Source organism: Methylobacterium sp. J-077, assembly GCF_022829365.1.
Taxonomy (GTDB): Bacteria; Pseudomonadota; Alphaproteobacteria; order Rhizobiales; family Beijerinckiaceae; genus Methylobacterium.
In genome coordinates this window covers 109,985-165,520 of record NZ_JAKSYJ010000119.1, presented here as the reverse complement: position 1 = coordinate 165,520, position 55,536 = coordinate 109,985, and the positions used below count along the sequence as shown (strand labels likewise).

Sequence of the window (55,536 nt, the reverse complement as noted above, 5' to 3'; positions counted from 1 at the left end):
CCAGGGTGGCACCGGCGACGTGGCGATCCTCACGGCGGCCAACCGCATGGCGCTGATGCCGTTCGCCCAGATCGCCACCCGGATCGGCGGCGCGCTGACCGTGACCGGGACGATCCTCGCGATGAAATGGATCGGCGTATGAATCGAGACCCGGGAGCGTTGCGTCATGGCCGGTGATCCGGGCGCCGTCGAGGCGACCCTGCAATCCAGGATTGGGGCGATCCTCCGCGCGACGAGCGGCAACTTCCTGGAGATGTTCGATTTCTTCCTGTTCGGGTTCTACGCCAGCGCCATCGCGCGGGCGTTCTTCCCGTCAAGCAACGAGACCACCGAGCTGCTCCTGACCTTCGGGACCTTCTGGCTCGGCGCCCTGATGCGGCCCCTCGGGGCGATCGTGCTCGGCGCCTATATCGACCGGATCGGGCGCCGGAAGGGCCTGATCGTCACCCTGGCGATCATGGCGAGCGGCACGGTGCTGATCGCCTTCTGCCCGAGCTACGGGACCATCGGCATCGCCGCGCCCCTAATCGTGCTGGCCGGGCGCCTGCTGCAGGGCTTTTCCGCCGGCGTCGAGATCGGCGGCGTCTCGATCTACCTGTTCGAGATCGCCACCCCCGGACGCAAAGGCTTCTACACGTCGTTCCAGTCGGCGAGCCAGCAGGTGGCGATCCTGTTCGCGGCCGTGATCGGCTACGGGCTCAACGCCACCCTGACCAAGCAGCAGATCGGCGATTTCGGCTGGCGTATCCCGTTCTTCATCGGCTGCCTGATCGTGCCGTTCATCTTCTTCATCCGGCGCTCCCTGCAGGAGACCCAGGATTTCGCCCGGCGGACCCATCATCCGAGCACGCGCGAGATCCTCGCCACGGTGGCCGCCAACTGGCGGATCGTGCTGCTCGGCATGATGCTCTCGACCATGACCACGGTGACCTTCTACATGATCACCGTCTACACCCCGACCTTCGGCAAGACCGTCCTCAAGCTCACCGAGACCGACAGCCTCGTCGTCACCCTGTGCGTGGCGATCACCAACTTCATCTGGCTGCCCGTGGGCGGCGCGCTCTCGGACGCGATCGGGCGCAAGCCGGTGCTGCTCACCATCTCGATCCTGTCGCTGCTGACCACCTATCCGGCCCTGCACTGGCTGGTGGTCGACCCGACCTTCGCCAAGATGCTCGGCGTCGAGCTGTGGCTCTCCTTCTTCTTCGGCGTCTACAACGGCGCGATGATCGTCGCGCTGTCGGAGGTCGTGCCGAAGCATGTCCGCGCCAGCGGCTTCTCCCTGGCCTACAGCCTCGCCACGGCTCTGTTCGGCACCGCCACCCCGATGGTCTCGACCTACCTGATCGACCAGACCGGCGACCGGGCGGCGCCGAGCTACTGGCTGATGGCGGCCGCCGCCTGCGGTATCATCGCGACGCTCAGCCTGTTCCGGGGCGGCCCCCGGGAGGCGCGGGTTCCGGCCCACGCCTGAGCGGCTGTCCCTCGATCCACGCTGGGGAGGGCTGGTGCAGCCACGAAGCGACCTGTGTTTCCGGATGGGTCGCGGGTCCCCTCTCCCGTGCGGGAGGGGGACAGGGTGAGGGGACAGGTTTGTCCGGAGAGGGCGCATCGCTCACCCCAACCCGCTCCCGCACGGGAGAGGGGGCCTGTCGCGGCTCGAAGACGCTAAAATCTCACAGCCTCTTGAGAGGGAGCCTACACCCCCTGCCAGATCCGGATCCGCGCCTTGAAGGCGGCGCGGATATGGGCGCGGGCCGCCGCCTCGGCCCGGTCGCCGTCATGGGCGCGGATCGCCGCGATGATCGCGGCATGCTCGTCGAGGGACTCGCCGGCCCGTTCCGGTGCCGAGAGGGTCGTCGAGCCGGGCAGCAGCACCAGCGACAGGCGCATCGTCTCCAGGGTGCCCTGCAGGAAGCGGTTGCGCGCCGCCGCGTGGATCTGCCGGTGGAACAGCCGGTTGTTGCGTGCCAGCGCCGCCGCGTCGCCGGTCAGGGTCCGGTCGCGGGCGATCATCTCCTCGAGGATCTCGGTCTCCACCGCGCTGGCATGGATCGCGGCGAGCCGGGCCGCCGTGCCCTCCAGCACCTCCCGCATGTCGTAGAGCTCGCTGACCTGCCCGTAATCGAGCTGGGCCACGCTGGCGCCCCGGTGCGGCTCGTGCGCGACGAGACCCTGCGCCTCCAGGCGACCGAGAGCCTCGCGCACCGGCGTGCGGCTGATCGCGAACCGCTCGGCCAGCTCCGCCTCGCGCAGGCGGCTGCCGGGGGCGAGTTCGCCCTCCTCGATCGCCCGCAGCAGCCGCTCATAGGCGGCGGCCCCGTTGGAGCGCTCCGACTCGCTCGCCTTCATGCCCGGCTCTCCTCGGCCGGGGCCATAGCGTGAAACGCCGCTGCCCGGAACACTTGCCGCCAATTGCATGCGAGCGTATACAATCAGGAAGGCAGTTCGAGCGGTGGAGGCGGGGATGCAGGAGCGGCGCGCGGGATCCTGGGACGTCGTGGTGGTCGGCTCCGGCAACGCCGCCATGAGCGCCGGCCTCGCCGCCCTGGAGCGCGGCGCCTCGGTACTGATGATCGAGAAGGCCGAGCCGGATCTCGCCGGCGGCAACACTGCCTACACGGCCGGCGCCATGCGGTTCGTCTACCAGGGCAACGACGACCTCCTGCCGCTGCTGGCCGACCCGAATGATCCGCGCCTGCCCCGCACCGATTTCGGCGCCTACACCGCGGCGACCTTCGAATCCGACCTGCTCGGCTTCAACGACGGCCGGCCGCTCTCGCGCGAGCAGCGCATCCTGATCGACGAGAGCGGCGCGGCCCTGCGCTGGCTCTCGACCCAGGGGGTGAAGTTCGAGCCGATCTATGCCCGGCAATCCTTCGAGAAGGACGGGCGCTTCGTGTTCTGGGGCGGCCTGACGCTGGCCACCCACGACGAGGGTTTCGGGCTCGCCCGGGCCGAGCTGGAGGCGTTCACGAAGGCCGGCGGCGAAATCCGCTACGGCTGCCCGGCCACCGGGCTGATCGTCGACGCGGACTGCGTCGTCGGCGTGGAGACCCCCCAGGGCGCGTTCCGGGCCAAGGCCGTGATCCTGGCCTGCGGCGGCTTCGAATCGAACCCGGAGTTGCGCACGCGCTTCATCGGCGCGGGCTGGGACAAGGCCCGGGTCCGCGGCACCCCGCACAATCGCGGCGACGGGCTGGAAATGGCGCTCGCGCTCGGCGCCAAGCCGCACGGCTTCTACGGCGGCTGCCACGCCACGCCGATGGATCTGCACACCCCCGATTACGGCAACCTCGGCCTGCCCCACGGCGAGCGCAAGCACTACCGCAAGATCTGCTATTTTCTAGGACTCATGCTGAATGCCGACGGGCAGCGGTTCGTCGACGAGGGCAAGAACTTTCGCAATTATACCTACGCCCAGTTCGGCCGCTCGATCATGGAGCAGCCCGGCCATGTCGCCTGGCAGATTTTCGACGCCAAGGTCGATCACCTGCTCTACAGCGAGTACCGGTTCCATGACGCCCATTTCGTCGAGGCCGACACCCTCGACGGGCTGCTCGACAAGCTCGACGGCATCGACCAGGCGGCGGCCAAGCGGACCATCACGGATTTCAACGAAGCCGTGGACGAGGCCGTGCCGTTCGACCCCACCGTGAAGGACGGTCGCGGCACGCAGGGGCTCGCCCTGCCGAAGTCGAACTGGGCGCAGGCGATCGAGACCGGGCCGTTCAAGGCCTACCCGGTCACCGGTGGCATCACCTTCACGTATGGCGGCGTCGAGGTCGGGGAGGGCGGCGGCGTTAAGCGCGAGGACGGCAGCGAGATCCCCGGGCTCTACGCCTGCGGCGAGATGGTCGGCGGCGTGTTCTTCAACGGCTATCCCGGCGGCTCGGGGCTGACCTCCGGCGTCGTGTTCGGGCGGCGAGCCGGCTACGGTGCTGCCGCGGCGGCCGTGCGGGCGGCATAGGCGTCCGCCGCCCACCGTCATTGCGAGCGCAGCGAAGCAACCTACGGCAACGCTAGAGCTGTTCCCGGTCGCGTTGCGACGGGGAACGGCTCTAAGTCTTTGATGTAACGCGCTCGCTTCCGCCGAACCGGTATCCACTTCGGCGGCGAGCGCTCTAAGTCCGGGGATCGCGCGCCGCTTTGGGTTGCTTCGCTGCGCTCGCAATGACAGCGCGCGTTCGCCATCGTCGCAAACACCTGTCCCCATCGAACGCGCCCGCGTAAAAGACGCCCCATGTCAGAGCGGCAGGCGGTCTTCACCATCACCCGGGGCGTCCCGTTCCTGCCGACGTTGGCCGAGGCGCTGCTGTCGGGCCGGCTGGTCGGGCCGGTGGCGGAGGATCCGCTGGCGCTGGCTTCGGTCACCATCTACCTGCCGACCCGGCGCGCCGCGCGGGCGCTGGGCGCGATCCTGGCCGACCGGCTCGGCCAGCGGGCGCATGAGCGGGGCGCCCCCGGCTACGCGGCCCTGCTGCCCCGGATGATCCCGCTGGGCGAGGCCGACGAGGCGGAACTCGACCTCGCCTCCGAGCCGCTGCTCGACGACAACGATCCGCTCAGCACGCCGATGCCGCAACTGGAGCGTCGGCTGATCCTCGCGCGCCTGGTTCAGGCCTGGGCGAAGTCGGTCGACCGCACCCTGCTGCCCCTCGATGCAGAGGTGCCGTTCCTGGTGCCGTCCTCGCCCGCCGACGCGGTCGGGCTCGCGGGCGATCTCGAACGGCTGATGGATGCGCTCACCGTCGAGGGCCTGCCCTGGTCGGAGATCGGCGCCGCCGTGGAGGCCGAGTACTCGCGCTATTTCGGCCTGACCCTGGATTTCGTGAAGATCGCCGCCGAGAACTGGCCAAAGCTCCTGGCCGAGCGCGGCCTGTCCGACCCGGTCGCCCGCGCCCGCGGCCTCGTGCTGGCCGAGGGCCAGCGCCTGTCGCGGACGGCACCGACGGATCCCGTGATCGTCGCCGGCTCGCTGGGCTCCGTGCCAGCCACCGCGCGGCTGATCGCGGCCGTCGCGAGGCTGCCCCGAGGGGCCGTGGTACTGCCCGGGCTCGACCTCGACCTCGACGAATCCGGCTGGTCCGGCATCGACACCGGCGAGGGGTTTTCCCGGGTGATCGCCCACGGGCATCCCCAGGCGGTGCTGCACCGGCTGCTCGGGCCGGACAATCTCGCCTTGTCGCGGGCGGAGGTCGCCGCCTTGGGCGATCCCGATGCCGGACGGGCGGCCCGGGCCGCTTTGCTGTCGCAGGCCCTGCGCCCGGCCGACACCACCGACGCCTGGGCCGATCTCGACCCGGCCGGGCGGGACGGTATCGCCGAGGCCGGCCTCGCCGGGCTGGCCCTGGCCGAGGCCGCCGACGAGCGGGAGGAGGCCCTGGTCGCGGCGCTGGCCCTGCGCGAGACCCTTCAGGTGCCCGGCGCCACCGCGGCGTTGATCACGCCGGATCGCGCGCTCGCCGGCCGGGTCGCCGTGGAGCTCCTGCGCTGGGGCATCGTCGCCGAGGATTCGGCCGGGCTGGCGCTCGCCGGAAGCCCGGCGGGTCGGCTCGCCCGGCTCACCGCGGAGCTGGCCGCCGACCTCGCCCGCAATCAGGCCGACGCGATCCCGGCCCGGCTGATCGCGCTGCTGTCGCACCCGATGGTCCGCCTCGGCCTGCCCCGGTCCGACGTGGTGCGCGGCGCGGCCGCCCTGGAGATCGGGCTGCTGCGCGGCCCCGTCCCGGCTCCGGGGGTTTCCGGGCTGCGGACGGCGCTCGCCGCCGAGCGGGTCGGGCCGCTGGAGCGCCGCCCCCGGGCCAAGCGTCGGCTGAAGGATATCGACTGGGACCTTGCGGAAGATCTGCTCGCCCGGCTGGAGCAGGTTTTTTCCGAGTTCCCGGGCCCCGATGGTACGGGCGAATGCGATCTCGTCGCTACCGCTGCCCGGCACCGCGCCGCCTGCGATGGTCTGCTCGCCGGCCCGGAGGACGCCCCGGAGGAGGAAGCGGACGGCTCCCTGTCCTGTCTCGACGCCCTGTTCGACGATCTGGAGATGGCCGAGCCCGGCCTGATGCCGGGCCAGTTCACCGATTACGCGACCTTCTTCACGTCGCTCGCCCGGGAGCGCCTGGTCGGCTGCTCCGGCGAGACGCCGCATCCGCGGCTGCGCATCCTCGGCCTGCTGGAGGCGCGGCTGCTCTCGGTAGACCGGGTGTTGCTCGGCGGCCTCGACGAGGGCGTCTGGCCGGTGCGGACCCTGACCGACGCCTTCCTCAACCGGCCGATGCGCGAGCGAGTCGGCCTCAACCCGCCCGAGCGGCGCATCGGCCAGATGGCGCACGACTTCGTGCAGGCGCTCGGCTGCCGCGACGCGGTGATCACCCGGGCGCTCAAGCGCGACGGCTCGCCCACCGTGCCGTCGCGCCTGATCCAGCGGCTGCGCGCGCTCGCCGGCGATACCCGCTGGGACGCGGTGCTGGCGGCCGGACGGCGTTTCACGGGCCTTTCCGCCCACCTCGACACCGCCCCGCCCGAGAAGCGCCTGAAGCGCCCGGCGCCGAAGCCGGACCCGGCCCTGTTCCCGCGCTCGCTCAGCGTCACCGAGATCGAGACGCTGGTGCGCGACCCCTACAGCATCTTCGCCCGCCACGTGCTCGGGCTCGATCCCCTGGAACCGCTGGCGGCGGTGCCGAGCGTCGCCACCCGCGGCTCCCTGGTGCACGACATCTTCGCGGCGTTCGCCCAAGCCCATCCGGAGGGCCTGCCGCGGCGGCCCGGGGAAGCCCTCTCCGCCATCGCCATCAACGCGTTCGGTGACATCGCCGACACCTATCCGAACCTCTACGCCGAATGGTGGCCGCGCTACGAGCGCATGGCCGCCGCCTATCTCGAATGGGAAGCGCAGCGCCGGCCGGCCCTGCGCCGCATCCACCCGGAGGTGTCCGGGCGCTGGGTGATCCCCCTGGGCCGCGAGAGCTTCACCCTGCGCGCCCGGGCCGATCGGATCGAGCTGCGCCCGGACGGCGGCGCCTGCATCGTCGATTACAAGACCGGCACCCCGCCCTCGGCGAAGATGATCTTTTCGGGGTTCTCGCCGCAGCTCACCCTCGAGGCGGCGATGCTGATGCACGGGGCCTTCGACGGTCTGCCACCCGTAAAGACGACGCCGGACCTGCTCTACGTCCACGCGTCGGGCGGCCGGAAGCCGTTCGTCCCGGCTCCGGTGAAGCCGCCCCGCGGCGAGGAGCGCAGCGTCGACGCGATCGTCGCCGAGCACGCCGCGCGGCTTCGGGGGCTGATCGCCCGCTTCCTCACCGGCGAGGCCGCCTACACGGCCCGGCCCTACCCGCAATATGCCAGCCAGTATGGCGCCTACGACCACCTGGCGCGGGTGCTGGAATGGTCGCTGGGCGGGGAGGAGGGTGGGGAGTAGCGGCGTTCTTGCCGACACCGATCCATCCCACCCGCGCCCCTCATCCTGAGCCGCCGAAGCGCAGCGGAGGCCTCGAATGAGCCCTCCAGCCGGCCTCGTGATCTCTGGAGCCCTCCTTCGAGGGCGCCGCTGTGCGACGCCACCTCGGGATGAGGGGGGAACGGTTGGGGGTGGGGAGGGGCCCGTCCCCAAGTCTCAAAAAAACGCCTGCAGCCCAGTTTGCGCCCGTCCCAAGATCAGCGCGTGGACGTCGTGGGTGCCCTCGTAGGTGTTGACCGTCTCGAGGTTCTGGGCGTGGCGCATCACGTGGTATTCGCCCATGATGCCGTTGCCGCCGTGCATGTCGCGGGCGGTGCGGGCGATGTCGAGCGCCTTGCCGCAATTGTTGCGCTTGATCAGCGAGATCATCTCGGGCGCCATCTTGCCCTCGTCCATCAGCCGCCCGACCCGCAGCGAGGCCTGGAGGCCCAGCGTGATCTCGGTCTGCATGTCGGCGAGCTTTTTCTGGACCAACTGCGTTTGGGCCAGCGGCCGGCCGAACTGCTTGCGCTCCAGGGTGTAGTTGCGCGCCCGGTGCCAGCAATCCTCGGCCGCGCCCATGGCCCCCCAGGAGATGCCGTAGCGCGCCCGGTTGAGGCAGCCGAACGGACCCTTCAGCCCCGAGACGTTGGGGAGCAGCGAATCCTCGCCGACCTCGACGCCCTCCATGACGATCTCGCCGGTGGTGGAGGCGCGCAAGGACAGCTTGCCCTTCAACGTCGGGGCGGAGAGGCCCGTCATGCCCTTCTCGAGGATGAAGCCGCGGATCGCGCCCTCGTGCGCGTCGGACTTCGCCCAGACCACGAACACATCCGCGAAGGGAGCGTTCGAGATCCACATCTTGGCGCCCGAGATCCGGTAACCGCCGTCGATCTTCTCCGCCTTGGTCTTCATCCCGGCGGGATCGGAGCCGGCATCGGGCTCGGTCAGACCGAAGCAGCCGATCCATTCGCCCGAGGCGAGCTTCGGCAGGAATTTCTGGCGCTGCGCCTCCGAGCCGTAGGCGTGGATCGGGTACATCACCAGCGAGGATTGCACGCTCATCATCGAGCGGTAACCGGAATCCACCGCCTCGACCGCCCGCGCCACCAGCCCGTAGGCGACGTAGGAGGCGCCGGCGCAGCCGTATTCCTCGGGCAGGGTCACGCCGAGCAGGCCGAGCTCGCCCATCTTCCGGAACAGGCCCGGGTCGGATTTCTCGGTGGCGTAGGCCTCGACGATGCCGGGCAGCAACTGCTCCTGGGCGAAGCTCTGGGCGACGTCGCGGATCGCCCGCTCGTCCTCGGTGAGCTGGTCCTCCAGCAGGAACGGGTCCTCCCAGACGAAGCGGGACGAGGCCGGGGCCGACGGGGAGGCGCTGCCCGGGGGGCGCATCGGAGCGTTCATGGGATTTCCTCGCCTGCAGGGTGTGGCGGGCTTCGGCCCCGCGCTTGAACTTACCCTAGACCGGCTTGTGTCCTCGTCCAACGCGCCCGGTGACGCCGGGGCCGCGGCGTCACGCCCGGCCGAGCAGCATCAGCCAGCCAAGGGTGGTCAGGGGCGCCAGCAGGGTCGAGACCAGCACGGAGGCCGCGACCATGCCGGTCTCGGTCCGGTAGCGCACCGCCAGCAGGTAGGCGTTGATCCCCACCGGCATGGCGGCGAACAGGGTGGCGACGCCGGCGTAGGCGGTCGGCATCGCGAAGACGTGGAAGGCCAGAATCCAGACCGCCAGCGGGTGCAGCAGGTTCTTCAGGCCCGCGATCACCAGCGCGCCCTTGAGGTCGAACAGCACCCGGTAGCGCTTGAGCCCGGCGCCCAGCGCCACCAGCGCGCAGGTCGAGGCGGTGCCGGCAAAGGCGTCGATCAGGGCTTTGGGGATCCCGGTCGGGGTGATGCCGGTGCTCTTCATCGCCATGCCGATGAGGAGCGCCACGAAGATCGGGTTCTTCAGCAGCACCAGGGCGAGGCCGCGGATCCGGGCCAGGACCGGCAGGCCGGAATCGGATTCGATCAGAAAGGTGGCGCAGCCCATCATCAGCGGCAGGTGGACCGCGAGCAGCATGAACAGCGGGAAGGCGCCGTCCTCGCCGTAGGCCTGGAGGATCATCGGCACGCCGACGAACACGGTGTTCGATTGGCTGGCCGCGAAGCCGTGCAGGATCGCCCCGCGCCGCTCGATCCCGGCGCGCCGCCGGGCGATCAGCGTGCCGACGAACCAGGACAGGCCGGCGCCGCCGAAATACGCCGCCCAGTAGGTCCAGGCGACCTCGCCGCTCATTCCCGGCCGGGTCAGCGTGGCGATGATCAGGGCCGGCACCGCGACCGCGAACACGTATTCCGACAGGCCGTCGCTGACCTTGTCGGAGAGCAGCCCCGCGAGCGCCGCTCCCCAGCCGATCAGGACGATCCCGAAGATCGGGGCGATGATGGCGAGGGCGTTCACGAATTCGGCGGGGCTGGGGTTAAAATCGGAGCGTGCAGGTGCATAGCATGGTGCCGCGAGCGTTTGCGCAGACTCGCGGAGCATCCGGGGCATGCCACGAGACAGTGAATCCGAGATTCATCGGGCTGCCGCGGGCGGCTACGCCGGACAGGCGGCCGCCTACGTCACGGGCCGGCCCGATTATCCCGAGGGCGTGACGGATTGGCTCGCCGCGGATCTGGGTCTCCGATTGGGTCGGTCCGTGCTCGATCTCGGATCGGGTACCGGCAAGTTCCTACCCTACTTGAAGGCCACCGGAGCGATGACCGTGGCGGTAGAGCCGGTCGCGGCGATGCGGTCGCAACTCGCGGTCCAATATCCCGGCATGATCGTGCATGCCGGGACCGCGGAGGCCATCCCGCTGGACTCGGGCAGCCTCGACGCGGTCGTCTGCGCGCAGTCTTTCCACTGGTTCGCCAATGCCGGTGCGCTTGCCGAGATCGCTCGGGTCCTGCGCCCCGGCGGCCGGCTCGGTCTGATCTGGAATGTCCGCGACGAATCGGTGCCCTGGGTCGCCGCCCTGTCGCGGATCACGGATCCCCACGAGGGTGGCGCGCCGCGCTACCGCACCGGTGCATGGCGAAATCTGTTCCCCGCTTCCGGCTTCGGCCCCCTGCAAGAACGCCGCTGGCCGCATGCACATCACGGGGCGCCGGAAGCGGTGATCGTCGACCGTACCCTCACGGTGAGCTTTATTGCCGCCCTGCCGGATACGGAACGCGCCAGCGTCGCCGCAGCGGTACGCGCGCTGGTAGCCGACACAACCGAACTCGCCGGAAAAGATGTCGTCGCGTTTCCTTACGTGACGGCGGCGTTCAGTTGCGTGCGGTTCTGACGCCGGGTGGCGTTCTTGCCGGCTACTTGTTCTCCAGAACCTCGATCGGATCCGTGCGCTGGCTGGCCGGCGGTTCCTTGGTGAGGCTGGCTCCGCCTTCCCGCTGCATCTTGACGGCCTTGGGCGAGCCCGGGCCGCCAACCGCCGTACCGCCCTGGCCGGACTGGGTCGGCACGGCGCCGGAGGCCAGTTCCAGGCAGGTCACCATCTCGACATAGGACGGGTATCCGCCGGCCTTGAACTGGCTCTCGCACTGGCGCTTGGCCGCCGAGGTGTAGCTGCCCCAGTGGCTCTCGGCCTCGCGCTTGGCCTCCCGCTCGGACCGCAGGCAGCCGTCGTAATTGGCCTGGTCGCTGATCGAGGTGTTGGCGACCTGCGCCGACTTGCAGGTCGTCTCCACATCGAGATTCGGAACGGCGTCGGCCCGGGCGGATCCGGAGGCGAGGGCCAGGGCGAGGAGCGCGAGCGTCCCGGAGACGCGAGCGCGGGATTTGGCTGTCCGGTGGGCGGTCATGGACGGAAGGCTCGCAGTCGAGGGCGGTATTCGCCGGCACAACGCGCAAGGACGGCCTTCGGCACCACGCGCGCACCAATCAATCGCCGTGCGCGCCGCGCAGCGCCTGGTCGAGGTCGCGGTACAGGTCCTCGGTATCCTCGATTCCGGTGGACAGGCGCAGCAGGTCCGGCGGGCAGGGGCTGCCCGGGCCCTCCACCGAGGCCCGGTGCTCGATCAGGCTCTCGACGCCGCCGAGCGACGTCGCCCGCTTCCACAGCCGCACCCGCGCCGCGGTGGCGATCGCCCCGGCCTCGCCGCCCGCCACCCGGATCGACAGCATGAAGCCGAAGCCGTCCTGCATCTGCCGGCGCGCCACCGCGTGCCCGGGATCGTTCGGCAAGCCCGGATAGAGCACGCGGCTCACATGCGAGTGCCCGCTCAGGCGCTCCGCCAGCCGCAGGGCGCCGGCCGATTGCGCCGCCGCCCGCAGGTGCAGGGTGCGGAGCGAGCGCATCAGCAGATAGGCCTCGAACGGCCCCAAAATCCCGCCGCTGCCGGCGCGGATGCCCCGGATCCGCTCCCAGAACGCGTCCGCCTTCGCGCCGGCCAGCACGCCGGCCACCACGTCGGAATGGCCGTTCAGAATCTTGGTGCCGGAATGCATCACGATGTCGGCGCCGAGTTCCAGCGGACGGGTATGCACCGGCGACGCTGCCGTGGAATCGACCGCCAGCCGCGCCCCGGCCGCGTAGGCGATTCCGGCGGCGGCCGCGATGTCGGTCACGGTCCAGAGCGGGTTGCCGGGAGTCTCGATCCAGACGAGCTTGGTCCGGCCGGGCTCGATCGCCGCGCGCAGGGCGTCGGCGTCGTCGGTCTCGACGAAGGTCAGGGTCAGGCCGCGGCGGGGCGCCTCCTCGCGCAGCCAGCGCTTGAGCGCCCAGTACATGACCGTGCCGGCGACGACGTGGTCGCCCGGCTCCAGAGCGCCGAACACGGCAGTGGCCGCCGCCATGCCGGAGCCGAACAGCAGGGCGCCGGCCTCGGCACCCTCCAGCATCGCCAGGACGCTTTCCGCCTCGCGCACCGTGGCGTTGTCGGGCCGGGCGTAGCAGTAGCCCGAGGAATAGCCGTTGTCGGGATCGCGGATGAAGGTGGTGGAGACGTGCAGCGGCATCACCACCGCGCGGGTCTCGGGCTCGATCCGGCCCATGGCCTGCGCGGCGAGGCTGCGTCGCGAGAAGCCTCCCGGCGTGCCGGTATCCGTATCCCGTTGCGGCGCGTTAGGCTCTGACATCTGGCGATTCCGGCGGATGGAAACAGGCGCGTGCCACGGCGCCTGAGCCCCTGCAACCTGCGCCTTGACCCCGCCCATCCCCAAAAACCGGCACCCGCCGTTCGGGATGCGGCTTGAGCGGAGAACGAACGACGATGCTGGCCGCGACACAAGTCCCCGAAGGTTCGGCCCTGCCGCGCTGGCTGCGGCTCGCCGCCGCGATCGTGCCGGTGGCGGTCACCGCGGCGATCGGCTCGGCCGCGACCCAGGCCGAGATCCCGGGCTGGTACGCCGGCCTGGCCAAGCCGTCCTTCAATCCGCCGGACTGGGTCTTTCCCGTGGCCTGGACCCTGCTCTACACGATGATCGCCGTGGCGCTGTGGCGGTTGCTTGGCGCGATGCCCCGCACCGGGCCGAGCCGGGACGGCTGGTGGCTGGCACTCGCCGCCTTCCTGGTCCAGATCGTGCTCAACGCCGCCTGGACGCCGGTGTTCTTCACCGCCCACGCGATCGGCTCCGGGCTGATCGTGGTGGCGATGCTGCTGGTCATGGTGCTGTGGACGATCCGCCTGTCCTGGCGGTTCGACCGGATCGCGGCCTGGCTGCTGGTGCCCTATGCCGCCTGGGTCGCCTTCGCGACGCTGCTCAACGCCGCGATCCTGCGGTTGAATTGAGCGGGGCGGAGCCGCTCAGTGCAGGCTCTTGGTCAGCGCGACGATCGCGCCGACGACCACGATCGTCTGGAAGCCGATTGCCGAGAGCACCCACTTCAAAATTTCGTACTTCGTGTCGGCGATCTCGGTTCTGAGATCCGAGCGCACGAGGGCAATCTCCGACTTGAGATCCGATCTCAAAAGGGCGGAGTCCGCATTCAGATCGGACCGAACCAACGCGGTGTCCGTACCGAGTTCGGATTTCAGAAGGCCGAGTTCCGTTTTGAGATCGACCTTCGTCACCAGCGTCGACAGATCGGCTTCGTGGGCGTCGCGCAGGACACCGGTCATGGCTTCTGCCTGGACGTCCGAAAAACCGGCCGCCTGAAGCTTCCGTGCGATTGCCAGCGTGTCGAGGGAGACGAGGCTCACGGGATCTTTGATAGCACGCAGGGCATGCGTTTGCAGCGATTCGCTGTCTGTCAGCTCTCGCCGCTCGTCGTCTCGTCGCCCGCCGGCTTGCCGTCGTCCCGGGCGCGGTGGAGCATGAAGATCGCCAGCACCATCGTGAGGATCAGCCCGGCCAGCACGCCGAGCTCGATCATCGAGGCGGTGAACAGCGCCTGCTTCTCCTGGGACCAGTCCTTGGCGTGGGTGATCTCCGAGGATTGCAGGGTGATCACCAGCACCCGCCGGATCGAGGCGATCAGGCCGACGATCAGGAACGGCTCGCAGGTCAGCTTGCCCGACCGCATCGAGACCCGCACCGTGTGCAGGATCTCGATCAGCATCAGCAGGAACAGCAGCCGGTCGATCACCTCCAGGATCTTCTCGGCGCCGCCGAGCGCCCGCAGCGCGTCCCAGGTCAGCCCGGCGGCGTCGATCAGCGCGACGAAGGCCGTGACCGCCAGGAGGGCGCCGAGCGCCGCGTAGATCGTGTGCTCGGTGTGCAGGAAGATCCCGCTGGCGATCCGCGTCAGCGGCCCCTGCTGTTCGTCGTCCCTGTCGGACATCGCGCTAAGTCCCCCGGTAAAACAGTGACAACAGGCTAAGGCCTCACGCCGGGCGCGCCTATGACCAGGTTAGAGCCTCGCCCCGGCAGACGATACCTGTCTTTCTGGGCGATGCTTCAGTGGAAGAACGGCAGCGCGTGCGGCGCAAGGTAGCCGAACCCGAGCAACGCCGCGCCGGCGAGTCCCAGAAAGCCGCCGGCGAAGACCAGGATGGCGATGCCGGTGATCACCTCGGCCGAGGCCAGCACGATGCCGATCTGGAAGGCCGCCGAGGCCAGTTCGTAATGGTGGTAGCGCAGCAGCGACAGGTCGCGGCGCTCCTCGGAGGCCCGGGCCTTCGCGGTCAGCTCCTTGCGGCCCTCGCCGGTGGCGGGCTCGGATTCCCAGCGCGCCAGGGTCTTGGCCCACTCGGCGCGCTTGGCCGCGATGGCGTCCTGGTTCGGGCCGGGCGGCACCAGGGCCAGCGCCTCGTCGGCGGTCTTGAGCACCGTCGAGCGGATCGTGCGCGCCTGGAAATAGGCCCATTGGTTGGCGGCCTCGACGTTCGAGCCGATCGACTCCGTCTGGGCCGCCTTGCCCAGGGTCTCGCTGAAGGCGAGGAACAAAGCCAGGATCGAGATCAGCAGCGCCACGCGCTTGTTCGAGCCCTCGACAGCCCCGTGACCACCCGACATCGTTTTTCGATTCCCCGTTGATTCGTCGGCGGGAGTCACAGCCCATCGCGGGGCCGTGCGCAATGCGGCGGCGCCTGCTGAAAAACCTATTCCGCGGCGATCCGCGGCGGCAGCGCCCGGCCGTCATTGGCCGGATGACGCGCCTCGCTGAAGCCCGGCTCGTCCTGCGGGTCGTCGCGCTCGCCGACGAAGCGGCCGAACAGCCGCCCGAGCAGGCGCGAGAGGTCGTCCATCAGCACGAAGATCGCCGGCACGAACACCAGCGACAGCACGGTCGAGACGAGCAGGCCGCCGATCACCGCCACCGCCATCGGGGCGCGGAACTCGCCGCCGATGCCGAACGCCAGCGCGGACGGCACCATGCCGGCGGCCATGGCGATGGTGGTCATCACGATCGGGCGGGCGCGCTTGCGGCCGGCATCGACGATGGCGGTGGTGCGGTCGACTCCGGCGCGGATCTGCTCGACGGCGAAGTCGACCAGCATGATCGCGTTCTTGGTCACCACGCCCATCAGCATCAGGATGCCGATCACCACCGGCATCGAGATCGGCATGTGGCAGATCAGCAGGGCCAGGATCGCGCCGCCGATCGAGAGCGGCAGCGAGAACAGGATGGTGAGCGGCTGGAGGAAGTTGCCGAACAGCAGGATCAGCACGCCGAACACCATCATCAGGCCGGCGCCCATGGCCAGCGCGAAGCCCTCGAACACCTCGCCCATCACCTCGGCGTCGCCGGTCTGGCTGATCGTCACGCCCGGCGGCAGGTTCTTGGCGGTGGGCAGATTCATCACCTGCTTGATCAACTCGCCGAGGGCGTCGGTGCCCTGCATGTCGCCCTCGATGGCGACGCGCACCGAGCGGTCGTAGCGGTCGATGCCCGTGGGGCCCTGGCCGAGGCTGATATCGGCCACCGTCGCCAGCGGGACGGCGGCGCCGCCCTTCACCGGGACCTTCAGGGTCTCGAGTTCGGAGAGCCGGCCGCGCAGGCTTTCGGGCAACTGCACCCGGATCGGCACCTGCCGGTCGGTGGCGTTGAACTTGGCCAGATTCATGCCGATGTCGCCGATCGTCCCGACCCGGACGGTCTCGGCGATCGTGTCGGTGGAGACGCCGAGATCGGCCGCGACCCCGGGCTTGGGGCGGATGCGGATCTCGGTCCGGTCCAGCGGCGCCGTCGACATGACGTTGACGAGGTGCGGGATCTCGGCCGCCTCGCGCTGGAGCTTGGCCGCCACGTCGGCCACCACGGCCTTGTCGGGGCCGGCGATAATCAGCGCCATGTCGCGCTGGCCGCTCTCGCGCAGGGCCCAGAACCGGATGTCGGGCTCCTCGCGCAGGATCGCGGCGACCTCCGCGTCGACCTGCTTCTGGGTGCGCGCGCGGGTGTTCTTCGGCGTGAGGTTGATGGTCAGCGTCGCGAGCCGCACCTCCTTCTTGCCGGGCAATTGCCGGCCGCCGTCGACGAACACGCTCTTCACCTCGGGCAGCGCCCGGATCTTCTGCTCGATCGCGTCGCTGAGCTTCACGGTATCCGGCAGCCGGGCGCCCGGGGGCAGCTCCAGCACGAACAGGGTGCGCGCCTGGTCCTCCGCCGGCAGGAAGCCCGCGGGCAGCAGGCCCGTGGAGGCGATCGAGGCGGCAAAGCACGCGATGCCGAGGATCAGCGTGATGAACTTGTGCCGGACCGACCACGCGACCAGCCGCGTGTAGCCGCGCATCACGAACCCGTCCCGGGTGTGGTCGGGGCCGTGGTCGCGCAGGAAATAGGCCGCGAGCAGCGGCGTGATCAGCCGCGCCACCAGCAGCGACATGAACACGGCGGCCGCGATGGTCAGGCCGAACTGCTTGAAATACTGGCCGGCGATGCCGCCCATGAACGAGACCGGCGAGAAGATCGCCATGATCGTCGCCGTGATGGCGATGACCGCGAGCCCGATCTCGTCGGCGGCCTCCAGCGAGGCGCGGTAGGGCGATTTGCCCATCCGCATGTGCCGGACGATGTTCTCGATCTCCACGATCGCGTCGTCCACCAGGATGCCGGTGACGAGCGTGATCGCCAGCAGGCTCACGGCGTTGAGCGAGAAGCCCAAAACGCTCATCACCCAGAAGGTCGGCAGCACCGAGAGCGGCAGCGCCACGGCGGCGATCAGCGTCGCGCGCCAGTCGCGCAGGAACAGCAGCACAACGACGACCGCGAGCGCCGCGCCCTCGATCAGGCCCATCATGGCCGAGTGGTAATTGCCGATCGTGTTGACGACGCTGGTGTCGATCAGGTCGAAGCGCACGTCCGGATTGGCCGCGTGGAGCGCCGCGATCTTCTTGGCGACCCCCACCGAGACGTCGGCGTCGCTGGCGCCGCTCGCCCGGGAGACCGCGAAGGCCACCACCGGCTCGCCGTTGAAGCGCGCGAAGGTGCGCGGCTCCTCGGCGGTGTCCGACAGGGTCGCCAGCTCGTCGAGCCGGACCTTGCGGTTGCCCGGCACCACGATCGAGGTCTGGGCCAGGGTGTCGAGGCTCGCCGAGGCGGCGAGAGCCCGGATCGACTGCTCCTGGCCGCCGACCTCGCCGCGTCCGCCGGCCATGTCGGCGGAGGTCAGGCGCAATTGCCGGTTCACGTCCGCGGCGGTGATGCCGAGCGCCAGCAAGCGGTCGGGCTTCAGGGTGACGCGGATTTCCCGGGCGACGCCGCCCAGGCGCTCGACGCCGCCGACGCCCTTCACGCTCTGCAGGCCCCGGGCGACCACGTCGTCCACGAACCACGACAGGTCCTCGGGCGTCATCGCTGGCGCGGAGGCGCCGTAGATCATGATCGGCAGCCCGGCGATCTCGACCCGGGAGACGATCGGCTCGTCGATGGTGCGCGGCAGGTTCTGACGGATCTTGGCGATGGCGTCCTTGACGTCGTTGGTCGCCCGATCCTGGTTCACCTCCAGACGGAACTCGATCGTCGTGGTCGAGATGCCCTCGGTGATGGTCGACAGGATGTGCTTGACGCCCTTCACCCCGGCGATCGAATCCTCGACCCACTTGGTGACCTGGGTCTGCAACTCGGCCGGTGCCGCGCCCGACTGGGTGATCGTCACCGAGACGATCGGGATGTCGATGTTCGGAAACCGGGTGATCGGCAGGGCGCGGAAGCTCACCAGCCCGAGGATCATCAGGACCAGGAACAACACCACCGAGGGCAGCGGCTTCCGGATCGCCCAGGCGGAGACGTTGAGGCGCATGGCTTTGTCCTACCGCGGGGCCGCGTCGGCCATGGGCGGGCTCGCGGGGGCGCTCATGAGCGTGCTCGCGGGCGCGGCGACGGCCCGCACGCGGTCGCCGTCGCGCAGGAAGCTGCCGGCCCGGGCCACGACGCTCTCGCCGGCCGCGACCCCCGAGCGGAGTTCCGTATAGCCCTCGGACGAGAGCCCCGATGTGACGGGGCGCGCCTCGACCCGCCCGTCCTTGGCGACCAGCACGCTGGCCCGACCGTCCGCCGCGTAGAGCAGGCTGGAGACCGGGACCGCGATGCCCTCCCGGCGCGCCACCTCGACGGTGCCGCGGGCGAAGGCGCCGATGCGCAGGGCCGGATCGTCGGTGAGGCGGATGCGGACCTTGCCGAGCCGGGTCGCCCGGTCGACCTCCGGGTAGACGCGGCGGACCTTGCCGCGCAGCTGGCGGCCGTCGTCGAGATCGAGGATCGCCGGGTCACCGACCGCGATGCGGGCGAGCGACGTCTCCGGCACCTCGCCCTCCAGCTCGATCTCGCCGCGGGCGATCAGCCGGAACAGCGGTTCCCCGGCGGACGTGACCGAGGCGCCGACCCGGGCGGTGCGGCGGTTGACGATGCCGGCCTCGGGGGCGCGGATGTCGGTGCGGGCGCGGCGCAGGGCGATCTCGGACCCGGCCGCCCGCGCGGTGGCGAGGTCGGCCTGGGCCGATTGCAGGCCGCCCTTGGCGGCGGCCAGACGGCCTTCGGCGCCCTGCGCCGCCGAGACGCGCTGCTCCAGCACGGCCGCGGTGGCGTTGCCGGTCTTGGCGAGCGACTGGGCGCGCTCCAGCGATTGCTTGGCCTCGACGTTGGCGGCCTCGGCCTGGACGATCTGGCTCCTGGCCTGGACGATGGCCGCCTCGGCCCGGGCGATGGCCGCGACGTTCGAGGCTTCCTGGGTGACGATCATCTCCTGGGACAGGCGCGCGAGCACCTGGCCCTTGGTCACGCGATCGCCCTCCTCGACCAGCAATTCGGTGATGCGGACGCCCTCGATCTCCGGGGCGACCAGGATCTCGTCCCGGGGGACCAGCGTGCCGGTGACCACGGCGCGCTCCACGATCTCGCGGCGCTCGGCCGGGACGACCGTGACGGCCGGCGCGATGGCGGCGGCATCGGGAACCGCGGCGGTCTCGACGGCGCGGGCCGGTCCCGCGGCCAGGATCGCCAACCCGCACAGGAGGCTGAGAGCGGACGCGCGCCCGGACAAGATCTGCAAAACGGAGGCCTCGCTGGCGGCTGTGTACGGGTCCAGCCCCTCCCTCGCTGGGCAGGTCGGCGTTTTCATGGCGCGGGCACCCTCGCTGACGCCAGCATAGCGGCTCGACACGGTTCCGTCCCCGGACCCTGGGCCGCAGGTCGGGCATCGATGAAAACAGCCCCGTTTTAGGCTCTTCGACCTGCAACCGTCTGTCCAAGACGCCGTTATGAGAATGATGGTCTTCGCGCCACCGGGGAACGGTCAATGAGCATCTTTCAGATCAAGCAGGTGAAGAGCGGTGCCGTCCTCTGGACCGGCGCGGCCGACGACGAGCAGACGGCTCTCGACGCCATGGCCCGCGAGGCCGGGTATCGCGACTTCTCGGCCCTGCCGGACACGATCCGCGCCAGCGGGCTCGAAGCAGCCAAGCTGAACCTGATTTCTTAAGACAATCTTCGCCATCGCGAAGAGACCGGTCGGCGTCCGTCTTCGATGACGGGCGCCTTTTTTCATGCAGGTTTGGCGAGGATCAGCGCGCGATCTGAAGGCCCTTGAGGGCATCGTTCAGCCAGCGCCAGACCGTGCGGTCGACGGCGATGGGAAAGTCCTTGCCCAGGGCGCCCAGAAGCTCGCGGTATCGGCCGACACGCCCGGCATTCCGCTCGTATTGCGCGATATGCCAATCCCGGAATGCGTTGTCGGGTGTTCGTCCGAGGGCGCGGGCCGAGTCCGCGAGCCAGGCGCGCGCGATGGCCTGGGCCTCGGGGCCCTGCGGTGACAGATCCCGCGCGGCTGCGTCGGCCGCCTGCTCGTAGGCCCTGCGGGAAGCCGTCTGATAGACCTCGGGATCCAGCGCGTCCGTCCAGAACGCCTTGGTCGCCTCCTGCACCTCGCGGACGAAACTCGGATCCGCCAGCAGGCGCGAGAGTTCGTCCCAGGCGGCGATCTGTACCGGGGTGGGGTTCTCCGGCAGTTCCGGCACGCTCAAGGCCAGGACCTGCCGCCGCCACGGCCCGTCGAGCGCCGTGCCCGACGCGATGGCGTCGACGAATTGCTCGGCCAGGGCCTTCATCTGCTGATTGCTCAGGTTGCTCATGGTCCAAATCCTCCTCAGATCATCATCGGCAGGGTTTGGGAGGCGAAGCGTGACACGAAGGATCGCGGCCACGCGGTGCTTGGCTGCGATCTCGGCTTCGAGGATCTCCAGGCGGGTCCGCAGCACGTCGTGCAGCGACAGGCGACGCGCCAGCAACCGCCCGATCGTGTCGAGCCCGACCCCGGCCTCGCGCAGCGCGTGGATGAGGTCGAGCTTGGCGATGTCCGCGTCGGTGTAGATCCTGTAGTTCGACGCAGAGCGCAGGGTCGGCGGCAGCAGGCCCTTGTCCGAGTAGAACCGGATCCGCCGCACCGGTTGCCCGGAGAGGCGCGCCAGATCACCGATCGTGTACGTCTTCGCTCCCATGGCGACTCGATTACGGGTTCCACCGCGTGGAGGGTCAAGGCCGGTTTGCGCGGCTCCGGATCGGAGGGCGCGGCGCCGGAAGATTGTCGGCCCTCTCCGTCATCGCGAGCGCAGCGAAGCAACCGAGCGACCCACTATGGTCTGGGATCGCCCGCCACTCTGGGTCGCTTCGCTGCGCTCGCGATGACGGGGTGAGATGATCGACGGAGCGATGTCTTTGGAAACGGCCGCGGCTCAGGTGCGTCCGATCTGCCGAACCAGCCCCTCGATCGCCGCCGCGCAATCCTGGACCGCGCTCGGCCTGTGCAGGCTGCCGATGACCGAAGGGTCGAGGGCCAGTCCGGCGCGCACCAGCCCGGGCCAGGCCTCGGCGCTGGGCCAGCCCGGATGCACGACCGCGGCTCCGAGCTTTCGCAACGCCTCGGCCTTCTCGGTCTGCTCGCCGTAGGCCCGTTCCTCGGGCAGGCACAGGAACCGCTTGGCTTGGCCCGCGGCGAGCGCCATCAGCCCGTCGCCGCCGCCGCCGACCAGCAGGGCCGCCCGGGCGACCCGCGCCTCGACATCGTCGACCCACCCGTGCAGGTGCAGGTTATTCGGGACTGCGCCGGTGCCCGAGACGGGGCCGAGGACGTGCCAGGATCGCGCGGGCACGGCGCGGGCCGCCGTGGTGAGCTCCGCCAGGTCGCCCCCCGCGCCGCCGCGGCCGAACACCACGAGAATCTCGTCGCTCGCCGCCGCGGCAATCTGCGCCGGGGCGCCCAGGAAGCCCGCATACAGCGTCTTGGCCCGGACCCAGTCCGGCACGCCGGCACCGTCGAGGGCTTCGGGGAACGGCGCGAGCAGCCGCGTCGCGCTGCGGAAAGCCTCGCAATGCGGCCGGTCGGTCCGGGTCCCGGCGAGGCGCACCACCAGGGTCGGGACCGACAGCAGCCGCGCCAGCAGGGCGATCTCCACCGACACGTCGACCACGATCAGCGCCGGGTCGGTCCGCCCGATCCATTCGGCGATGCGCGCCATCCGGGCGCGCACGCCGGGATGGTTCAGGGGGGCGTAGTGCAGCGCCTCCGGCCGCTCCGCCTCGCCGTCCCGCCCGTCGAACGCCGATCCACCGAGGGGCCGGTCGTCGGGCAGGTCGAGCACGTCGAGGCCGCTCGTATCGAACTCCGCCAGGGTGCCGATCAGCGTGCACGGCCGGGGCAGGGCGGCCGCGACCGCGCGGGCGCGCTGGAGATGGCCGGCGCCCTGGTGGTGGACGTACCAGCCGATTCCGCGGGTCACGCCGCCGCCCGCAGGGACAGGGCGAGGGCGTCGAGCTCGGCGAGCGCCCGGTCGAGGGGGCATTCCCGGGCCGGCGGAGCGCGCGATTCGAGGAGGCGGTCGGCACGCTCCACGAAGGCGATGTCGTTGGGGCAATCGCCCAGGGCGGCCAGCTCCCCGGCACCGAGCCCGAGCCGCGCGCAGGCCTCGGCCCGGGCCGGTCCGGCGAGGGCGAACGCCCGGCGCAGGGCGGCCCGGCGCAGGACCAGGGCCTGCCAATGGGCGGCCTCGGGGAGCAGGTAGGGCTCGCCGGCCAGCACCCGGGCGCGGCGGGCCATCTCGGTGGCCATGCCGCCGGAGACCCGGCCCTGGTGGCGGGCCGAGACCATCACGCGCACGTCCGGGCTGTGGCGCAGGCGGGCGCCGCGCGCGCACAGCAGACCGACCAGGGCGTTGTCCTCGCCGCAGGGCAGGGGCGGCAGCCCACCGACCGCACGATAGAGCGCCACCGGGACGGCGAAACTCGCGCCGGTATGGTCGCCGTGGCGCGGGGCCGGGTCGTGCGGCGGCGGGTCGAGGATGTCCTCCAGGCGTCGCACGCCTTCCCAGTAGCGCTCGATCCGCGCGTGCAGGTCGGCGAGCCGCGGATCGGCGGCGCCGTCGTCGTCGATCTCCAGGCGGCCGCCGACCACGTCCGCGCCGCGCAGAGCCGCCAGGTTCGCAGCGATCCAATCGGCCGGCAGGCGGGCGTCGGCGTCGGTGGTGAGCAGGATCCCGTCCGGGCCGGCCTCGGCGTCGAGCCAGTCGGCGCCCGCGTCCAGCGCCATGCGCCGGGCGGTGCCGACATGGGCCTCGGCGCCCGTCAGCGCGGCCTCGATCACCCGCAGCCTGACGCTCGCGAGCGCGCCCGACTCTTCCAGGGCGCGGATCGCCGGCACGGTGCCGTCGGTGCAGTTGTTGGCCAGCACCACCACCCGCAGTGGTGCCTCGGCCGAAAAGCCCTCCTGCCGGGCCAGGGAGGCGAGCAGCAGCGGCAGCCGCTCCGCCTCGTTGCGCGCGGGGATGCAGACGACGCAGGGCCGGACGACCGGGGCTGCGGTAGCGAGGGTCATGGCGGTTCTTCCCAACCTCATCGTCGCGAACGCATGACGCGGCGCATGTCCTTTTTTCGCAAAGGTGCGGTCCCCGCAGATACGAGGGGCCCACGTTCGCAGGCCGGGCGCGTCCCTAAGCTTCCGTAGGCGGTATGATGCCTCCACGCCGCTTCGTTCAGGCCGCGACAAGCCCCATCTCCCGCACGGGAGAGGGGACCCGCGCCTTGTCCCGAAAGGTGTAAAGCCACTCGCCCTGCCGGGAGAGCGGTCCGCACTGCTTTCGTTTAGGCCCGTCCCCCGGCCACCCGCAGCGTCGGCCGTGCCCGCTCGGCGCAGCGCGCCATCACGGCATCGTAGGTTTCGAGGTAGCGCTCGGTCATGGCGGCGGCATCGTAGAGCGCCTCGGCCCGGTCGTGGCAGGCCCGGCGCGACAAGTCGGCGGCCTCGCGGATCGCCTTCGCGAGATCCTGCGAATCGTCCGGCCGGGCGAGGCGGCCGCACTGGGCGTCGAGGATGTCGGGCATCGCGCCCCGGCGGAAGGCGGCCACCGGCGTGCCGCAGGCCAGCGCCTCCGCGACCACGAGGCCGAAGGGCTCCTCCCAGCGCGGCGAGACGATCGCCACCCGGGCGCGGCCGAGATGGTGCGCGAGGTCCCGGTGCGAGAGATGGCCGAGATGGGTCAGGTCCGGCCCGAGCCGCGGGGCGATCTCGGCCGCCCAGTAGCCGGGATTGAGCTTCGGACCCGCGAAGTGCAGCGGCAATCCGGCCGCGCGGGCGGCGTCGATGGCGAGGTGCAGCCCCTTCTCGGGCACGATCCGGCCCGACCAGAACGCGAAGGGCGGAGCGTCGGGCATGTCGGAATACGCGAAGGTCGAGAGGTCGACGCCGTTATCGACCACCTGCGCGCCGGGCACGAGCGCGCTCCATTCCTGGGCGAGCGAGGGTGACACCGCCAGGAAACCCATGTCGGGATCGGCCTGGACCACTCCGGCGACCAGGGCGTCGAAGGGCGGCGTGTGCAGCACCGTCACCCAGGGCAGGCCGAGCCGGGCGCTCTGCTGCAGCGGCAGGGCGTGCAGGGAGTTGTTGTGCACGAGGTCGAAGCCGCCGGCCGCGACCATCTCCATCATCCGCCGGTAGGCGTCGTACTCGGCCGCGTCGATCGCCTCCTCGCGCTCCGGGTCGGCCAGGGCGTCCCCGGTCGGCTCGCACAGCATCACCGGATCGAGCGCCGGGTCGGAGCCGCGGCTGGCGAACAGGGTCACATCGTGCCCGTGCCGCTTCAACGCCACGGTGAGGAGATGGGTGTGCATCTCCAGACCGCCGGCATAGGGCTGGCCGATCGGGTACTTCAGATGTGCCAGGACAGCGATCTTCACGCGCGCACCGAATCCGGTTGTGTGGGGATCTTTGCCGGCCGCGGCGAACCGAGAGGATTTCTGTCCGCAGCGAGCCTGGCGGGTATCATGCCGATCTTGTCTTCATCAAGCGTTGCGTCATCGACGCCGGGAGCGAGGATGAACGCGGCGCGTTCCCACCTCCTTAAAGGCCGTGGTCTGAACCGATGATGATCGAGACGCCAGGTCGAGCATTCAGCCAGGTGCGCCATCCGGCCTGGGTGCGCCTGACCCACTGGACCGGCGCTTCGGCGACGCTGGCGCTGATGATCAGCGGCACCGCGATCCTGTTGGCTTTGCCGAAACTGTTTTGGGGTGAGACCGGAGCCAATAACGCACCGGCGTGGATCACCCTGCCGCTGCCGGTAAATCTTGAGCAGACCGGCTGGGCGCGCAACCTTCATTTCCTGGCCGCCTGGATCTTCGTCCTGAACGGCGCCGCCTACCTGGCGCTGGCCCTGCTGCGCGGGCACCTGCGGCGGCGGCTGCTGCCGGAGCCGGCGGAGATCCGGCCGCGGGCGCTGGCGGGCGAGATCCGGTCGCATCTGCGCCTGCGCGGCGGGGCGCCGCCCACCGGCCGCTACAACGCGCTGCAGAAGATCGCCTATCTCGTGGTCCTGATCGGGCTGGCGCCGCTGATGCTGCTCACCGGCCTGACCCTGTCGCCCGGAATCACCGCCGCCTGGCCGGAGCTGTTCACGCTGTTCGGCGGCCGGCAATCGGCCCGGACGATCCATTTCCTGGCGGCCTTCGGGATGGTCGGCTTCCTCGCCATCCATGTCTGGCAGGTGCTGGCCAACCGGCCGGTGGCACTGATGCGCGGCATGATCCTCGGGCGGCCCGGCAACGCGGAGGAGACCCGATGAGCGCGCTGACCCGACGCCGTCTGGTCCTGGGGACCGCGGGGTTCGGCGCGGCCGGCCTCCTCGGCGGCTGCGAGCCCGGCGCGCCGCTTCTGCGCCCCAACGCCTACGGGCTGAGCGACTGGCTGACCTTCGCCGGGCAGCGCCTGCTGCTGGCGCGCCAGCCGCTGGCCCGGGAATTCGGGCCCGAGGCGATCTCGGCGGTGTTCCCGACGATCAACACCACCGATCCGGACGATCCGGCCTATCGCCGCTCGAAGGCGCTGGGCTTCTCGGATTGGCGCCTGCCGGTGACCGGCCTCGTCGAGCGGCCGGGGGCGTTCTCGCTGGCCGAGCTGAAGGCGATGCCGGCGCGCACGCAGATTACGCTCCATGCCTGCGAGCAGGGCTGGTCCGCGATCGGCCAGTGGACCGGAGTCCCGCTCGCCCAGGTGCTCGCCGCCGCCGGGATGCGCAGGGAGGCGCGCTACGTCGTGATCCGCACCGTCGACGGCTGGTGGGACAGCTACGACCTGTTCGACGCCCTGCATCCGCAGACGATCCTCGCCTACGGCATGAACGGCGCCGACCTGCCGGTGGCCCATGGCGCGCCCGTGCGCCTGCGGGTGGAGCGCCAGCTCGGCTACAAGTCGCTCAAATACCTCGCCAGCATCGAGGCCGTGGACCGGGTCGACGGCGTCGGCCACGGCCGCGGCAGCATGGTCGCGGGCCTCGGATTCAGCTGGTACGCTGGCATCTGAGCCGCCCACCATGCGGTCGGAAGAGGCGGCGATGGAACTGACGATCGGGCTGAGCACCTTCGCGGTCGGCGCCGCGGCGCTGGCGGTGATCACGCTGGCGGCTGGCGTGAAGATGATCCCGCAGGGCTACGTCTACACGGTGGAGCGATTCGGCCGCTACGCCCGGACCCTCGAATCCGGCCTCGGCCTGATCGTCCCGTTCGTCGACCGCATCGGCCGGCGGGTGAACGTGATGGAGCAGGTCATCGACGTCCCGAGCCAGCAGGCGTTCACCCGCGACAATGCCGGCGTGACCATCGACGCGGTGGTGTTCTACCAAGTGCTCGACGCGGCGCGGGCCTCCTACGAGGTCTCGAACCTCGATCTCGCCATGACCACCCTGACCATGACCAACATCCGCACCGTGGTCGGCGCTATGGATCTCGACCAGCTGCTCGCCCACCGGGACGAGATCAACGAGCGCCTGCTGCGGGTGCTGGACGCGGCGGCCGCGCCCTGGGGCGTGAAGATCAACCGCATCGAGATCAAGGATATCGTGCCGCCCGCCGACCTCGCCGGCGCCATGGCCCGGCAGATGAAGGCCGAGCGCGAGAAGCGCGCGTCGATCCTGGAGGCGGAGGGCCAGCGGGCCGCCGACATCCTGCGCGCGGAGGGGCGCAAGCAATCGGCGATCCTGGAGGCGGAGGGCCGCCGCGAGGCCGCGTTCCGCGACGCCGAGGCCCGCGAGCGCTCCGCCGAGGCCGAGGCGGCGGCGACCGGGATGGTCAGCCGGGCGATCGCCGAGGGCGACATCGCGGCGGCCAATTTTTTGGTGGCGGAAAAATATGTCGACGCGGTGCGGGCGCTCGCCACCGCGCCGAACCAGCGCGTCGTGGTGGTGCCGATCGAGGCTGCGGCGCTGGCCGGCACGCTCGGCGGCATCGGCGAGCTCACCCGCGCGGTCTTCGGCGAGGCGAACCCGCCCCGGCGCGCGGGCACGCCGCCCAACGTCGCCGCCCCGCGGAGCTGATCCCCGTGGCCGATGCGCTGGGAATCCTCGCGGCCCTCGGCCCGGCCTGGAGCTGGGTGATCGCCGGTCTGGTCCTGGCGGGCGCCGAGATCGCGGTGCCGGGGGTGTTCCTGATCTGGCTCGGCCTGGCGGCGCTGGCGACCGGCCTCGCGGCCGCGCTGATCCCGATGCCCTGGCAGGGCCGGACCCTGCTGTTTGCAGCCCTCGCCGTCCTCCTGGTCGGGATCGCCATCCGCCTGTCCGGCCGGGCCGGCCATCGCGACGCCACCCTCAACCGCGCCGACCGCGGCCTGATCGGCCGCGAGGCCGTGCTCGCCGAGCCGGTCGTCCGGGGCACCGGCCGCATCCGCTTCGACGACACGCTCTGGCGGATCGAGGGGCCGGATCTGCCGGCGGGAAGCCGGGTGCGGGTGGTCGCGCTCTCGGGAACGGTGCTGCGGGTGGAGGAGATTTGAGACCCCGGAACTCGCCGATGCCGCCTGTCGAGGGCGGTTCCTGGGTCGGGGCTCTCGGATCCTTCGCGGGCTGACGGTGCCGCGGGCGGATCTGCGTTGCGGCGTGGTGCGACCGTTTATCGTCCGTGGGAGCGAACGCCTTCGAGCATCAGGACAAACCGGCTCGGCCGTCCGTCTCGCCAGCAGTGAGGAGAGTCTTCTCACTTCACTGTGACCACCGTCCTACGCAACAATCCCCATCCGCGCTGATTGGGCGAGGGACTGCGACGCCTGGGCGTGCGAGTCCTCCCTGTTCCAACGAGACATCAATGACGCCTCAATTCTGGCTGTGGCTGGGTTTCGCCGGCATGGCCGCCGGCGCCGCCGTGATCCTGTTCATGGCGAAGCGACGGACCCCCGCCGAAGAAGCGGACGGGATCATCCATGGCATCGTGCCGATCATCGCGGCCTGCTCCTACTTCGCCATGGCGACGGGGCAGGGGAGTCTGGTCCTCCCCGCCGGTCCCGATGCGGCGGACGCCATGCGGCAGTTCTACTTCGCGCGCTACATCGACTGGACCTTCACCACGCCCCTGCTGCTGCTCGGCCTCTCGCGGACCGCGATGCATTCCGGCATGCGCCGGCCGGCCGTCGTCTGGGGGCTGATCGGGTCCGACCTGATCATGATCGTGACGGCTCTGGCCTTCGGCCTGTCCAACGTCGCCGCGGTGAAGTGGACGTGGTTCGCCATATCCTGCGGCGCGTTCGTCGCCGTGTTCTATGGGATCTTCGTGCAGCTGCGTGAGGAGAATGCCGGCGAGCGTGCCGACGTGCGGAAGGCCTTCCTGCGCAATGCCGTGTTCCTGACCGGCGTCTGGTGTGCCTACCCGGTGGTGCTGCTCATCGGCCAGGACGGCCTCGGCTTCCTGTCGCCGACCATCGCCCTGGCGGTGATCGCGATCTTGGATCTCACCGCCAAGGTCGTCTACGGCATCATGGCCACGATGGAGACGACCCGGGCCGTCGATCGCGACCTTGCGGAGAACCCAAAATCCGTCCCGCTGCGCCGGGCGGCCTGACGCGGATGGCGGCTCATTCGTCCATCCTCTCAAGTAGGGAGCCTGTCCGAGCGAGCCGCCACCCCGTTCCTGCATCGGAGACGGCATTGCTGCGGCTGGCCGGTGCGCTGGTCGCCGTCGGCCTCGTCGCCACCGTGCTCCTGCCGCGGGAGACCGCTTGGCTGGTGGCGCTTTCGGTCGTGATCGTCCTCGGGGTTCCCCACGGCGCCCTGGACGGGGCCGTGGCGGCGCCTCTGTTGCGCCCCCGCTACGGACGTATGTGGTTCGGCGTGTTCGCCGTGCCGTATCTTGGTCTTTCGGCCCTGGTGCTCCTGGCCTGGCAGGCGGCGCCCCTCACCACCCTGGCGGGCTTCCTGGCGCTGTCGGTGCTGCACTTCGGTGAGGAGGATGCCGGCCCAGGCCGCCACGTCGAGGCCGTCGTCCGCGGTGGCCTCCCGATCGCCCTGCCGGCCCTGCTGCGGCCTGAGGAGACGGCGGGGCTTTTCGCGGTGGTGACGCGGGTGCCGATGCCGCAGCTTCCCGTGTGGTGGGCGGCCGCGGCCTGGGTCTGGGTCGCCGTTGCGGCGGCCTGGTTGCTGATAAGGCCGCGGCGGGCGGCCGTGCGCATCGAGATGGCGCTTCTCGCACTCGCCTTCTGGTCGCTGCCGCCGCTGACCGCCTTCACCCTGTACTTCGTCGGCCTTCATGGCCCCCGCCATGTCCGGGCTCTGATCCGGGATCCGTCGAGAGCGCCCGGTGTCGATACGATCCGGCGGGCGGTTCATGCGGCGCTGCCGGTCTTCGGGCTGACCCTTCTGCTCGGAGCGGCTCTCTGGCCCCTCTACGCACCCGGCGCTCCCGATGCACCGGCCCACCTTCTGACCCTGACGCTTCAGATGCTGTCGGCCCTCACCGTGCCCCACCTCCTGCTCGACCGTATCGCGACCCGGTATCCCGCTGAGGCGCCGTAGCAATCGGGGCTAGGCGGCGTCCGCCGCGCGCCTACCCGAACGCCCCGACCTCGTGTTGGATCATGCCCGAGATCTCCCGCACTTGGTCGAACAGCCGGCGGATCGGTTGGAACAGGTTGGCGTGCTCGGACTCGTAGGTACCGACATCTCGCGGTCCGGCCGGCTCGCCGAAGTTGAGGCCGAGCGTCGGGTCCGGGGTGATGGGAAAGATCGCGTCGAGGAGCTTCAGGCAGCCGTCGATGTCGAGGCGCAGGAAGCGTTCCAGCAACTGCTCGCGGGAGATCCCCGCCTGCGGGCGGAAGCCCGGGATGTGCACGGCCAGGAACCAGATCCGGTGGATCAGCGCCAGGCGCAGGGCGTGCAGCAGGGTCAGCCGGGCCGACATGCCGGGCAGGTCGGGGGCGGCGGTGGTGAGGGCCAGCCAGTCGCGGGTCAGGCGGCCGAACAGGCCGCGCAGCGACGCCGCGAGGTCGAGGCGTTCCAGGGCGCCGGCGATCACCACCAGCTCCTCCCGGCGAAAGTCCTTCTGCGTCCGCCGGGCGCGCTCCAGCCACACGGCCGGGTCGAGGGTGTCGATATAGGCGCGCAACACGTCGAGATCGCCCGCCGCTGCCGCGTGCTGCACAAGCCGGAACGCCCGGGAGAAGCGCACCGAATCCCGGCGCATGTCGCGGAACAGGTCGGGGCCGCGCTGGGCGGCCCGGCCGATCCCGTGGAGGGAATTCGCCAGAAAGCCGAGCTGGTGCAGGATCGCGTTGTTGGGGATCGCCCGCATCTGGGTCGGATGGGTGATGCGGGCGGGGCCGCCATTGTCGGATTGGCGTGCCACCGGGCGCGAGCCGGTGCGGTCGATCAGGCTCGGGCCGAAGGTGCCGAGCAGGGCGGCGTAGCCGGCATCGTCGACCAGCGCCTCCATGTCCTGCCGGGCCGCGGTGAAGAATTCCAGGGCGAAGTCCGGCTCCGAATAGATCGGGTCGTCCTTGGCGTCGCCGCCCGCCGCGATGTCGTTGAGGGCGTAGTCCGAAAAGCTGTCGTCCTCGGCGATGTCCAGGGCGTAGACGTGCTCGGCGATGCGGGCGACGCTGGCCTGGGCCAGGGCCTCGGTGCCGTAGAGCAGGTAGCCGTCGGTCCCCTGGAAGCTCGATTCGAGCCGCACCTTCAGGCCGGCCTTGCGGGCGCGGTCGCGGGCATCCTCGGGGGCCAGGTAGGCGAGGCGGTCGCGCAGCGAGGTCGGGTGGGCGCCCCGGCCGATCGATTCGCCGTGGGTGTCGAAGATCGCGAGCTCGACATCGGCCAGCCCGTTCTGGACCAGCATCTCGGTGATGCGCAGGCGCAGCCGCTCGATCCAGAAGGTCGCGGCGAGCTGGCCGACATAGCGCCCCGAATCCGAGTAGCCGAACTGCACGGTGAGCCGGCCGATCCGCTTGAGGTACTGGCGCCAGTGCGGGTTGCGCAGGGCGTCGTCGAGCACCCGGATGCCCTGCTCCAGGGCGCTCGCGGTCTCGAACAGCGGCGTGATCTCGAGCTTGTCGGCGATGCCGTAATGGCGCGCCAGCCACAGGGCGGCGAGCAGGGTGTAGCCGGTCTCGGTCTCGGCGATCAGGAAGCGCACCGGATGGGTGCCGTCCACGTGCTTGAGGATCTGGGCGATGGTCATCATCAGCCGGGCGGCCGAGGCCCGCTCGGCGGCGAGCGCCCCGAAATCCACCGCCACCGGGCGGACGTCGTTGAGGAGCGCGTGGATCGTCGCGAGATGCGAGCGGCGCTGGGCCGAGTCGGTCGGCTCGCCCTCCAGGTCGATCACCCGGCGCACGGCGTTGTGGATCTGGCTGGCGTTCAGCCGGAAATGCGGCAGCGCGTTCGACAGGCCGTGGGTGGCCACGCCGGAGCGCAGGATCGCGATCGCCCGCTTGTCGGACTCGTCGGCGGTCTCGAGCGCGGCGGTGAGGCCGGCCACCAGGGCGCCGGCATCGGTCTGGGCGCGCTCGCGCTCGATGATCAGCGCCAGGGCGAAGCGGTGGACCGATTCAAGCGACGGCTGGTCGCCGAGCCGGGGCGCCACCGCGAGCTGGCGGTTGACCGCGGCGAGCGCGCCCTCGGCGAGCGCCCGGACCTCCCGGCAGGCGGGGCTGTCGGGCAGGTCGCGCATCACCCGGTCGAACTGCATGCGCTTGGAGATCAGCCGGTAGCGCAGGGTGTCCCACCAGCCGATATCGGTTCGCCCGTCGGTGTCGCAGCCGACCCAGCTGGCGATGGCGAAGGGGCGGGGGGTCAGCGCGGTCCAGTCGTCCGGCCAGCGGGCGCGGGCGGCGTCGAGCAGGGCGCCGTTGAACGCGTCCAGCGCCAGCCGGCCGTTATTGGCCGCCGCGCAGGCCTGCTCGAACTCGACATCCAGGGTGATCGGCGCGTCCGGCCGGGTGGAGAGGGCGGCCGCCCGGGCGATCAGGTCGGCGCGGGCTGCCGTATCGGGCAGGCTCGCGGCCTGAGCGAGCAGGGTCGCCACGGCCTTGGGCATGCCGAAGGTCGGGTGCGCGGTGAACACCACCGCGAAGGCGGTGCGGTGGATGAAGGCCGCGAAGGCCTCGATGCCCTCCGGCCCGTCCGGGGCCGCGGCCACCAGGCGGGCGGGAATGGCGGATTGCGGGTCGGACGGTCCGGCGTCGAGCCCGACATAGCCGCGCAGCCGCTCGGCCCGGGCCGCCAGCGCGGCGGCGCGCAGCCGCGTGAACAGGCCGTCGAGGTCGCCCGCGGAAATCTCGTTGCGGTCGAACCGGCGGGTGATCGCCAGGGTCACGGCCAGCACGGGGTTGCGGAACGGGTCCTCCCGGGCCTGCTCCCGGGCGCTCTCGATCAGGCCCAGGAGATGGCTCTCCAGTTCCTCGGGCTCGCGGCTCGGCTGGTGCTGCATGGAATGTCCCGGCTCCGGCTGGCCCGCGTCTACCCGGCCCGACGCCATACGCAAGTGGTGTTCCACGGGGGCCGCCGAACCGGTCCGACCCCGCCCGCAGCCGTCGTTCCGCTCGCGACGGGGTGACGACGGGCCTTCGGGCGGGTTAGAGCTTCCCGCCTGATGGAGCGTCTGCTGTTCATCCTGGCTCTAGTGGCTTTCGTCGTCGCCGGACTTGCGGTTGCCGCAATGACGGCCCGGGGCCGGCGCGAACCCCTCCGCATGGGCTCCGAGCTCGACGCCGAGGACGAGGACCTGGTCATCGGCTCGGTGGGCCCGCGGATCAGCCCGATCGACCGCACGGCGCAGGACCTCGCCCCGCGTTTGGTCGAGCCGCATGTGCTCGACCTGGAAGCGATCGAATTGCAACCGATCAAAGCCCTGGATAGGACCGGCCGGATCGAGCCGCCGCGGCGCGATCCGCCGGAGTCGGACCGATGAGGCTGTATCCTGGGGCGGCCGGCCTGCTGCTCGCCCTCCTGCTCGCCCCCTTGCCGATCGGCCCGTCGGCGCCGCGCGCCGCGCCGAGCCCGGCCCCGCCCCAGGCTGCGGCCCCGGGGCCGCCGCCGCCCGCCCCGCCCGAATCCGCACCGGCCCCTGATTCGACCCCGGCTGCCGCGCCGCCGGTCGCGCAGCCTTGTGGGGCCCGGGCGGCGCGCTACGAGGGCGGCAAGGGGTTCGCGATGGTGGTCACCCGGGCCGGGCAGGTGAAGACGACGAACCCGCTCCGGCCGCTGACCCCGGAGGTGAACGAGGTCCTGCAGGTGGTGATCGGCGGCAAGGTCGCCACCGCCTACGGTCCCGACTTCGCCACCCTGCGGCGGGGCACGGCCCCGGCGGCGATCGAGGCGATGCTCGGCGGCCCGATCCATTGGCAGCCGGACCTGCCGGTTCTGGCGGACCCGATCAGCATCGTCACCGAGGAGGGGTCGACCCTGGCGCAGCTCACGTTCCGCGCCTGCGAGGACCCTCCCGCCGTCAAGGCGGCGCCGAAGCCCCAGGCCAAGAAGAAGGCCCCGGCCAAGCGCCCGGCGCCGAAGGCGGCCGAGAAGGCGCCCCCGGGCTTCTCCATGCCCCAGGGCGCGATCGCCGAGTAGGCAGCGCAAGGCCTTGGCGCGGCAAACGCGGGTGGCATGCATCCCAGGTCCGGCAAGCGGTGCCGGACATGGCACGGGTTCCCCCTCCCGCACGGGAGAGGGGGCGTGTCGCGGTCTCCGGCCTACGGGAAACCTACTTCTGCTTGGCGATGACCTTGTCCTTGATCCCGTCATAGACGTTCTGCGGGATGATTTTCTTGGAGACCAGGTCGTCCTTGCCGCGATAGGGCCGGCCCTTGATGATCGCCGCAGAGCGGGCGGCGCCGATGCCCGGCAGGGCGTCGAGCTCGGCGGCGCTGGCGCTGTTGAGGTCGATCAAGGCGCCCTTGGCGGCGTTCGGCGGCCCGGCCACCGGCGCGCTCGGGGCCATCGGCTTGGCCGGGGCGGTGGGCGTCGCGGGGCTCGAGGTCTGAGGAGACTGCGCCCAGGCGGGCGCCGCCGCGAGGCTCGACAGCAGGGCGAGGATGGCGAACGTCTTTTTGGAGGAAGCCATGGCGTTTCTCCCGAGGGGCCGGCCCGCTGCGCGGCGCCGTCTCACCAGATGTGGGTCCGGCGACTTGAACCCGGGCTTAACGGTTGTGCCGCCGCACCTCTAGCCAGGGGCGGCCGCCGACGCTATAAGCGCGCCCTCATCCGTATCCCGCGGTGTGCGAGGCGATCCTCGATCGAGGAGCCGCCCGCGCGCCGCTTTGCCCGCGGCGTCACGAAGGATTTCTGTCATGGCCGTTCCGAAGCGAAAGACCTCCCCCTCCCGTCGCGGCATGCGCCGCTCGGCCGACGCCCTCAAGGCGCCGACCTATGTCGAGGACAAGGATTCGGGCGAGCTGCGCCGTCCCCACCACATCGACCTGAAGACCGGCATGTATCGCGGCCGCCAGGTGCTCAAGGTAAAGTCCGCCGAGGCGTAAGCTTCGGATTCGGTTCGAGACCTGGGAAATCCTAGTCTCGACCTCATCCTGGGGTGCGCTTGCGAAGCGGGCGCCTCGAAGGATCCTTCTGGAATCCGCGACGATCCCTGGATCCGTCGTTCGAAGCCCGCTGACGCGGCGACTTCAGGATGCGGGGAAGCGTCGGGATAAGCCGCTCGCTTGCTTCCCTCACACCGTCATTGCGAGCGCAGCGAAGCAACCTAGGGCCGGCGCGCGATCTCCGGACGTGGCGGTTCACTGGGTTGCTTCGCTGCGCTCGCAATGACAGCGCGAATAATCAAATAACCATCACGCCAGCCGCCGAGCGGTCTCCGCATAGCGCGCCGCGGCCGCTTTCGTGCGTTCCAGCCGCGACGGCCTCAGGGTCGGGTCGGTGGCGACCAGCAGGTGCGTGACGAAGCCCGCCGAGGCGCGGCCCCCCTCGAATCGGTCCGTCGCCACGATCGAGGCGCGCGCCTCGCGCCGTCCCCCATCCAGAACCACCAGCGCCCGGACCGGCGGGATCGCCTCGGTCGACCCGACCGGCCCGGCGGCGGCGCCCGCGGATCGCGCGGGCCTGCTCCAGGTTGCACCGGTCCGGCCGACTGTCCCGATCCGCGCCATTGCGACACCCTCCGCACGTTTCCGTGCCCGTGTTGCAAACGTGGGACCGCCGTTAAGGGTTCGTCAACTTATCGAAAACGCGTAGAGACGCCCGCCATGATTGGTTTTGGCACAACCAATGTCACTTTTTGGCGAGGGCCTCGAGCCGCTGCTGCATCTCCAGCATCTGGCGCTTGAGGTCGTCGAGCTCGCCGCCGGCATAGGCGGCGGGGGCGGTCGGCGGGGCAGGGGGCTGCGCCCCGGCGACGGGCGGCGCGAAGCCCGTGAACATCTTCATGGCGTCGCCGAAGAAGTTCATGTTGGTGCGCACCGACTGCTCGATCGCGTTCTGGAACGCGGCCGGCCCGAAGCTGTGGGCGAATTTCTCGCGCAGGCCGTCCTGGTCCTTGGCGAAGTTCGCCATCGAGAATTCCAGGAAGCTCGGCACCATGGTGCGCATGCTGTCGCCGTAGAAACGGATCAGCTGGCGCAGGAACGCCACGGGCAGCAGGTTCTCGGCGCCGGCCTTGTTCTCCTGCTCGAAGATGATCTGCGTCAGCACCGACCGGGTGATGTCGTCGCCTGCCCGCGCGTCGTAGACGACGAAATCCTCGCCGTTCTGGACCATCGTGGCGAGGTCCTCCAGGGTCACGTAAGTCGAGGTGCCGGTGTGATACAGGCGCCGGTTCGCGTATTTCTTGATGACGGTCTGGGTCGCCTTGACGGTATCCGCCATCGGGAACGGCCTTTCTGGACTCGGGACTCTAAGGGGCGTCGCAGGCACGCGCGACGCGTCCCGGCGGGGATCGTCTTCGCGCCCGCAGCACGAACCTTAAAGCCTTCCACGGGCGCAGAAAACAGCAAACTGCACCTCTTCAACGCAGAATAATGCCGGGTCTGGGCTTCGGCACAGGCCATTTCAGTCTCGATGGCGCGTCATCCGAGCGTTTTCAGGCTCGAAGGTCGATCCTTGACTTCGCCCACCTCAAGCCCTTCATCGCGAGACCGGCTTTCAGAGCGCGCCCGGATCGAGGAAGGCGCGCCGGCTTGTAAGAGGAGAACGTTCACATGGCAGGCAGCGAAGAGATCGTCATCGTCGGGGCCGCACGCACGGCGGTCGGCGCGTTCGGCGGCGCCTTCGGGGCGGTCCCCGCCCACGAGCTCGGCGCCACCGCGATCAAGGCCGCGCTGGAGCGCGCCAAGGTCTCTCCCGAGGATGTCGACGAGGTGATCTTCGGCCAGGTGCTCACCGCGGGCGCCGGCCAGAACCCCGCCCGGCAGGCGGCGATCAAGGCCGGCATCCCCGAGAAGGCCACCGCCTGGGGCCTCAACCAGGTCTGCGGCTCGGGGCTCCGCACGGTGGCCATCGGCATGCAGCAGATCGCCAACGGCGACGCCACGGTGATCGTGGCCGGCGGCCAGGAATCGATGTCGCTCTCGCCCCACGCCCAGTACCTGCGCGGCGGCCAGAAGATGGGCGACATCAAGCTCGTCGACACGATGATCAAGGACGGGCTCTGGGACGCCTTCAACGGCTACCACATGGGCCAGACCGCCGAGAACGTGGCCCAGGCCTTCCAGCTCACCCGCGAGCAGCAGGACCAATTCGCGACCCGCTCGCAGAACAAGGCCGAGGCCGCCCGCAAGGAAGGCCGGTTCAAGGACGAGATCGTGCCCGTCACGATCCCGGGCAAGAAGGGCGACACGATCGTCGACACCGACGAGTACATCCGCGACGGTTCCACCGTCGAGGCGATGGCCAAGCTGAAGCCGGCCTTCTCCAAGGAGGGCACGGTCACGGCCGCCAACGCCTCGGGCCTCAACGACGGCGCCGCGGCCCTCGTGCTGATGTCGGCTTCCGAGGCCGAGCGGCGCGGGCTGACGCCGCTCGCTACGATCAAGTCCTGGGCGACCGCGGGCGTCGACCCGAAGGTGATGGGCACCGGCCCGATCCCGGCCTCCCGCAAGGCCCTGGAGAAGGCCGGCTGGAAGCCCTCCGACCTCGACCTGATCGAGGCCAACGAGGCCTTCGCCGCCCAGGCGCTGGCGGTGAACAAGGACATGGGCTGGGACGACGCCAAGGTGAACGTCAACGGCGGCGCCATCGCCATCGGCCACCCGATCGGTGCCTCGGGCGCCCGCGTCCTCGTCACCCTGCTGCACGAGATGAAGCGGCGCGACGCCAAGAAGGGCCTCGCCACGCTCTGCATCGGCGGCGGCATGGGCGTCGCGATGTGCATCGAGCGGTCGTGATCGTTTTGTAATGGCCGACCGGTCGACAAGTTGGACTTAAGGCCGAACTCAGAAAAAATCGCGTGCGGACGCCATCCGCACGCGGCATCAGGTGATGCAAACAGGAGGAAACAACAATGGCTCAAGGACGCGTCGCTCTCGTCACAGGCGGCACGCGCGGTATCGGTGCCGCGATCTCGAAGGGCTTGCAGGCCAAGGGCTACCGGGTCGCGGCGAATTATGCCGGCAACGACGAGGCAGCCCAGGCCTTCAAGGCCGAGACCGGCATCCCGGTCTTCAAGTTCGACGTGGGTGATTACGAGAGCTGCCAGGCCGGCATCGCGACGATCGAGGCCGAACTCGGCCCGGTCGAGGTGCTGGTCAACAACGCCGGCATCACCCGCGACGGCGCCTTCCACAAGATGGACTTCGCCAAGTGGCAGGCGGTCATCAAGACCAACCTGGACTCGGTGTTCACCTGCACCCGGCCGGTGATCGAGGGCATGCGCAGCCGCGGCTTCGGCCGGATCATCATCATCTCGTCGATCAACGGCCAGAAGGGCCAGGCCGGCCAGACCAACTACTCGGCCGCCAAGGCCGGCGTGATCGGCTTCGCCAAGGCGCTGGCCCAGGAGAGCGCCTCCAAGGGCATCACGGTCAACGTGATCGCACCGGGCTACATCGCCACCGACATGGTGATGGCGGTGGCCGAGGACATCCGCAACAAGATCATCGCCACGATCCCGACCGGCCGCCTCGGCAAGTCGGAAGAGATCGCCCACGCGGTGGAATACCTGGCGAGCGACGAGGCCGGCTTCATCAATGGCTCGACGCTGACGGTGAACGGCGGCCAGCATTTCGTCTGATTCTTTTTTGGGCGACAGGGCGCGTCCGGTTCCGCCGGGGCGCCAAGATCATCAACGACGCCGCGTTGCCCTGCCGGGCCACGCGGCGTTTTTTTGTTCGCGGCTCCGGTTAAATCGCACCTTCGATCGGCGAGGCACGGCCGGCAGGACAAACCGCCCTGTCATTCCGGGGTGCCGCAGGCGAGCCCGGAACCCAGAGCCGCCGACGGTGCAAGGTCATCATGGACCTGAGTTTCCGGATTCCGGGTTCCGCTGCGCGGCCCCGGAATAACAAGGTGGCTGCTTGCAAGACGCTCGGAATTTAGAGCGCTCTCCGCCGAAGTGGACACCGGTTCGGCGTGAGAGAGCGCGGCTAGACATTAGAGCCGTTCCCTGTCGCAACGCGATCGGGAACGGCTCTAGCGTGACCGCGATAAATGTTGTCCGCACCGATTATGGTTCGAACTGATAATCGTGGTGTATTTGTCAAATTTGCGCTGGTGGGCGGAACGAAATCCACGCGATCCTGACGAATTCCTTTTCACACCGTAGGTTCCGTCACGTTGCGTGCGGATCTGTGCATTGCGGGAACGGATGCGTGAAATCGCACAGGTGCTCCGGAGCACGAACAATTTGAGCCGTCCCGGATAGGACTCGTTTCAGCCGGACGTGGTTGTTCGCGCCAGCAGAAACGAAGGCCCCAACACGATGAACACCACATTCACCACGCGCCGTATCGGTGGAACTCTTGTCGCCGACAGGACCGACACGGCGCGTGAAGTCTCTATGCTCGCCAAGCTCTGTCTCGCTGCGTCCTGTGCCCTCGGACTCGCTGCCTGCGTCACCCCGCAGGAGCGGCACGCCATGGATAACGGCCAGTGCACCGAATTCGGCTTCGAGCCCGGTACCGATGCCTTTGCCCAGTGCATGATGGACCTGCACCAGCAGCGCGCGATCACCCAGGCCAACCGGGATCTGTACTGGCAGTCGCGACTCGCCGAGCAGACCCGCCGCCGGGACGCGCAGCAGGACCTCTACAAGCAGATCAGCCTGCAGCGCAGCGGCGACGCCCGCTTCCCCGTCTGCGGTGCCGCGTCTGATGGCGGCCTGGACCGCCGGACCATGACCTGGTTCGGCCCGAACTGCCGCGCCCGCTGATCCGGATCCGGAGAGCCCCCATGTCCGATGTCATCACCCGCGGCCCGAAGAATCCGAGCCGGCTCATCTTCGTCGCCACCGCCCTGGTCGGCGGTGCCACCGGGATCGGTACCGGCAACTTCGAGTTGTTCGCCCTGGCCGTCCTCGGCTGCGCGCTTGTGCTGTGCCTGAGCTACGCGCTGATCCGGCGGTGGCTCGGCTGGGCGCCGCTGAAGGGCGACGACCTGTTCGAGATGGTGCGGCTGCTGTCGCCGAGCTGACCCGCGTAGTCTTCGCGGGCCACGCGCATGAATCCCGACGGGGCCGGCCGAGTTCTTCGCGCTCTGGCCGGTCGAGCCCTGCAATCCTTCGCCGAAATCCACGTCCCCGAGACCGTCATGACCCTCGCCCTGATCCTCGCCTCCATCCTCCTGGTCAATGTGCTGATGGCCGGCCTGTTCTCGCTCGTCGCCCTCTGGGCCGACTGAGCTACGGCGCGCCGACGCAATTGGCGTAGAACGTCGTGGTCGCCGGCCAGTCGGAGAACACGCCGAGCACGCCGACCTGGCCGTGCAGCACGTCGAGCAACCGCAGGATGTCGCCATCCCCGGTCACCACCGGTTTTATCGAATGATAGTAGTAGCCGCCGCCCTCTTTCAGCGGCCCCGACCGCTCCAGCGACCAGGCGATCAGGCCGAGCCCGGCCTTCTTCGCCTCCCGCGCATAGGTCGACGGCTCGATGGCGCCGTCAGGACCGGGCCGGACCAGCATCCACAGGGGCGGCGCCAGGATCCTCACACCCTTGGCGGCGAGCTCCGCCATGCCGGGCCTCCAGGTCTCGGGCTTCTCCGGGTCGAAGCCCTTGGTAGTCTCGTCGCGGTCGTCGAGGAAGATCGCCTGGCGGCCGAAATCCGGGTCCTTCTCCAGCCAGTACAAAATATCCCGCAGCTGGAAGCTCTGCGGATAGACGTCTGAGGCCGGGATCCCGGCCTGCTTGTACTCGTCGATCAGCTGCTGGGCGTATTGGTCCTGGGTATAGCTGCCCTCGAACGGCATCGGAACTTGCGGCGCCTTCAGCTCCGGGGTGAACTTGCGCCCCATCCCCTTCAGCAGGCCGATGTACTCCTTGTGGGACATCAGCGTGCCGGTGGTGGCGTAGAGGTCGGTGCGCCAGCGCGGCGTCGCGTTCATGTAGGCGGCGAGATTGGTTGCATCCGGGTCGGCCGCGTCCATCTTGCCGTTGAGCGACTTGAACTCGTCGAGCGTCAGGTCGCTGGTGCAGCACTTCGCCGAGGCCTTGCGGCCGGTGGCCGGGTCGGCCGGCTCGAAGCCCTTGGTGCACTTGGCCGCCAGGTTCGGCCGGGCCAGGATGTCGGTGGTCGTGTGGAGGTCGCACTGGCTGTGCCGGCAGACCAGCTGGCGGTCCTTGGTGAAGGCGACGTCGCACTCGATGATCCCGGCGCCCATCCGGTAGGCGGCGAGCAGCCCTTCCCGTGTATGCTCCGGGAACATCAGCGGCGCCCCGCGGTGCGAGATCGAGAAGGTTTTCGGCGTGTAGGGACGGTCGATCCCGCAGGCGGCGAGCCGCTCCTTCAGCGGGCCGGGCTTCAGCTGGTCGACCAGGTAGAACGGACGCGGCCCGATCTGGGCGGCCTCTCCGGCCAGGACCGGGCCTCCCGCCAGGAGCAGCCCGAGGACGGCCAGGGTCGCGCGCATCGACAGATCTCCCGCTTCGAGCCGCCGGTAGAGCGCGACCGTGACAGAGGCGTGACTCCGGTCTCGCCGACTCATCCGATCCCATGCTAGCTGCGCGCCATGAGCCTGACCGCGTCATCCGAGGGCCGCGACCTCTCGCGCTCTTCCGCCACCCTCGCGGGCTTCGGGGCGATCCTGCTGTGGTCGCTGCTCGCCCTGTTCACGGCGGCCTCCGGGACGATACCGCCCTTCCAGCTCGCCGCCATGACCTTCTGGGTCGGCGGCCTGTGCGGCTGTGTCGCCTGGATCGCCCGACCGGCCCGGGCCCGGGCGCTGCTCCAGCCCTGGCCGGTCTGGCTGCTCGGGGTCGGGGGGCTGTTCGGCTACCACGCCCTCTATTTCAGCGCCCTGCGCCTGGCGCCGCCGGCCGAGGCCGGGCTGATCAATTATCTCTGGCCGCTGCTGATCGTCCTGTTCTCCGCGCGGCTGCCGGGCTCGGGCGGCCTGCGCGCCGGGCATCTCGCCGGGGCGGCTCTCGGGCTCGCCGGCGTCGCCGCCCTGTTCGTCGGCCGGGGCAATCTCGATTTCGCCGCCGGCGCGCTGCCCGGCTACGCGGCTTCCCTGGCGGCCGCCTTCGTGTGGGCCGGCTACTCGGTGCTGTCGGCCCGGGTCGGAGAGGTGCCGACCGACGCGGTCGCAGGGTTCTGCCTCGTCACGGCGGCCCTGAGCCTCGCCTGCCACCTCGCCTTCGAGACGACAATCTGGCCCGCGGACGCGACGCAATGGGGGGCGGTGCTGCTGCTGGGGATCGGGCCGGTGGGCGCCGCGTTCTATCTCTGGGATATCGGCTGCAAGCGCGGCGACGTCCGCCTGCTCGGCGTCACCGCCTACGCGGCGCCGGTTCTGTCGACGCTGATCCTGGTGGCAACCGGCTATGCCAGCCCCGGTCCGGCGCTCGCGCTGGCCTGCCTGCTGATCGTGGCCGGCGCGCTGACAGCGGTTCGGGCTTCCCGGGCAGCGCCGGTGCGCGGCTGATCCGGCCTCGATCCGGATTCATGGTGGGAAAGATATGCCGATGGATGACCCGTCACGGTCGGACAGGCCGGACCTGCTCCTCGCGGTCGATCTGGCGCCATCCGCGCGCGATCAGCTGAGCGCGATTTGCACCGTCCATCAGGCCGTCACCGCGGAGGCGCGCACGGCGCTGACTGAGCGGATCGGCAGCCGCATCCGGGCTATCGTGACGAACGGTACCACCGCGATCCCGGCTTCCCTGATCGCGGCGCTGCCGAACCTCGGGATCATCTGCGCGCAGGGCGCGGGCTACGAGGGCGTCGACTGCGACGCGGCCGGCGCGCGCGGGATCGTCATCACGCATGGCCCCGGGGTCAATGCCGACTGCGTGGCAGACCACGCCCTCGCCCTGCTCCTGGCCGCGCTGCGCGACGTACCGCGCTTCGATGCGGCCGTGCGCGCCGGACAATGGCGAGAGGGCGGGACCGCGCGGCCGAGCGCGTATGGCAAGCGCGCAGGTATTCTGGGTCTCGGCGGGATCGGGCGACGGATCGCGAATCGGTGCGCCGGCTTCGATATGGAGATCCGCTACCACAGCCGCCGTGCGGTGCCGGATGTGGCTTGGACCTACATGCCGAGCGTCGAGGACCTGTGCGCCTGGGCCGATGTCCTGTTCGTGGCGCTGCCGGGCGGCGCTGCGACCCGCCATTCCGTCGGCCGCTCGGCCATCGCGGCACTTGGGCCGGCGGGCTTCCTCGTCAATGTCGGACGTGGAACCGTCGTGGACACCGCGGCCCTGGTGGAAGCCCTGGGTACCGGTCAGCTCGCGGGGGCCGGGCTCGATGTGATCGAAGGCGAGCCCGACGTGCCGGCCGCCTTGCGGGCTCTGCCCAATGTCGTGCTCACGCCGCACATCGCCGGCCGCTCGCCGGAGGCGATGGCCGCGGCGATCGATCAGGTCGTCGGCAACCTCACCGCCTTCTTCGCGGGCACGCCCGTTCTGTCTCCGATCCCGGCGCCGACCTGACCGAGCCGGCGCCGCGGGCATTACCTCCGCGGCGTCGGCCGCCAGTCGGGCGGTGCCATCTCGAAGCCCGCGAAGTCGAAGCCCGGCGAGACCGTGCAGCCGACCAGCGTCCAGGCGCCGAGGCTGGTGGCGGTCTGCCAATGGCCGGCCGGCACCACACATTGCGGGCGCTGCCCGGCAGCGAGATCCGGCCCGAGATGCTGGGCGGTGGCGTCGTAGCCGTTCGGGCTGGTGGTGATCACCAGCGGCGCGCCGGCATGCCAGTGCCAGATCTCGGCGGCGTCGACCCGGTGCCAGGCCGAGGCCTCGCCGACATCCAGCAGAAAATAGATCGCGGTGCCGACCGAGCGGCCGTCGACCATGCGCGGATCGCGAAAGGTCTCGCGGTAATGGCCGCCCTCCGGATGGGGCTTCAGCCCCAGGGTCGCGATCACCTCGGCTGCCGTCATCATCCGCTTCTCCCCATGCTGCGTCGGCGGCTTGCCGGCACGTGGCGCCAATGGTACCGGCGCACCAGCCTCAAGGTCCCAAAAAAGATGCCGAGCCCGATCGTACGCCTCCACCGCGGCGACCTGCCCGCCGATTACGCTGCGGGACGGGCGGTGGCCATCGACACCGAAACGCTGGGCCTCAACCCGCACCGGGACCGGCTCTGCGTGGTGCAGATCTCCACCGGCGACGGCACGGCGGACGTGGTCCAGATCCCCCAGGACGGCCCGGAGCCGGTCGTGCTCAAGCGCGTCCTGGCCGATCCCGACGTGCTCAAGATCTTTCACTTCGCGCGGTTCGACGTGGCGGTGCTGTTCAAGGCGTTCGGGGTGATGCCGGGGCCGGTCTACTGCACCAAGATCGCCTCGAAGCTCGCCCGCACCTACACCGACCGTCACGGGCTCAAGGACGTGGTCCGCGAGCTCGTCGGCGTCGACCTGTCGAAGCAGCAGCAATCCTCCGACTGGGGCGCCGAGACCCTGACGCAGGCCCAGCAGGATTACGCGGCCTCCGACGTGCTCCACCTCCACGCCGCCCGGGAGCGGCTCGACGCCATGCTGGCCCGGGAGGGCCGCACCGACGTTGCCGGCGCCTGCTTCGCCTTCTTGCCCACCCGCGCCCGCCTCGACCTCGACGGCTGGCCGGAGACGGACATCTTCGCGCATACGTGAACGATGGTGCGGGCTTCCTGTGCAGAATGAGCCGTTTCGGCAACCGCACGGCGACGGACCCCTGCTAGGTTGCGCCTGCCGAGGCTCGCGGGTCCCGGCCAAGCCCTCCTCGCCGGTCAGCCCCCCGATCAGGCCGGCAAGGAGGGCTCGTCCTCAGGTCAGCGTGCGCAGCCCGGAGGGCGTCGCGATCCGGGCGGTGTAGCGCGAGGTCGGGCCGGGCTCGATCCGCGGTGGGTCGGTCAGGCCGAGGTCCGCATGGAGCGCGGCCACCGCCTCCGCCTCCGGATCGGTCAGCCAGAAATCTTGGAGCCGCGCCCCGAGATCCGGCATCGTCCCGGCCGGGTGCGGACGGTCGCCCCAATCCATCACGCAGGGCGCGGCGCCGTCCGCCGGCCAGGTCCCGTCCGGGCGCAGGCCGAAGCGCCACGACAGCGTGCCCCGGGTCATCGTCGCCGCCGCGCCGAGCAGATCGGGATGGGCCGCGAGCAGGGTGTCGAGATCATCGGTCCGGGCGACGAAGCCGCGCAGCCGCCGCCCGGCCTCCCAATCCGCCCGCACCCGCGCAGCGTCGCCGAGGCCGAACCAGCGGGCGCGGGCCGGTGGGGCTGCCTCGGGATCGACGGCGATCACTTCGAGGAACGTCGATGCGCCGAGGCGCAGCAGTTGGTTGCGGGTGCCCATTTCGGGATGGCGCCCGCCTTCCGGCATGTCGAGGCCGAGGCAGTCGCAGACATGGGCCACGCCCTCCGCGAGGTCGGGGGCCACGACGACGAGGTGGTCGAGGGTGAGCATCCGTGTATCCGCCGCATTGAACGATCGAGATCGCAACGCGACAGACAATGAATTCCGGGGCTGCGGCAAGCGGCCCCAACTTCTACCGTACCCACCTCGTAAACGGCGTTCGCCGCCTCAGTACTCCTCTGCTGGTTCCCGGGCCGGACGTTACAGTATATCCCGCACCCGTTCGAGGAAGGCTCTCAGTTCGGCACCGTCGTAGAACACGACATCGGCCGAAGACGACCACCACAATTTTCGCAACTCCTCATTCGAGACGTTGTCATTGGTGATCGAGCCAAGATATGATCGCAGACGTGCGCGCTTCGAATTGTCTGAAAATGGAGATAGAGCAAAAGTAATAATTTCCTCCTCGGTTGCAATATCTTCCATCAGGTCCTGATAGAATTGGCGAGTGAATTCATCGAACTCTGGGGAAGTCAATTTAATCTCCCTCGGTTTGGGGGTGTGCCGTTCGAACTCTAAATCCGCGCGATAAAGTTGGTTCATGTATTATGAGTGCGCCTACACAAGTTGTATTTCGCAAATATAACACGTCATCATTTGTGCTGTAAGCCTCCCTGCCAGTTTTATATCCAAATTATTTGGTAATAAATGCATCTTTAATAGTTCCTGATGCAACAAGATCAACGATCGATTTGTTTGCTTGTATGGTTTGATTTACGAGATCGTTCGCCGACTCAATCGATGAGAAACTTCCGTTCCGTTTTAACCCCCCGTGCGCAAGGGGAGTGCTCCATTGCGATTTACGGATTCGCTCCAATAATTCATCGTCAGTCTTTCCGACGTGTCGACTTACTGTATGTCCTCCACGTCCCTGTTCGGCCATGAGATCAACTTTGTATCGCTGATCATCTTCATTGCCTACGAGGATAAGATGCGCGTCGTCGTCCGCTCCCAGACCTACGGGACGATCCTCATCTGTCCATTGTCCGCCGTCTGGACGTCCAGCAGGTACCCGCGGCTGACCGGGATTGTAGGCTTTGACAATGAGTTGGAGTCGAAAAAGCTTCAGCTCAACCTTAATAGCCGCGAGGTTCCACCGCGTCCGCTGAACAGCAATATCATCAGAAAGCATAGAGCACCCCGCCAGCTGCGGGCGCTCATATTAGGCAAATTATCTTATTTGTCACGAAAGTTCGCTTTTTGTTCCATGACGGACTCGGCGCTTGTTAAGCGGCATCCTGTCACGTCAAATCGTGTAGGGGGCCGGGCTTCACGCCCGGCCCCCTCTCACATCACAGCGAGTAGTACTGCACGAACTCGATCGGGTGCGGGGTCATCTCGTAGCGCAGCACCTCGGTCATCTTCAGCTCGATGAACGAGTCGATCTGGTCGTCCGTGAACACGCCGCCTTCCTTGAGGAAGGTGCGGTCCTTGTCGAGGCTGGTGAGCGCCTCGCGGAGCGAACCGCACACGGTCGGGATCTGCTTCAGCTCCTTCGGCGGCAGCTCGTAGAGATCCTTGTCCATGGCCGGGCCCGGATCGATCTTGTTGCGGATGCCGTCAAGGCCGGCCATCAGCAAGGCCGAGAAGGCCAGATAGGGGTTGGCCATCGGGTCGGGGAAGCGGACCTCGACGCGCTTGGCGTTCGGGCTCTTGGTCCACGGGATCCGGCAGGAGGCCGAGCGGTTGCGCGCCGAGTAGGCGAGCAGCACCGGCGCCTCGTAGCCCGGAACCAGCCGCTTGTAGGAATTGGTCGACGGGTTGGTGAAGGCGTTGAGCGCCTTGGCGTGCCGGATGATGCCGCCGATGTACCAGAGGCATTCCTGGCTGAGGCCGGCATACTTGTCGCCGGCGAAGACCGGCTTGCCGTCCTTCCAGATCGACTGGTGGACGTGCATGCCCGAACCGTTGTCGCCGAAGACGGGCTTCGGCATGAACGTCGCCGACTTGCCGTAGCTCTGGGCGACGTTGTGAATGCAGTACTTGTAGATCTGCATGTGGTCGGCGAGCTTGGTCAGCACGTCGAACTTCATGCCGAGCTCGTGCTGGGCCGAGGCCACCTCGTGGTGGTGCTTCTCGACCTTCACGCCCATGGACTGCATCGCAGCCAGCATCTCGCCGCGCATGTCCTGGGCCGAATCCTGCGGCGGGACCGGGAAGTAGCCGCCCTTGGTCTGGACCCGGTGGCCGAGGTTGCCGCCCTCGTAATCGGTGAAGCCGTTCGACGGCAACTCGGTGGAGTCGAGCTCGAAGCCGGTGCGGTAGGGGTCGGCGGCGAACTTCACGTCGTCGAACACGAAGAACTCGGCCTCGGGGCCGACATAGATCGTGTCGCCAATCCCGGTCTGCTGGAGGTAGGCCTCGGCGCGCTTGGCGGTGCCGCGGGGATCGCGGGAATAGGGCTCGCCGGTGGCGGGCTCGAGCACGTCGCAGACGATCGACAGGGTCGAGGCGGAGAAGAACGGGTCGAGGCAGGCGGTGGACGGATCCGGCATCAGCAGCATGTCGGACTCGTTGATCGCCTTCCAGCCGGCGATCGACGAGCCGTCGAACATCGTGCCCTCGGCGAAGATCTCGTCGTCGATGAGGGAGACGTCGAACGTGACGTGCTGCCACTTGCCGCGCGGGTCGGTGAACCGGAAGTCCACGTAGCGTACGTCGTTGTCCCGGATATTCTTCAGAACGTCGGCCGCAGTCGTCATCGTGGGCATCCTCCAGGAAAGGCGTTGGGGATTCTCGCGCGGGGCGGCCACCATTGCGTCGGGCCGCACCGGCCGCGCCGCTTGATATCCGTCGCACGCGCGCCTTGCCACCCGCGCGCAGGCGGAATCGGCGCCTAAGCGGGACGTTTGGTCCCGATTGCGGGGTGCTCTCGGTTCCGTGATCGCGCGCTGGCCGTCAATCGGCTGGTTGGGGCGGGGATCCGGGACGGTCTGGCATGCTCCATGCAAAAGCGGCAGCGGCCGTCGAAACGGCGGCAAGCCGTTCGCGTCGCCCGGGAATTGACCGGGCCGCGCATCGACAACGGACGAGAGAACCGGAATGACGAAATATAAGCTCGAGTATATATGGCTCGACGGGTATACGCCGGTCCCGAATCTGCGCGGCAAGACGCAGATCAAGGAATTCGATAGCTTCCCGACCCTCGACCAACTGCCGATGTGGGGCTTCGACGGCTCATCCACGAAGCAGGCCGAGGGCGGCAGCTCCGATTGCATGCTCAAGCCCGTGCGCCACTTCCCCGACCCGGCCCGCAAGAACGGCGTCCTGGTCCTGTGCGAAGTGATGATGCCGGACGGCAAGACCCCGCACGAGTCGAACAAGCGCGCGACCATCCTGGACGATGCCGGCGCCTGGTTCGGCTTCGAGCAGGAATACTTCCTCTACAAGGACGGACGGCCCCTCGGCTTCCCGACCTCGGGCTACCCGGCCCCGCAGGGCCCCTACTACACCGGCGTCGGCTATTCCAACGTCGGCGACGTCGCCCGCAAGATCGTCGAGGAGCACCTCGACCTCTGCCTCGACGCCGGCATCAATCACGAGGGCATCAACGCCGAGGTGGCCAAGGGCCAGTGGGAATTCCAGATCTTCGGCAAGGGCTCCAAAAAGGCCGCCGACGAGATGTGGATGGCCCGCTACCTGCTGCAGCGGCTGTGCGAGTCCTACGGCATCGACGTCGAGTACCATTGCAAGCCGCTCGGCGACACCGACTGGAACGGCTCGGGCATGCACTGCAACTTCTCGACCGCCTTCATGCGCGAGCATGGCGGCAAGGATTACTTCGAGAAGCTCATGGACGCGTTCAAGAACGCCCGTGAGGATCACATCGCCGTCTACGGCCCGGACAACCACATGCGGCTGACCGGCAAGCACGAGACCGCCTCAATCCACGAATTCTCGTACGGCATCGCCGACCGCGGCGCCTCGATCCGGGTGCCGCACTCCTTCGCCAATAGCGGCTACAAGGGGTATCTGGAGGATCGCCGTCCGAATTCGCAGGGCGACCCCTACCAGATCGCCTCGCAGGTGCTGAAGACGATCTCTTCGGTGCCGACCGAGGCCGCCGTCGCCGCCTGAAGCATCTCGCTTCCGGCACTTCAGACATCCGGAGCCGGGCCCTCGCGCCCGGCTTCGTCGTCTTCAGGTGCGGCGGGGGCGATCGTCGTCGCGGATTGCGGCCTCGTGGTACCAGGCGCCGCCGAAACTCGGCATCGGCGCCGGCTTCGCCTTCTCGGCTGCCCGCAACGTCGGTCTGGCGCGCCGGAACGCCGACAATTCATAGATCTTGGCGGTCTCACGCCCGTCGGTACCGGCCATCACAAGGTCCTCCTGGTGGGAACAAAGCGGCCGTTCCGGCCGTCCGTTCCCCGGAGCATGTGGTGCTACCGACGCAGCACTCCATGGCCCGGCGCACAGATGCCGGACATTCGTGCAGCGTGAATTCTTAGGCAGATCAGGAAAACGCCGGGTTTTCACGCGAGAAGTCCGGACGTGATTGCAACTAAGACCCGTGCCTCATGGGCCCATGAATGCGCGGATCATCCCTCACAGCCCGATCGATTGCGCGATTGCAATCCAAAGACGATGGCGCGAACTCCCCTAAGATCCGCACTGTCATCGCGAGCGAAGCAAAACGACATAGGGATTTCGCCCCAGTCCGACGTTGCCCGCTGCCTGAGTCTGCTTCGCTGCACTCGCAAAGACGGTGAAGGCCGCTCCGAGGCGATAGATGCGCCCACATCCCCAGCTGCCGAACAGCAGCGAGGATAGGAACGGCCCATCAAAAATCGGTCAGATCGCGTCCGTGCCGGTCTCGCCCGTGCGGATGCGGATCGCTTCCTCGATGGTCGAGACGAAGATCTTGCCGTCGCCGATGCGGCCGGTCTGGGCCGACTTGCGGATCGCCTCGACGGCGCCCTCGACCAGCGCATCCGACAGCACGATCTCGAGCTTCACTTTAGGCAGGAAATCGACCACGTATTCGGCGCCGCGATAGAGCTCGGTATGGCCCTTCTGACGGCCGAACCCCTTCGCCTCGATGACGGTGATGCCCTGGAGGCCGACCTCCTGGAGCGCCTCCTTCACCTCGTCGAGCTTGAAAGGCTTGATGATCGCTTCGATCTTCTTCATGCCGCTCGGGCCTGCGCTACGCTGCCGGATATTTCTAACATCGTCGGTAAGACTCCGCCACGTCGTTTTCGCGACCGGCGCCACGTTAGTGCCCATTCGGAGCGCAGGCTACGCACATCCTTCGGGCTTTCGATGAATTTGTGGCGCATTTTTAATCAACTGTGTTCGGCGCACGGGCAGACCTGGAGATGCGCATGCGAGTGCTGACTGTGGCGGCGATGCGCCGGGTCGATACCACGGCCATCGAGGGCGGTATTCCCGGGCTCCAACTGATGGAGGCTGCCGGTGCCGCGGTGGCCGAGCGCGCCGCGGCTCGGCTTCCCGGAGGTGGCCGGGCCATTGTGCTGTGCGGACCCGGCAACAACGGCGGCGACGGCTTCGTGGCCGCGCGGCTCCTGGCGGCGCGCGGCTACGGCGTCGCGCTGTGCCTGCTCGGTGACCGCGCCGCGCTCGCGGGCGATGCCGACCGTGCGGCGCAGGCCTGGACCGGTCCGGTCCAGCAGGCCGCGGCAGACGCACTTCCGTCCGGGGATCTCATCATCGACGCCCTGTTCGGGGCCGGTCTGTCCCGCGATCTCGACGGCGCTGCCCGCGCCCTGGTCGAGGCCGTGAATGCCTCCGGCATCCCGGTGCTCGCCGTCGATGTGCCGAGCGGTGTCGACGGTGATACCGGCGCCGCGCGCGGCGCCGCGATCCAGGCCGTGGAGACCGTGACCTTCGTGGCGTTCAAGCCGGGGCACCTGCTCCAGCCCGGCCGGAGCCTGTGCGGGCACCGGCACCTCGCCGATATCGGGGCGGGCCAGGCGGCTTTGGAGGTCGGCCTCGCCGCCGCTATGCCGCCCCTCTTTCGGAACGGACCGGATCTCTGGGCGCAAACCTTTCCCCGGCTGACCGCCGAGAGCCACAAATATACCCGCGGTCACGCCCTGGTTCTCTCAGGGCCCGCCACCAAGACCGGCGCGGCCCGGCTCGCGGCCCGGGGCGCATTGCGGGTCGGCGCCGGCCTCGTCACGCTCGCATCGCCCGACGCGGCGCTGGCGGAGAACGCCGCCCAGCTCACCGCGATCATGCTGCGCGCCTGCGAGACCGCGGACGACCTCGACGATCTGCTCACCGACGAGCGCCTCAACGTCGTCCTGGCCGGGCCGGGCCTCGGCACCGGCGAGCCGACCCGCGAGCGCGTCGCCGTGGCGGCTGCCGCCGGCCGCAGTCTCGTCCTCGATGCCGACGCGCTCACGAGTTTTGCCGGACAGGCGCCGCTGCTGGCCGCCCATCTCGCCGACGGTGACGCGCAGGCCGTGCTCACCCCCCACGAGGGCGAGTTCGCGCGGCTGTTCAGCGGGACGGACGCCACCGCCGAGGGGGCCGACAAGGTCGCCCGCACCCTCGCCGCCGCCGCACTCACCGGCGCGGTCGTGGTCCTGAAGGGGTCCGACACCGTGATCGCGAGCCCGGACGGGCGCGCGGCGATCAACGACCACGGAAGCCCCTATCTCGGCACCGCCGGCTCGGGCGACGTGCTCGGCGGCCTGATCGCCGGGCTGCTGGCGCAGGGCATGCCGCCCTTCGAGGCGGCGGCCGCCGGCGTCTGGCTCCACGGCGATGCCGGCCTCCGCCATGGGCCGGGCCTGATCGCCGAGGACATCCCGGAACTGATGCCCGCCGTGCTCGGGGATCTCGCCGAAGCCGGGATCAGGTGACCTCGAACAATGTCCACAGGCCGGTATCGAACCGCTCCAGCACCGTGGCACTGATCAGCCAGCGCCCCGGATTGTCGGCCAGGAAGCCGATGCGGGCGGTCCGGCCTTCCAGCAGCTGGAACGTGTCGAGCCAGTAGGGCTCCCAGCCATCGTCCAGGGGGTGCAGCAGGCGGAAGCAGTGGCCGTGCAGGTGCAGCGCCTGCGGGAAAGCGGTCTCGTTGCGCAGGGCCAGCACCACGACCTGACCGCGCTTCACCGTGAAGATCGGCTGCAGGCCTGTGGTCGCGCTGGTGCCGTTCACCGCCCAGATCTTCTGGGGATCGCCGGTATAGACCGGCTCGGGCGCCGGCTTGTCCTTCGACGCGTCCTTCCCGGCGGCCTTCGGCACGAAGGCGCCGCCGGTGATCACCACGTCCCGCCGCAGGGCGTTCTGGAGCTTGATCTCGGCGGGCAGGCGCTTGTTCTCGCCGATCGGGCCGATCGGCAGCCGCTTGTCGGCGATCGGAGCGCCCTTCGTGGTGACGGTCGCCAGGGTCAGGCCCTGGCCGACGAGCGCGATGATCGAGCAGGTGGCGCCTTCCTGCTCGGGCAGGTCGACCATCAGGTCGTAGCGGGTGCCCGGGGGGAACGGCAGGGTCGCCCGCAGGGGCTCGAACGTGTCGGTCGGCTGCCCGTCCACCGCCGCCACGTAGACCTTCACGCCCTCGAACCGGAGCCGCGTCCCGCGGGCGTTGCAGGCATTGCCGAGGCGCAGGCGGACCCGAGCCCCGGGCCGCGCCTCGAACGTGTCCGGCACCGGCTTGCCGTTGACCGTCACGAGATTGCCGAGGCGCCCATTCGTGGCGGCGAAGAGCGGCTGGCCGAACGGCATCAGGCTGGCATCGTCCTCCAGCCGCCAATCCTGCATCACCAGGCCGACATCCGCGTCGACCAGGGGCGGGCTCGCCTCCTCGACGATCAGCATACCGGCCAGGCCCCGACCGGACGGCTCGCTCGCCCCGCCGACCACGAGGGGGCGGATCAGGTAGGTCCCGGCATCCGGGGGCGTGAACTGGTACAGGAAGTCGGCCCCCGGCTGGATCGGCGCCTGGGTGACACCGCCGACGCCGTCCATCGCGTTGACGTTGCGCACCCCATGCCAGTGCAGCGACAGCGGTTTGTCGGTGCGGTTCTCGATCCTGAGCCGGACCGGCTGGCCGAGCTTGATCCGCACCAGAGGCGGCACGGTCTTGCCGTCGAAGCACCAGACCGGGGTCTCGGCTGCCGGCTCGGGCCGCAGCCGGGTCCTGGCGGGGGCGGCCGGCAGGGCGGGAGCCGGGGCTTCCGGGATCGCCGGGTTCGGCAACGTCGGCGCTTTCTCGGGTACCACGCCCTGCGCCCACCCCGTCTCCGGCATCAGCCCGAACGCGGCCGCCGCGGCGAGCAGGGTCCGGCGCGACGGCGTGACGGCGCGCGGATCGGTCGGCGGCACGGGGCGGGATGAGGTCATGGGATCTCGACGGCGGCACGCGAAAGGCCTGGGTAGATAGCCGCGTGCCCAGGCGTGCGCCACCGCCGCCACGGGAGGTCAAGTTTTTTGCTGCGTGCCGTGCAGCCCATGCTATAGGGCGCGCTTCCGGCGGCCGGCGACGCGCCGGGTGTCGGCGCGCGCGGGCGTGGCGGAACTGGTAGACGCGCTGGATTTAGGTTCCAGTGTCGCAAGACGTGGGGGTTCGAGCCCCTCCGCCCGCACCAGGACGCTTCCAGATGGCGCGGCTCCGCTCGGGGCCGCCTCATCCCCGTATCCGACACCGTCGTATCCCGGACCGCGCGACCAAGCCGTATGACGCCGGCCCGGCCGGCGACCACAAGGTCTTTTGAAGAGCGACGACGACGATGCAGGTGACCGAGATCAACGCCCAGGGTCTGAAGCGCGAGTTTCAGGTGCTGCTGGCCGCCCACGAACTCGAGGAGCGCCTGACGACCGAGCTCTCGGGCATGAAGGACAAGGTCCAGCTCAAGGGCTTCCGCCCCGGCAAGGTCCCAGTCGCCCATCTGCGCAAGGTCTACGGCCGCTCGGTCATGGCCGAGGTGGTGCAGAACGCCGTCAACGAGGCCAACCGCAAGATCGTGGCCGACAACGACCTCAAGCTCGCCCTGGAGCCGCAGGTCGAATTCCCGACCGACCAGGCCGAGATCGAGAAGGCGCTGGACGCCAAGGCCGACCTCGCCTTCAAGGTCGCCCTCGAGGTGATGCCGAGCTTTGAGCTGGCGGACCTCTCCGATGTCAGCCTCAAGAAGCTCGTGGCCAAGCCCGAGGACTCCGAGGTCGACGAGGCGCTGCAGCGCATGGCCGGCCAGAGCCGGCCGTTCACCGAGCGGGACGAGGGCGCCGAGGCCCAGGACGGCGACCGCGTCACCATCGATTTCGTCGGCCGCATCGACGGCGAGGAATTCGAGGGCGGCAAGGGTGAGGGGATCGACCTGGAGCTCGGCTCGGGCTCGTTCATCCCGGGCTTCGAGGAGCAGCTCGTCGGCGCCAAGGTCGGCGACAAGCGCGTCGTGAAGGCGACCTTCCCGGAGGCCTACGGCGCCGAGCACCTCGCCGGCAAGGACGCCGCGTTCGACGTGACCGTCACCAAGATCCAGGCCCCGGGCGAGGCCAAGATCGACGACGAGTTCGCCAAGTCGCTCGGCATGGACTCCCTGGAGAAGCTGCGCGAGGCGATCGCCAAGGCGATCGGCGGCGACTTCGAGGCGGCTTCGCGCCGCAAGCTCAAGAAGGAGCTTCTCGACGCGCTCGACGGTAAGTACGCGTTCGAGCTGCCGCCCTCCCTGGTCGCGCAGGAATTCGCCAGCGTCTGGGCGCAGGTGGAGCAGGACCTCAAGGCACGCGGCAAGAGCTTCGCGGACGAGGACACCACCGAGGAGAAGGCTCAGGCCGACTACCGGAAGATCGCCGAGCGTCGCGTTCGCCTCGGTCTCGTGCTTGCGCAGGTCGGCGAGAGCGCCGATATCAAGGTTTCGGACGAGGAGGTGAACCAGGCCCTCATCGCTCGGGTCCGGCAGTTCCCGGGCCAGGAGCAGCAGGTGTGGGACTTCTACCGCAAGAACCCGCAGGCGCTCGCCGAGCTTCGGGCGCCGCTGTTCGAGGAGAAGGTGGTTGACCACGTCCTCGGTCAAGTCAAACTCGTCGAGGAGCCGGTCTCGAAAGAGACGCTTTTCGCCGATGAGGATGACGACGATACGACCGGCGAGAAGCCGGCAGACAAGGCCGAGGCCAAGGACGAGTCCAAGACCGAGGCAAAGGCCGACTGAGCCCCGCACTGTCCCAGGACGGCGGGCATAGGGTTAGGCGATGGTTAAGCATCGCCGGTGTTCGCTGACATGCCCGGGCTGCCCTGATTCGCGGCAGCCCCGGGCCTCACTCTGGGCAGGACGAGATGAGAGATCCGATCGACGTCTACAACAACGCGCTCGTGCCGATGGTCGTCGAGCAGTCGAGCCGCGGCGAGCGTGCTTTCGACATCTACTCCCGCCTGTTGCGCGAGCGCATCATCTTCCTCACCGGTCCGGTGGAGGATTACGGTGCCTCGCTGATCGTGGCGCAGCTGCTGTTCCTCGAGGCCGAGAACCCCAAGAAGGAAATTTCCTTCTATATCAATTCCCCTGGTGGCGTCGTCACCTCGGGTCTGTCGATCTACGACACGAT

Annotated in this window: 54 protein-coding genes and 1 tRNA gene (2 of these 55 only partly in view); 28 read left to right on the top strand and 27 right to left on the bottom strand. The window is 69.4% G+C overall.

Features of this window, described 5'->3' with window-relative positions; genetic code table 11:
• Positions 1-142 carry the final stretch of a 2-hydroxycarboxylate transporter family protein gene (locus MKL11_RS13775; protein ID WP_243944387.1) on the top strand. 1,241 nt of this gene lie to the left of the window's left edge, so only the last 142 of its 1,383 coding nucleotides appear in the window; its start codon lies beyond the left edge, outside the window; it ends in the stop codon at positions 140-142.
• A 24-nt stretch (positions 143-166) separates the two neighbouring features.
• On the top strand, positions 167-1,474 hold the full coding sequence (locus tag MKL11_RS13770; protein WP_243944385.1) for an MFS transporter: 1,308 nt from the start codon (positions 167-169) through the stop codon (positions 1,472-1,474).
• Between the two features lie 224 nt (positions 1,475-1,698).
• Here MKL11_RS13770 and MKL11_RS13765 read toward each other — a convergent pair whose 3' ends face one another.
• Positions 1,699-2,352 carry a GntR family transcriptional regulator gene (locus MKL11_RS13765; RefSeq protein ID WP_243944383.1) on the bottom strand — a complete coding sequence of 218 codons (654 nt, stop codon included), beginning with the start codon at positions 2,350-2,352 and terminating at the stop codon, positions 1,699-1,701.
• Between the two features lie 115 nt (positions 2,353-2,467).
• Here MKL11_RS13765 and tcuA point away from each other — a divergent pair, with 115 nt between their 5' ends.
• On the top strand, positions 2,468-3,970 hold the full coding sequence (gene tcuA / locus MKL11_RS13760) for an FAD-dependent tricarballylate dehydrogenase TcuA (RefSeq protein ID WP_243944381.1): 1,503 nt from the start codon (positions 2,468-2,470) through the stop codon (positions 3,968-3,970).
• Positions 3,971-4,243: 273 nt separating this feature from the next.
• On the top strand, positions 4,244-7,420 hold the full coding sequence (gene addB, locus MKL11_RS13755) for a double-strand break repair protein AddB (protein WP_243944372.1): 3,177 nt from the start codon (positions 4,244-4,246) through the stop codon (positions 7,418-7,420).
• 195 nt (positions 7,421-7,615) lie between these two features.
• Here addB and MKL11_RS13750 read toward each other — a convergent pair whose 3' ends face one another.
• Both MKL11_RS13750 and MKL11_RS13745 read right to left on the bottom strand, forming a co-directional pair.
• Positions 7,616-8,845: an acyl-CoA dehydrogenase gene (locus tag MKL11_RS13750; RefSeq protein WP_243944370.1), complete on the bottom strand. Its 1,230-nt coding sequence runs from the start codon at positions 8,843-8,845 to the stop codon at positions 7,616-7,618.
• A gap of 109 nt (positions 8,846-8,954) precedes the next feature.
• Complete coding sequence (locus MKL11_RS13745) at positions 8,955-9,884, bottom strand: AEC family transporter (RefSeq protein ID WP_243944368.1); 930 nt, start codon at positions 9,882-9,884, stop codon at positions 8,955-8,957.
• Positions 9,885-9,975: 91 nt separating this feature from the next.
• Between MKL11_RS13745 and MKL11_RS13740 the strand changes: the two genes are divergently transcribed.
• The gene (locus MKL11_RS13740; protein WP_243944366.1) at positions 9,976-10,758 is read left to right on the top strand and encodes a class I SAM-dependent methyltransferase; all 783 of its coding nucleotides are present in this window, start codon (positions 9,976-9,978) and stop codon (positions 10,756-10,758) included.
• A 22-nt stretch (positions 10,759-10,780) separates the two neighbouring features.
• On the opposite strand, the gene MKL11_RS13735 is transcribed toward MKL11_RS13740, so the two are convergent.
• On the bottom strand, positions 10,781-11,272 hold the full coding sequence (locus tag MKL11_RS13735) for a hypothetical protein (protein ID WP_243944364.1): 492 nt from the start codon (positions 11,270-11,272) through the stop codon (positions 10,781-10,783).
• A 79-nt stretch (positions 11,273-11,351) separates the two neighbouring features.
• Positions 11,352-12,548, bottom strand: coding sequence for a trans-sulfuration enzyme family protein (locus tag MKL11_RS13730; RefSeq protein ID WP_243944362.1), 1,197 nt, complete (start codon positions 12,546-12,548; stop codon positions 11,352-11,354).
• 134 nt (positions 12,549-12,682) lie between these two features.
• Between MKL11_RS13730 and MKL11_RS13725 the strand changes: the two genes are divergently transcribed.
• Positions 12,683-13,201, top strand: a complete 519-nt coding sequence (locus tag MKL11_RS13725) for a TspO/MBR family protein (protein ID WP_243944360.1) — start codon at positions 12,683-12,685, stop codon at positions 13,199-13,201.
• A gap of 15 nt (positions 13,202-13,216) precedes the next feature.
• On the opposite strand, the gene MKL11_RS13720 is transcribed toward MKL11_RS13725, so the two are convergent.
• From MKL11_RS13720 to MKL11_RS13700, 5 genes are all read right to left on the bottom strand, one after another.
• Positions 13,217-13,612 (bottom strand): CCDC90 family protein, encoded by a 396-nt coding sequence (locus tag MKL11_RS13720; RefSeq protein ID WP_243944358.1) that lies wholly within the window; start codon positions 13,610-13,612, stop codon positions 13,217-13,219.
• A gap of 50 nt (positions 13,613-13,662) precedes the next feature.
• Positions 13,663-14,193, bottom strand: a complete 531-nt coding sequence (locus tag MKL11_RS13715) for a phosphate-starvation-inducible PsiE family protein (protein ID WP_243944356.1) — start codon at positions 14,191-14,193, stop codon at positions 13,663-13,665.
• 116 nt (positions 14,194-14,309) lie between these two features.
• Positions 14,310-14,867 carry a DUF4337 domain-containing protein gene (locus tag MKL11_RS13710; protein WP_243944354.1) on the bottom strand — a complete coding sequence of 186 codons (558 nt, stop codon included), beginning with the start codon at positions 14,865-14,867 and terminating at the stop codon, positions 14,310-14,312.
• Positions 14,868-14,953: 86 nt separating this feature from the next.
• On the bottom strand, positions 14,954-18,094 hold the full coding sequence (locus MKL11_RS13705) for an efflux RND transporter permease subunit (RefSeq protein WP_243944352.1): 3,141 nt from the start codon (positions 18,092-18,094) through the stop codon (positions 14,954-14,956).
• Between the two features lie 9 nt (positions 18,095-18,103).
• Positions 18,104-19,411 (bottom strand): efflux RND transporter periplasmic adaptor subunit, encoded by a 1,308-nt coding sequence (locus MKL11_RS13700; protein WP_243944350.1) that lies wholly within the window; start codon positions 19,409-19,411, stop codon positions 18,104-18,106.
• Between the two features lie 177 nt (positions 19,412-19,588).
• Here MKL11_RS13700 and MKL11_RS13695 point away from each other — a divergent pair, with 177 nt between their 5' ends.
• Positions 19,589-19,771: a hypothetical protein gene (locus MKL11_RS13695; protein WP_243944348.1), complete on the top strand. Its 183-nt coding sequence runs from the start codon at positions 19,589-19,591 to the stop codon at positions 19,769-19,771.
• 82 nt (positions 19,772-19,853) lie between these two features.
• Here MKL11_RS13695 and MKL11_RS13690 read toward each other — a convergent pair whose 3' ends face one another.
• The 4 genes from MKL11_RS13690 to MKL11_RS13675 form a co-directional block, all read right to left on the bottom strand.
• Positions 19,854-20,786 carry a MerR family transcriptional regulator gene (locus tag MKL11_RS13690; protein ID WP_243944346.1) on the bottom strand — a complete coding sequence of 311 codons (933 nt, stop codon included), beginning with the start codon at positions 20,784-20,786 and terminating at the stop codon, positions 19,854-19,856.
• A gap of 234 nt (positions 20,787-21,020) precedes the next feature.
• Positions 21,021-22,064, bottom strand: coding sequence for a glycosyltransferase (locus MKL11_RS13685; protein WP_243944344.1), 1,044 nt, complete (start codon positions 22,062-22,064; stop codon positions 21,021-21,023).
• Positions 22,061-23,155: a glycosyltransferase gene (locus MKL11_RS13680; RefSeq protein WP_243944342.1), complete on the bottom strand. Its 1,095-nt coding sequence runs from the start codon at positions 23,153-23,155 to the stop codon at positions 22,061-22,063. Before MKL11_RS13680 ends, MKL11_RS13685 begins: the two co-directional genes overlap by 4 nt.
• 266 nt (positions 23,156-23,421) lie before the next feature.
• Entirely contained in the window at positions 23,422-24,516 is a 1,095-nt protein-coding gene (locus MKL11_RS13675) for a glycosyltransferase family 4 protein (protein WP_243944340.1), read from the bottom strand.
• A gap of 185 nt (positions 24,517-24,701) precedes the next feature.
• On the opposite strand from MKL11_RS13675, the gene MKL11_RS13670 reads away from it, so the two are divergent.
• From MKL11_RS13670 to MKL11_RS13645, 6 genes are all read left to right on the top strand, one after another.
• Complete coding sequence (locus MKL11_RS13670; RefSeq protein ID WP_243944338.1) at positions 24,702-25,400, top strand: cytochrome b/b6 domain-containing protein; 699 nt, start codon at positions 24,702-24,704, stop codon at positions 25,398-25,400.
• Positions 25,397-26,137: a molybdopterin-dependent oxidoreductase gene (locus MKL11_RS13665; protein WP_243944336.1), complete on the top strand. Its 741-nt coding sequence runs from the start codon at positions 25,397-25,399 to the stop codon at positions 26,135-26,137. The genes MKL11_RS13670 and MKL11_RS13665 overlap by 4 nt, the downstream gene beginning before the upstream one ends.
• Positions 26,138-26,168: 31 nt before the next feature.
• Positions 26,169-27,146, top strand: a complete 978-nt coding sequence (locus MKL11_RS13660) for an SPFH domain-containing protein (RefSeq protein ID WP_243944708.1) — start codon at positions 26,169-26,171, stop codon at positions 27,144-27,146.
• A gap of 5 nt (positions 27,147-27,151) precedes the next feature.
• Positions 27,152-27,601 (top strand): NfeD family protein, encoded by a 450-nt coding sequence (locus MKL11_RS13655; RefSeq protein WP_243944333.1) that lies wholly within the window; start codon positions 27,152-27,154, stop codon positions 27,599-27,601.
• 308 nt (positions 27,602-27,909) lie between these two features.
• The gene (locus MKL11_RS13650) at positions 27,910-28,659 is read left to right on the top strand and encodes a bacteriorhodopsin (RefSeq protein WP_243944331.1); all 750 of its coding nucleotides are present in this window, start codon (positions 27,910-27,912) and stop codon (positions 28,657-28,659) included.
• Positions 28,660-28,745: 86 nt separating this feature from the next.
• The gene (locus tag MKL11_RS13645) at positions 28,746-29,609 is read left to right on the top strand and encodes a Brp/Blh family beta-carotene 15,15'-dioxygenase (RefSeq protein WP_243944329.1); all 864 of its coding nucleotides are present in this window, start codon (positions 28,746-28,748) and stop codon (positions 29,607-29,609) included.
• A 31-nt stretch (positions 29,610-29,640) separates the two neighbouring features.
• Here MKL11_RS13645 and MKL11_RS13640 read toward each other — a convergent pair whose 3' ends face one another.
• Positions 29,641-32,517: a phosphoenolpyruvate carboxylase gene (locus MKL11_RS13640; RefSeq protein ID WP_243944327.1), complete on the bottom strand. Its 2,877-nt coding sequence runs from the start codon at positions 32,515-32,517 to the stop codon at positions 29,641-29,643.
• A gap of 162 nt (positions 32,518-32,679) precedes the next feature.
• Between MKL11_RS13640 and MKL11_RS13635 the strand changes: the two genes are divergently transcribed.
• A complete protein-coding gene (locus MKL11_RS13635; protein WP_243944326.1) occupies positions 32,680-32,997 on the top strand; it encodes a hypothetical protein in 318 nt (105 codons plus the stop codon).
• Entirely contained in the window at positions 32,994-33,653 is a 660-nt protein-coding gene (locus MKL11_RS13630; RefSeq protein WP_243944324.1) for a hypothetical protein, read from the top strand. The genes MKL11_RS13635 and MKL11_RS13630 overlap by 4 nt, the downstream gene beginning before the upstream one ends.
• Before the next feature lie 133 nt (positions 33,654-33,786).
• On the opposite strand, the gene MKL11_RS13625 is transcribed toward MKL11_RS13630, so the two are convergent.
• Positions 33,787-34,146 (bottom strand): ComEA family DNA-binding protein, encoded by a 360-nt coding sequence (locus MKL11_RS13625; RefSeq protein ID WP_243944322.1) that lies wholly within the window; start codon positions 34,144-34,146, stop codon positions 33,787-33,789.
• A 226-nt stretch (positions 34,147-34,372) separates the two neighbouring features.
• Between MKL11_RS13625 and rpmF the strand changes: the two genes are divergently transcribed.
• Entirely contained in the window at positions 34,373-34,561 is a 189-nt protein-coding gene (rpmF, locus tag MKL11_RS13620; protein ID WP_003601373.1) for a 50S ribosomal protein L32, read from the top strand.
• 309 nt (positions 34,562-34,870) lie between these two features.
• Here rpmF and MKL11_RS13615 read toward each other — a convergent pair whose 3' ends face one another.
• Complete coding sequence (locus MKL11_RS13615; RefSeq protein ID WP_243944320.1) at positions 34,871-35,185, bottom strand: hypothetical protein; 315 nt, start codon at positions 35,183-35,185, stop codon at positions 34,871-34,873.
• Between the two features lie 121 nt (positions 35,186-35,306).
• A complete protein-coding gene (gene phaR, locus MKL11_RS13610) occupies positions 35,307-35,900 on the bottom strand; it encodes a polyhydroxyalkanoate synthesis repressor PhaR (RefSeq protein WP_243944317.1) in 594 nt (197 codons plus the stop codon).
• 332 nt (positions 35,901-36,232) lie between these two features.
• On the opposite strand from phaR, the gene MKL11_RS13605 reads away from it, so the two are divergent.
• From MKL11_RS13605 to MKL11_RS13590, 4 genes are all read left to right on the top strand, one after another.
• Entirely contained in the window at positions 36,233-37,417 is a 1,185-nt protein-coding gene (locus tag MKL11_RS13605; RefSeq protein WP_243944310.1) for an acetyl-CoA C-acetyltransferase, read from the top strand.
• 116 nt (positions 37,418-37,533) lie between these two features.
• Positions 37,534-38,262 carry an acetoacetyl-CoA reductase gene (gene phbB / locus MKL11_RS13600; RefSeq protein ID WP_243944308.1) on the top strand — a complete coding sequence of 243 codons (729 nt, stop codon included), beginning with the start codon at positions 37,534-37,536 and terminating at the stop codon, positions 38,260-38,262.
• Positions 38,263-38,949: 687 nt separating this feature from the next.
• Positions 38,950-39,399 (top strand): hypothetical protein, encoded by a 450-nt coding sequence (locus MKL11_RS13595; protein WP_243944305.1) that lies wholly within the window; start codon positions 38,950-38,952, stop codon positions 39,397-39,399.
• Positions 39,400-39,419: 20 nt separating this feature from the next.
• A complete protein-coding gene (locus tag MKL11_RS13590) occupies positions 39,420-39,659 on the top strand; it encodes a hypothetical protein (RefSeq protein WP_243944303.1) in 240 nt (79 codons plus the stop codon).
• Between the two features lie 208 nt (positions 39,660-39,867).
• Here the strand turns inward: MKL11_RS13590 and MKL11_RS13585 are convergent, their stop codons facing one another.
• Positions 39,868-41,094 carry a glycerophosphodiester phosphodiesterase family protein gene (locus MKL11_RS13585; RefSeq protein WP_243944301.1) on the bottom strand — a complete coding sequence of 409 codons (1,227 nt, stop codon included), beginning with the start codon at positions 41,092-41,094 and terminating at the stop codon, positions 39,868-39,870.
• A gap of 99 nt (positions 41,095-41,193) precedes the next feature.
• Here MKL11_RS13585 and MKL11_RS13580 point away from each other — a divergent pair, with 99 nt between their 5' ends.
• Together MKL11_RS13580 and MKL11_RS13575 are read left to right on the top strand one after the other, a co-directional pair.
• Complete coding sequence (locus MKL11_RS13580) at positions 41,194-42,108, top strand: DMT family transporter (RefSeq protein WP_243944299.1); 915 nt, start codon at positions 41,194-41,196, stop codon at positions 42,106-42,108.
• Positions 42,109-42,148: 40 nt separating this feature from the next.
• A complete protein-coding gene (locus MKL11_RS13575; protein ID WP_243944297.1) occupies positions 42,149-43,114 on the top strand; it encodes a 2-hydroxyacid dehydrogenase in 966 nt (321 codons plus the stop codon).
• A 20-nt stretch (positions 43,115-43,134) separates the two neighbouring features.
• Here MKL11_RS13575 and MKL11_RS13570 read toward each other — a convergent pair whose 3' ends face one another.
• On the bottom strand, positions 43,135-43,563 hold the full coding sequence (locus MKL11_RS13570; protein WP_243944707.1) for a cupin domain-containing protein: 429 nt from the start codon (positions 43,561-43,563) through the stop codon (positions 43,135-43,137).
• A gap of 87 nt (positions 43,564-43,650) precedes the next feature.
• Here MKL11_RS13570 and MKL11_RS13565 point away from each other — a divergent pair, with 87 nt between their 5' ends.
• Positions 43,651-44,274 (top strand): ribonuclease D, encoded by a 624-nt coding sequence (locus MKL11_RS13565; protein ID WP_243944706.1) that lies wholly within the window; start codon positions 43,651-43,653, stop codon positions 44,272-44,274.
• Positions 44,275-44,427: 153 nt separating this feature from the next.
• Here MKL11_RS13565 and MKL11_RS13560 read toward each other — a convergent pair whose 3' ends face one another.
• From MKL11_RS13560 to glnA, 4 genes are all read right to left on the bottom strand, one after another.
• Positions 44,428-45,066: a VOC family protein gene (locus MKL11_RS13560; protein WP_243944294.1), complete on the bottom strand. Its 639-nt coding sequence runs from the start codon at positions 45,064-45,066 to the stop codon at positions 44,428-44,430.
• A gap of 150 nt (positions 45,067-45,216) precedes the next feature.
• On the bottom strand, positions 45,217-45,558 hold the full coding sequence (locus MKL11_RS13555; protein WP_243944291.1) for a hypothetical protein: 342 nt from the start codon (positions 45,556-45,558) through the stop codon (positions 45,217-45,219).
• A 91-nt stretch (positions 45,559-45,649) separates the two neighbouring features.
• Positions 45,650-46,147 (bottom strand): RNase A-like domain-containing protein, encoded by a 498-nt coding sequence (locus MKL11_RS13550; RefSeq protein ID WP_243944289.1) that lies wholly within the window; start codon positions 46,145-46,147, stop codon positions 45,650-45,652.
• A 160-nt stretch (positions 46,148-46,307) separates the two neighbouring features.
• A complete protein-coding gene (glnA, locus tag MKL11_RS13545) occupies positions 46,308-47,717 on the bottom strand; it encodes a type I glutamate--ammonia ligase (RefSeq protein ID WP_243944281.1) in 1,410 nt (469 codons plus the stop codon).
• A gap of 340 nt (positions 47,718-48,057) precedes the next feature.
• Here glnA and MKL11_RS13540 point away from each other — a divergent pair, with 340 nt between their 5' ends.
• Positions 48,058-49,092, top strand: a complete 1,035-nt coding sequence (locus MKL11_RS13540; protein ID WP_243944270.1) for a glutamine synthetase beta-grasp domain-containing protein — start codon at positions 48,058-48,060, stop codon at positions 49,090-49,092.
• Positions 49,093-49,155: 63 nt separating this feature from the next.
• Here the strand turns inward: MKL11_RS13540 and MKL11_RS13535 are convergent, their stop codons facing one another.
• Entirely contained in the window at positions 49,156-49,332 is a 177-nt protein-coding gene (locus MKL11_RS13535) for a DUF2735 domain-containing protein (protein ID WP_243944268.1), read from the bottom strand.
• A 474-nt stretch (positions 49,333-49,806) separates the two neighbouring features.
• A complete protein-coding gene (locus MKL11_RS13530) occupies positions 49,807-50,145 on the bottom strand; it encodes a P-II family nitrogen regulator (RefSeq protein WP_003600526.1) in 339 nt (112 codons plus the stop codon).
• Between the two features lie 194 nt (positions 50,146-50,339).
• Here MKL11_RS13530 and MKL11_RS13525 point away from each other — a divergent pair, with 194 nt between their 5' ends.
• Positions 50,340-51,845 (top strand): NAD(P)H-hydrate dehydratase, encoded by a 1,506-nt coding sequence (locus MKL11_RS13525; protein ID WP_243944260.1) that lies wholly within the window; start codon positions 50,340-50,342, stop codon positions 51,843-51,845.
• On the opposite strand, the gene MKL11_RS13520 is transcribed toward MKL11_RS13525, so the two are convergent.
• Positions 51,838-53,334 (bottom strand): multicopper oxidase family protein, encoded by a 1,497-nt coding sequence (locus MKL11_RS13520; protein WP_243944258.1) that lies wholly within the window; start codon positions 53,332-53,334, stop codon positions 51,838-51,840. The genes MKL11_RS13525 and MKL11_RS13520 overlap by 8 nt on opposite strands.
• A 160-nt stretch (positions 53,335-53,494) precedes the next feature.
• On the opposite strand from MKL11_RS13520, the gene MKL11_RS13515 reads away from it, so the two are divergent.
• From MKL11_RS13515 to MKL11_RS13505, 3 genes are all read left to right on the top strand, one after another.
• Positions 53,495-53,579: transfer RNA gene (locus MKL11_RS13515), tRNA-Leu, on the top strand.
• Between the two features lie 141 nt (positions 53,580-53,720).
• A complete protein-coding gene (gene tig, locus MKL11_RS13510) occupies positions 53,721-55,142 on the top strand; it encodes a trigger factor (protein WP_243944256.1) in 1,422 nt (473 codons plus the stop codon).
• 125 nt (positions 55,143-55,267) lie between these two features.
• Positions 55,268-55,536: the start of an ATP-dependent Clp protease proteolytic subunit gene (locus tag MKL11_RS13505; protein WP_007567155.1), read on the top strand. It continues 358 nt past the right edge of the window; 269 of the gene's 627 nt are visible here — the first part of the coding sequence; the start codon lies at positions 55,268-55,270; the stop codon falls past the right edge of the window.

Bases quoted from the DNA above. Each gene is read 5' to 3' on its own strand.
- MKL11_RS13585 (WP_243944301.1), bottom strand. From the start codon at position 41,094: ATGCGCGCGACCCTGGCCGTCCTCGGGCTGCTCCTGGCGGGAGGCCCG.
- MKL11_RS13580 (WP_243944299.1), top strand. From the start codon at position 41,194: ATGAGCCTGACCGCGTCATCCGAGGGCCGCGACCTCTCGCGCTCTTCC.
- MKL11_RS13540 (WP_243944270.1), top strand. From the start codon at position 48,058: ATGACGAAATATAAGCTCGAGTATATATGGCTCGACGGGTATACGCCG.
- MKL11_RS13700 (WP_243944350.1), bottom strand. From the start codon at position 19,411: ATGAAAACGCCGACCTGCCCAGCGAGGGAGGGGCTGGACCCGTACACA.
- MKL11_RS13535 (WP_243944268.1), bottom strand. From the start codon at position 49,332: ATGGCCGGTACCGACGGGCGTGAGACCGCCAAGATCTATGAATTGTCG.
- tcuA (WP_243944381.1), top strand. From the start codon at position 2,468: ATGCAGGAGCGGCGCGCGGGATCCTGGGACGTCGTGGTGGTCGGCTCC.
- MKL11_RS13595 (WP_243944305.1), top strand. From the start codon at position 38,950: ATGAACACCACATTCACCACGCGCCGTATCGGTGGAACTCTTGTCGCC.
- MKL11_RS13765 (WP_243944383.1), bottom strand. From the start codon at position 2,352: ATGAAGGCGAGCGAGTCGGAGCGCTCCAACGGGGCCGCCGCCTATGAG.
- MKL11_RS13575 (WP_243944297.1), top strand. From the start codon at position 42,149: ATGGATGACCCGTCACGGTCGGACAGGCCGGACCTGCTCCTCGCGGTC.
- MKL11_RS13725 (WP_243944360.1), top strand. From the start codon at position 12,683: ATGCTGGCCGCGACACAAGTCCCCGAAGGTTCGGCCCTGCCGCGCTGG.
- MKL11_RS13590 (WP_243944303.1), top strand. From the start codon at position 39,420: ATGTCCGATGTCATCACCCGCGGCCCGAAGAATCCGAGCCGGCTCATC.
- addB (WP_243944372.1), top strand. From the start codon at position 4,244: ATGTCAGAGCGGCAGGCGGTCTTCACCATCACCCGGGGCGTCCCGTTC.
- phaR (WP_243944317.1), bottom strand. From the start codon at position 35,900: ATGGCGGATACCGTCAAGGCGACCCAGACCGTCATCAAGAAATACGCG.
- MKL11_RS13615 (WP_243944320.1), bottom strand. From the start codon at position 35,185: ATGGCGCGGATCGGGACAGTCGGCCGGACCGGTGCAACCTGGAGCAGG.
- MKL11_RS13555 (WP_243944291.1), bottom strand. From the start codon at position 45,558: ATGAACCAACTTTATCGCGCGGATTTAGAGTTCGAACGGCACACCCCC.
- MKL11_RS13520 (WP_243944258.1), bottom strand. From the start codon at position 53,334: ATGACCTCATCCCGCCCCGTGCCGCCGACCGATCCGCGCGCCGTCACG.
- MKL11_RS13695 (WP_243944348.1), top strand. From the start codon at position 19,589: ATGAGCATCTTTCAGATCAAGCAGGTGAAGAGCGGTGCCGTCCTCTGG.
- glnA (WP_243944281.1), bottom strand. From the start codon at position 47,717: ATGACGACTGCGGCCGACGTTCTGAAGAATATCCGGGACAACGACGTA.
- MKL11_RS13525 (WP_243944260.1), top strand. From the start codon at position 50,340: ATGCGAGTGCTGACTGTGGCGGCGATGCGCCGGGTCGATACCACGGCC.
- MKL11_RS13680 (WP_243944342.1), bottom strand. From the start codon at position 23,155: ATGACCCTCGCTACCGCAGCCCCGGTCGTCCGGCCCTGCGTCGTCTGC.
- MKL11_RS13740 (WP_243944366.1), top strand. From the start codon at position 9,976: ATGCCACGAGACAGTGAATCCGAGATTCATCGGGCTGCCGCGGGCGGC.
- MKL11_RS13625 (WP_243944322.1), bottom strand. From the start codon at position 34,146: ATGGCTTCCTCCAAAAAGACGTTCGCCATCCTCGCCCTGCTGTCGAGC.
- MKL11_RS13570 (WP_243944707.1), bottom strand. From the start codon at position 43,563: ATGACGGCAGCCGAGGTGATCGCGACCCTGGGGCTGAAGCCCCATCCG.
- MKL11_RS13750 (WP_243944370.1), bottom strand. From the start codon at position 8,845: ATGAACGCTCCGATGCGCCCCCCGGGCAGCGCCTCCCCGTCGGCCCCG.
- MKL11_RS13665 (WP_243944336.1), top strand. From the start codon at position 25,397: ATGAGCGCGCTGACCCGACGCCGTCTGGTCCTGGGGACCGCGGGGTTC.
- MKL11_RS13635 (WP_243944326.1), top strand. From the start codon at position 32,680: ATGGAGCGTCTGCTGTTCATCCTGGCTCTAGTGGCTTTCGTCGTCGCC.
- MKL11_RS13630 (WP_243944324.1), top strand. From the start codon at position 32,994: ATGAGGCTGTATCCTGGGGCGGCCGGCCTGCTGCTCGCCCTCCTGCTC.
- MKL11_RS13605 (WP_243944310.1), top strand. From the start codon at position 36,233: ATGGCAGGCAGCGAAGAGATCGTCATCGTCGGGGCCGCACGCACGGCG.
- MKL11_RS13660 (WP_243944708.1), top strand. From the start codon at position 26,169: ATGGAACTGACGATCGGGCTGAGCACCTTCGCGGTCGGCGCCGCGGCG.
- MKL11_RS13640 (WP_243944327.1), bottom strand. From the start codon at position 32,517: ATGCAGCACCAGCCGAGCCGCGAGCCCGAGGAACTGGAGAGCCATCTC.
- MKL11_RS13530 (WP_003600526.1), bottom strand. From the start codon at position 50,145: ATGAAGAAGATCGAAGCGATCATCAAGCCTTTCAAGCTCGACGAGGTG.
- MKL11_RS13730 (WP_243944362.1), bottom strand. From the start codon at position 12,548: ATGTCAGAGCCTAACGCGCCGCAACGGGATACGGATACCGGCACGCCG.
- MKL11_RS13690 (WP_243944346.1), bottom strand. From the start codon at position 20,786: ATGGGAGCGAAGACGTACACGATCGGTGATCTGGCGCGCCTCTCCGGG.
- MKL11_RS13705 (WP_243944352.1), bottom strand. From the start codon at position 18,094: ATGCGCCTCAACGTCTCCGCCTGGGCGATCCGGAAGCCGCTGCCCTCG.
- MKL11_RS13770 (WP_243944385.1), top strand. From the start codon at position 167: ATGGCCGGTGATCCGGGCGCCGTCGAGGCGACCCTGCAATCCAGGATT.
- MKL11_RS13715 (WP_243944356.1), bottom strand. From the start codon at position 14,193: ATGTCCGACAGGGACGACGAACAGCAGGGGCCGCTGACGCGGATCGCC.
- MKL11_RS13550 (WP_243944289.1), bottom strand. From the start codon at position 46,147: ATGCTTTCTGATGATATTGCTGTTCAGCGGACGCGGTGGAACCTCGCG.
- MKL11_RS13650 (WP_243944331.1), top strand. From the start codon at position 27,910: ATGACGCCTCAATTCTGGCTGTGGCTGGGTTTCGCCGGCATGGCCGCC.
- MKL11_RS13670 (WP_243944338.1), top strand. From the start codon at position 24,702: ATGATGATCGAGACGCCAGGTCGAGCATTCAGCCAGGTGCGCCATCCG.
- rpmF (WP_003601373.1), top strand. From the start codon at position 34,373: ATGGCCGTTCCGAAGCGAAAGACCTCCCCCTCCCGTCGCGGCATGCGC.
- MKL11_RS13560 (WP_243944294.1), bottom strand. From the start codon at position 45,066: ATGCTCACCCTCGACCACCTCGTCGTCGTGGCCCCCGACCTCGCGGAG.
- tig (WP_243944256.1), top strand. From the start codon at position 53,721: ATGCAGGTGACCGAGATCAACGCCCAGGGTCTGAAGCGCGAGTTTCAG.
- MKL11_RS13710 (WP_243944354.1), bottom strand. From the start codon at position 14,867: ATGTCGGGTGGTCACGGGGCTGTCGAGGGCTCGAACAAGCGCGTGGCG.
- MKL11_RS13565 (WP_243944706.1), top strand. From the start codon at position 43,651: ATGCCGAGCCCGATCGTACGCCTCCACCGCGGCGACCTGCCCGCCGAT.
- phbB (WP_243944308.1), top strand. From the start codon at position 37,534: ATGGCTCAAGGACGCGTCGCTCTCGTCACAGGCGGCACGCGCGGTATC.
- MKL11_RS13735 (WP_243944364.1), bottom strand. From the start codon at position 11,272: ATGACCGCCCACCGGACAGCCAAATCCCGCGCTCGCGTCTCCGGGACG.